Source organism: Burkholderia sp. Bp9099 (assembly GCF_003857805.1).
GTDB lineage: Bacteria > Pseudomonadota > Gammaproteobacteria > Burkholderiales > Burkholderiaceae > Burkholderia.
Genome location: NZ_QTPU01000002.1, coordinates 57415 through 111835, shown reverse-complemented (window position 1 = coordinate 111835; position 54421 = coordinate 57415). Strand labels below are relative to the sequence as shown.

59 protein-coding genes (1 of these 59 cut by a window edge) are annotated in these 54421 nt (G+C 70.0%); 19 read left to right on the top strand and 40 right to left on the bottom strand.

Going from position 1 to position 54421, the window contains the following annotated elements:
* Both malQ and treY read left to right on the top strand, forming a co-directional pair.
* A protein-coding gene (gene malQ / locus DIE17_RS02270) for a 4-alpha-glucanotransferase (RefSeq protein ID WP_124521833.1) crosses the window boundary here: on the top strand, positions 1–685 show its 3' end. 1616 nt of this gene lie to the left of the window's left edge; only the last 685 of its 2301 coding nucleotides appear in the window; the start codon falls outside the window, past its left edge; its stop codon occupies positions 683–685.
* Entirely contained in the window at positions 682–3450 is a 2769-nt protein-coding gene (treY, locus tag DIE17_RS02265; RefSeq protein ID WP_124521832.1) for a malto-oligosyltrehalose synthase, read from the top strand. Before malQ ends, treY begins: the two co-directional genes overlap by 4 nt.
* 72 nt (positions 3451–3522) lie before the next feature.
* Here treY and arsN2 read toward each other — a convergent pair whose 3' ends face one another.
* The 6 genes from arsN2 to DIE17_RS02235 all read right to left on the bottom strand — a co-directional run bounded on the left by arsN2 (position 3523) and on the right by DIE17_RS02235 (position 7047).
* Positions 3523–3951 carry an arsenic resistance N-acetyltransferase ArsN2 gene (gene arsN2 / locus DIE17_RS02260; RefSeq protein WP_124521830.1) on the bottom strand — a complete coding sequence of 143 codons (429 nt, stop codon included), beginning with the start codon at positions 3949–3951 and terminating at the stop codon, positions 3523–3525.
* A 39-nt stretch (positions 3952–3990) separates the two neighbouring features.
* On the bottom strand, positions 3991–4713 hold the full coding sequence (gene arsH / locus DIE17_RS02255) for an arsenical resistance protein ArsH (protein WP_124521829.1): 723 nt from the start codon (positions 4711–4713) through the stop codon (positions 3991–3993).
* 20 nt (positions 4714–4733) lie between these two features.
* A complete protein-coding gene (gene arsB, locus DIE17_RS02250) occupies positions 4734–5804 on the bottom strand; it encodes an ACR3 family arsenite efflux transporter (protein WP_124521828.1) in 1071 nt (356 codons plus the stop codon).
* A gap of 67 nt (positions 5805–5871) precedes the next feature.
* Positions 5872–6366: an arsenate reductase ArsC gene (locus tag DIE17_RS02245; RefSeq protein WP_124521826.1), complete on the bottom strand. Its 495-nt coding sequence runs from the start codon at positions 6364–6366 to the stop codon at positions 5872–5874.
* A 22-nt stretch (positions 6367–6388) separates the two neighbouring features.
* Positions 6389–6724, bottom strand: coding sequence for a helix-turn-helix transcriptional regulator (locus DIE17_RS02240; RefSeq protein WP_124521825.1), 336 nt, complete (start codon positions 6722–6724; stop codon positions 6389–6391).
* 71 nt (positions 6725–6795) lie between these two features.
* Positions 6796–7047 carry a hypothetical protein gene (locus DIE17_RS02235; protein WP_124645806.1) on the bottom strand — a complete coding sequence of 84 codons (252 nt, stop codon included), beginning with the start codon at positions 7045–7047 and terminating at the stop codon, positions 6796–6798.
* Positions 7048–7167: 120 nt separating this feature from the next.
* On the opposite strand from DIE17_RS02235, the gene DIE17_RS02230 reads away from it, so the two are divergent.
* Positions 7168–8418 carry a phosphatidylserine decarboxylase family protein gene (locus DIE17_RS02230; protein ID WP_124521822.1) on the top strand — a complete coding sequence of 417 codons (1251 nt, stop codon included), beginning with the start codon at positions 7168–7170 and terminating at the stop codon, positions 8416–8418.
* A 16-nt stretch (positions 8419–8434) separates the two neighbouring features.
* Here the strand turns inward: DIE17_RS02230 and DIE17_RS02225 are convergent, their stop codons facing one another.
* From DIE17_RS02225 to DIE17_RS02205, 5 genes are all read right to left on the bottom strand, one after another.
* Positions 8435–8659, bottom strand: coding sequence for a hypothetical protein (locus DIE17_RS02225; protein ID WP_044843397.1), 225 nt, complete (start codon positions 8657–8659; stop codon positions 8435–8437).
* A 270-nt stretch (positions 8660–8929) separates the two neighbouring features.
* Positions 8930–9271 (bottom strand): DUF1488 domain-containing protein, encoded by a 342-nt coding sequence (locus tag DIE17_RS02220; protein ID WP_044843396.1) that lies wholly within the window; start codon positions 9269–9271, stop codon positions 8930–8932.
* Positions 9272–9274: 3 nt separating this feature from the next.
* A complete protein-coding gene (locus tag DIE17_RS02215) occupies positions 9275–9823 on the bottom strand; it encodes a type 1 glutamine amidotransferase domain-containing protein (protein ID WP_124521725.1) in 549 nt (182 codons plus the stop codon).
* Positions 9824–10141: 318 nt separating this feature from the next.
* Entirely contained in the window at positions 10142–10507 is a 366-nt protein-coding gene (locus DIE17_RS02210; protein ID WP_124485804.1) for a DUF3022 domain-containing protein, read from the bottom strand.
* A gap of 90 nt (positions 10508–10597) precedes the next feature.
* A complete protein-coding gene (locus DIE17_RS02205) occupies positions 10598–11152 on the bottom strand; it encodes a hypothetical protein (protein WP_124521821.1) in 555 nt (184 codons plus the stop codon).
* A gap of 157 nt (positions 11153–11309) precedes the next feature.
* On the opposite strand from DIE17_RS02205, the gene DIE17_RS02200 reads away from it, so the two are divergent.
* On the top strand, positions 11310–11666 hold the full coding sequence (locus DIE17_RS02200) for a DUF3175 domain-containing protein (protein WP_124485802.1): 357 nt from the start codon (positions 11310–11312) through the stop codon (positions 11664–11666).
* 42 nt (positions 11667–11708) lie between these two features.
* Positions 11709–13031 (top strand): sodium:proton antiporter, encoded by a 1323-nt coding sequence (locus DIE17_RS02195; protein ID WP_124521721.1) that lies wholly within the window; start codon positions 11709–11711, stop codon positions 13029–13031.
* Between the two features lie 8 nt (positions 13032–13039).
* On the opposite strand, the gene ligD is transcribed toward DIE17_RS02195, so the two are convergent.
* From ligD to DIE17_RS02145, 10 genes are all read right to left on the bottom strand, one after another.
* On the bottom strand, positions 13040–16066 hold the full coding sequence (gene ligD, locus DIE17_RS02190; RefSeq protein ID WP_124920632.1) for a DNA ligase D: 3027 nt from the start codon (positions 16064–16066) through the stop codon (positions 13040–13042).
* A 24-nt stretch (positions 16067–16090) separates the two neighbouring features.
* The gene (locus DIE17_RS02185; protein ID WP_124521716.1) at positions 16091–17140 is read right to left on the bottom strand and encodes a Ku protein; all 1050 of its coding nucleotides are present in this window, start codon (positions 17138–17140) and stop codon (positions 16091–16093) included.
* Positions 17141–17264: 124 nt separating this feature from the next.
* Positions 17265–17651, bottom strand: coding sequence for a DUF3022 domain-containing protein (locus tag DIE17_RS02180; RefSeq protein ID WP_124521714.1), 387 nt, complete (start codon positions 17649–17651; stop codon positions 17265–17267).
* Positions 17648–17809: a DUF1328 domain-containing protein gene (locus DIE17_RS02175; protein WP_044843387.1), complete on the bottom strand. Its 162-nt coding sequence runs from the start codon at positions 17807–17809 to the stop codon at positions 17648–17650. Before DIE17_RS02175 ends, DIE17_RS02180 begins: the two co-directional genes overlap by 4 nt.
* Positions 17810–17863: 54 nt before the next feature.
* Positions 17864–18052 carry a DUF3008 family protein gene (locus DIE17_RS02170; protein WP_044843386.1) on the bottom strand — a complete coding sequence of 63 codons (189 nt, stop codon included), beginning with the start codon at positions 18050–18052 and terminating at the stop codon, positions 17864–17866.
* Positions 18053–18126: 74 nt separating this feature from the next.
* Positions 18127–19557 carry an RNA polymerase factor sigma-54 gene (locus DIE17_RS02165; RefSeq protein ID WP_124521712.1) on the bottom strand — a complete coding sequence of 477 codons (1431 nt, stop codon included), beginning with the start codon at positions 19555–19557 and terminating at the stop codon, positions 18127–18129.
* Between the two features lie 255 nt (positions 19558–19812).
* Positions 19813–20124 (bottom strand): hypothetical protein, encoded by a 312-nt coding sequence (locus DIE17_RS02160; protein ID WP_124485798.1) that lies wholly within the window; start codon positions 20122–20124, stop codon positions 19813–19815.
* A gap of 57 nt (positions 20125–20181) precedes the next feature.
* Positions 20182–20493, bottom strand: a complete 312-nt coding sequence (locus DIE17_RS02155; RefSeq protein ID WP_044843383.1) for a hypothetical protein — start codon at positions 20491–20493, stop codon at positions 20182–20184.
* Positions 20490–20846, bottom strand: a complete 357-nt coding sequence (locus DIE17_RS37785; RefSeq protein WP_260426161.1) for a hypothetical protein — start codon at positions 20844–20846, stop codon at positions 20490–20492. The genes DIE17_RS02155 and DIE17_RS37785 overlap by 4 nt, the downstream gene beginning before the upstream one ends.
* A 234-nt stretch (positions 20847–21080) precedes the next feature.
* Complete coding sequence (locus DIE17_RS02145) at positions 21081–21386, bottom strand: hypothetical protein (protein ID WP_044843382.1); 306 nt, start codon at positions 21384–21386, stop codon at positions 21081–21083.
* A gap of 187 nt (positions 21387–21573) precedes the next feature.
* Here DIE17_RS02145 and DIE17_RS02140 point away from each other — a divergent pair, with 187 nt between their 5' ends.
* The 5 genes from DIE17_RS02140 to DIE17_RS02120 all read left to right on the top strand — a co-directional run bounded on the left by DIE17_RS02140 (position 21574) and on the right by DIE17_RS02120 (position 25342).
* Positions 21574–21825, top strand: coding sequence for a hypothetical protein (locus DIE17_RS02140; RefSeq protein ID WP_124521710.1), 252 nt, complete (start codon positions 21574–21576; stop codon positions 21823–21825).
* Between the two features lie 97 nt (positions 21826–21922).
* Positions 21923–22354 (top strand): CBS domain-containing protein, encoded by a 432-nt coding sequence (locus tag DIE17_RS02135; RefSeq protein WP_044843380.1) that lies wholly within the window; start codon positions 21923–21925, stop codon positions 22352–22354.
* A 91-nt stretch (positions 22355–22445) separates the two neighbouring features.
* Positions 22446–22922: a PRC-barrel domain-containing protein gene (locus DIE17_RS02130; protein ID WP_044843379.1), complete on the top strand. Its 477-nt coding sequence runs from the start codon at positions 22446–22448 to the stop codon at positions 22920–22922.
* A gap of 285 nt (positions 22923–23207) precedes the next feature.
* A complete protein-coding gene (locus DIE17_RS02125) occupies positions 23208–24503 on the top strand; it encodes an MFS transporter (protein ID WP_124521708.1) in 1296 nt (431 codons plus the stop codon).
* 56 nt (positions 24504–24559) lie between these two features.
* Positions 24560–25342 (top strand): substrate-binding domain-containing protein, encoded by a 783-nt coding sequence (locus DIE17_RS02120; protein WP_124521706.1) that lies wholly within the window; start codon positions 24560–24562, stop codon positions 25340–25342.
* A gap of 24 nt (positions 25343–25366) precedes the next feature.
* On the opposite strand, the gene dctA is transcribed toward DIE17_RS02120, so the two are convergent.
* The 3 genes from dctA to DIE17_RS02105 form a co-directional block, all read right to left on the bottom strand.
* Complete coding sequence (dctA, locus tag DIE17_RS02115) at positions 25367–26689, bottom strand: C4-dicarboxylate transporter DctA (protein WP_124521704.1); 1323 nt, start codon at positions 26687–26689, stop codon at positions 25367–25369.
* Positions 26686–27645 (bottom strand): LysR family transcriptional regulator, encoded by a 960-nt coding sequence (locus tag DIE17_RS02110; RefSeq protein ID WP_124920631.1) that lies wholly within the window; start codon positions 27643–27645, stop codon positions 26686–26688. The genes dctA and DIE17_RS02110 overlap by 4 nt, the downstream gene beginning before the upstream one ends.
* Positions 27646–27733: 88 nt before the next feature.
* On the bottom strand, positions 27734–28627 hold the full coding sequence (locus tag DIE17_RS02105; RefSeq protein WP_124521702.1) for a LysR family transcriptional regulator: 894 nt from the start codon (positions 28625–28627) through the stop codon (positions 27734–27736).
* A gap of 224 nt (positions 28628–28851) precedes the next feature.
* On the opposite strand from DIE17_RS02105, the gene DIE17_RS02100 reads away from it, so the two are divergent.
* From DIE17_RS02100 to DIE17_RS02085, 4 genes are all read left to right on the top strand, one after another.
* On the top strand, positions 28852–29112 hold the full coding sequence (locus tag DIE17_RS02100) for a DUF4148 domain-containing protein (protein ID WP_124521700.1): 261 nt from the start codon (positions 28852–28854) through the stop codon (positions 29110–29112).
* A 41-nt stretch (positions 29113–29153) separates the two neighbouring features.
* Positions 29154–30359 (top strand): MFS transporter, encoded by a 1206-nt coding sequence (locus DIE17_RS02095; RefSeq protein WP_124521698.1) that lies wholly within the window; start codon positions 29154–29156, stop codon positions 30357–30359.
* 325 nt (positions 30360–30684) lie between these two features.
* Entirely contained in the window at positions 30685–31344 is a 660-nt protein-coding gene (locus tag DIE17_RS02090; protein WP_124521817.1) for a UdgX family uracil-DNA binding protein, read from the top strand.
* Complete coding sequence (locus DIE17_RS02085; RefSeq protein WP_124521815.1) at positions 31341–32669, top strand: NRAMP family divalent metal transporter; 1329 nt, start codon at positions 31341–31343, stop codon at positions 32667–32669. Before DIE17_RS02090 ends, DIE17_RS02085 begins: the two co-directional genes overlap by 4 nt.
* A gap of 131 nt (positions 32670–32800) precedes the next feature.
* On the opposite strand, the gene DIE17_RS02080 is transcribed toward DIE17_RS02085, so the two are convergent.
* The 7 genes from DIE17_RS02080 to DIE17_RS02050 form a co-directional block, all read right to left on the bottom strand.
* Positions 32801–33412, bottom strand: a complete 612-nt coding sequence (locus DIE17_RS02080) for a DUF892 family protein (RefSeq protein WP_044843370.1) — start codon at positions 33410–33412, stop codon at positions 32801–32803.
* A 59-nt stretch (positions 33413–33471) separates the two neighbouring features.
* Positions 33472–34086, bottom strand: coding sequence for a DUF4142 domain-containing protein (locus DIE17_RS02075; RefSeq protein ID WP_124521695.1), 615 nt, complete (start codon positions 34084–34086; stop codon positions 33472–33474).
* 27 nt (positions 34087–34113) lie between these two features.
* Positions 34114–34971, bottom strand: a complete 858-nt coding sequence (locus tag DIE17_RS02070; RefSeq protein ID WP_044843368.1) for an SDR family oxidoreductase — start codon at positions 34969–34971, stop codon at positions 34114–34116.
* A gap of 127 nt (positions 34972–35098) precedes the next feature.
* Positions 35099–35665 carry a hypothetical protein gene (locus DIE17_RS02065; RefSeq protein ID WP_124485785.1) on the bottom strand — a complete coding sequence of 189 codons (567 nt, stop codon included), beginning with the start codon at positions 35663–35665 and terminating at the stop codon, positions 35099–35101.
* A gap of 67 nt (positions 35666–35732) precedes the next feature.
* Positions 35733–36032: a DUF2795 domain-containing protein gene (locus tag DIE17_RS02060; RefSeq protein WP_044843366.1), complete on the bottom strand. Its 300-nt coding sequence runs from the start codon at positions 36030–36032 to the stop codon at positions 35733–35735.
* Between the two features lie 38 nt (positions 36033–36070).
* On the bottom strand, positions 36071–37099 hold the full coding sequence (locus DIE17_RS02055) for an SDR family oxidoreductase (protein WP_124521814.1): 1029 nt from the start codon (positions 37097–37099) through the stop codon (positions 36071–36073).
* Between the two features lie 25 nt (positions 37100–37124).
* Complete coding sequence (locus tag DIE17_RS02050; RefSeq protein WP_044843364.1) at positions 37125–37547, bottom strand: BON domain-containing protein; 423 nt, start codon at positions 37545–37547, stop codon at positions 37125–37127.
* A 242-nt stretch (positions 37548–37789) separates the two neighbouring features.
* On the opposite strand from DIE17_RS02050, the gene DIE17_RS02045 reads away from it, so the two are divergent.
* Positions 37790–39106 (top strand): glycosyltransferase family 1 protein, encoded by a 1317-nt coding sequence (locus DIE17_RS02045; protein ID WP_044843363.1) that lies wholly within the window; start codon positions 37790–37792, stop codon positions 39104–39106.
* Positions 39106–40152 carry a UDP-glucuronic acid decarboxylase family protein gene (locus DIE17_RS02040; RefSeq protein WP_044843362.1) on the top strand — a complete coding sequence of 349 codons (1047 nt, stop codon included), beginning with the start codon at positions 39106–39108 and terminating at the stop codon, positions 40150–40152. The genes DIE17_RS02045 and DIE17_RS02040 overlap by 1 nt, the downstream gene beginning before the upstream one ends.
* Positions 40153–40225: 73 nt before the next feature.
* On the opposite strand, the gene DIE17_RS02035 is transcribed toward DIE17_RS02040, so the two are convergent.
* Complete coding sequence (locus DIE17_RS02035) at positions 40226–42532, bottom strand: ATP-binding protein (protein WP_124521813.1); 2307 nt, start codon at positions 42530–42532, stop codon at positions 40226–40228.
* A gap of 103 nt (positions 42533–42635) precedes the next feature.
* On the opposite strand from DIE17_RS02035, the gene DIE17_RS02030 reads away from it, so the two are divergent.
* Positions 42636–43343 (top strand): PIG-L deacetylase family protein, encoded by a 708-nt coding sequence (locus tag DIE17_RS02030; protein ID WP_124521687.1) that lies wholly within the window; start codon positions 42636–42638, stop codon positions 43341–43343.
* Complete coding sequence (locus tag DIE17_RS02025; RefSeq protein WP_044843359.1) at positions 43322–44245, top strand: glycosyltransferase family 2 protein; 924 nt, start codon at positions 43322–43324, stop codon at positions 44243–44245. Before DIE17_RS02030 ends, DIE17_RS02025 begins: the two co-directional genes overlap by 22 nt.
* A 17-nt stretch (positions 44246–44262) precedes the next feature.
* On the opposite strand, the gene DIE17_RS02020 is transcribed toward DIE17_RS02025, so the two are convergent.
* A complete protein-coding gene (locus tag DIE17_RS02020; RefSeq protein WP_124521685.1) occupies positions 44263–45630 on the bottom strand; it encodes a sigma-54-dependent transcriptional regulator in 1368 nt (455 codons plus the stop codon).
* A gap of 348 nt (positions 45631–45978) precedes the next feature.
* On the opposite strand from DIE17_RS02020, the gene DIE17_RS02015 reads away from it, so the two are divergent.
* Entirely contained in the window at positions 45979–47061 is a 1083-nt protein-coding gene (locus DIE17_RS02015; RefSeq protein ID WP_124521683.1) for a sigma-54-dependent Fis family transcriptional regulator, read from the top strand.
* A 26-nt stretch (positions 47062–47087) separates the two neighbouring features.
* Here the strand turns inward: DIE17_RS02015 and DIE17_RS02010 are convergent, their stop codons facing one another.
* The 7 genes from DIE17_RS02010 to DIE17_RS01980 are packed head-to-tail and all read right to left on the bottom strand — an operon-like array spanning position 47088 to position 54410.
* Positions 47088–48038, bottom strand: coding sequence for a glycosyltransferase (locus DIE17_RS02010; RefSeq protein ID WP_124521681.1), 951 nt, complete (start codon positions 48036–48038; stop codon positions 47088–47090).
* A complete protein-coding gene (locus DIE17_RS02005; RefSeq protein WP_124521679.1) occupies positions 48028–49104 on the bottom strand; it encodes a glycosyltransferase family 9 protein in 1077 nt (358 codons plus the stop codon). The genes DIE17_RS02010 and DIE17_RS02005 overlap by 11 nt, the downstream gene beginning before the upstream one ends.
* Positions 49101–50102, bottom strand: coding sequence for a glycosyltransferase family 2 protein (locus tag DIE17_RS02000; protein WP_124485777.1), 1002 nt, complete (start codon positions 50100–50102; stop codon positions 49101–49103). The genes DIE17_RS02005 and DIE17_RS02000 overlap by 4 nt, the downstream gene beginning before the upstream one ends.
* Entirely contained in the window at positions 50099–51844 is a 1746-nt protein-coding gene (locus DIE17_RS01995) for a carbamoyltransferase C-terminal domain-containing protein (RefSeq protein ID WP_124521809.1), read from the bottom strand. Before DIE17_RS01995 ends, DIE17_RS02000 begins: the two co-directional genes overlap by 4 nt.
* A gap of 3 nt (positions 51845–51847) precedes the next feature.
* Positions 51848–53059, bottom strand: a complete 1212-nt coding sequence (locus DIE17_RS01990; RefSeq protein ID WP_124521808.1) for a glycosyltransferase family 9 protein — start codon at positions 53057–53059, stop codon at positions 51848–51850.
* The gene (locus DIE17_RS01985; protein WP_044848165.1) at positions 53056–53667 is read right to left on the bottom strand and encodes an HAD-IIIA family hydrolase; all 612 of its coding nucleotides are present in this window, start codon (positions 53665–53667) and stop codon (positions 53056–53058) included. The genes DIE17_RS01990 and DIE17_RS01985 overlap by 4 nt, the downstream gene beginning before the upstream one ends.
* Positions 53658–54410, bottom strand: a complete 753-nt coding sequence (locus tag DIE17_RS01980; RefSeq protein WP_124521673.1) for an SDR family oxidoreductase — start codon at positions 54408–54410, stop codon at positions 53658–53660. Before DIE17_RS01980 ends, DIE17_RS01985 begins: the two co-directional genes overlap by 10 nt.
* Between the last annotated feature and the right edge of the window lie 11 nt (positions 54411–54421).

Sequence of the window (54421 nt, the reverse complement as noted above, 5' to 3'; positions counted from 1 at the left end):
ATCGGCGTGGGATCGCGACACGATCGCGATGACGTCGACGCACGATCTGCCGACCGTGGCGGGTTGGTGGCGTGGTGTCGATCTCGAGTGGCGGCGGGGGTTAGGTGATGCAGATGCAGATGCCTCCGAGGATGCACGCACCGACGACGGGAGCGGCCAAACGCAACGCACCGCGAGCGCGCGTAATGTCGGTGACGACATCGGTCGCGCCGCGGCCGCACACGGAGCGGGACGTTACGAACGAAACAAACCTGCTTTGCGTGACGAGCACCCCGCCAAGGATGTCGGTCACGGCGTACCCCAACCGCGCGACACGCCGCCGCCCGCCCCCGACCTCGCCCTCACTGCGGCCCGGGCCGAACGCGCGACCGAGCGCGCGGCACTATGGCGCGCGTTGCAGCAAGCGGGCTGCGCGCCGCCCGGCGATCCGGTACCGCCTGCCGGCACGCCACCCGTCGATGCAGTCCTCGCGTATGTCGCGCGCAGCCCGTCGCCGCTCGCGATCGTGCCGCTCGAGGATCTGCTCGCACTGGACGCCCAACCGAATCTCCCCGGCCCGCCGCGCGGCCATCCGAACTGGCTGCGCCGGCTGCCGCGCGCGGTCGACGCGCTGTTCGACGCCGACGTACGCAGACGCATCGCGGCGCTCGAGCGCGCACGCCGCGCCCGGGAGCAGGACGTATGATTCCGCGCGCGACCCTGCGACTGCAACTGCACGCCGGCTTCACGTTCGACGACGCGGCCGCGCACACCGACTATTTCGCGCGGCTCGGCGTGAGCCACCTGTACCTGTCGCCGATCACGACGGCCGAGCCCGGTTCGCTGCACGGCTACGACACCGTCGACCATCACACGATCAGCGCGGAACTCGGCGGCGCAGCCGGCTTCCGCCGCCTCGTCGACGCGTTGCACGCGCGCGGCCTCGGCGTGATCGCCGACATCGTGCCGAACCACATGGGCGTCGGCGGCGCATCGAACGGCTGGTGGAACGACGTGCTCGAATGGGGGCCGGCGAGCCCGTACGCGCGGTACTTCGACATCGACTGGCATCCGCCTGACGCGACGCTCCACGACAAGGTGCTGCTGCCCTGCCTCGGCGCGCCCTACGGCGACGCGCTCGCCGCCGGCGACGTCGCGCTCGGCGCCGAGCCGTCCAGCGGGCGTTTCTTCATCGCATGCCCGGGCAGGACGCTGCCGGTCGCCGCCGCGACCTACGCCGAGATCCTGCGCATCGCCAACCGTGCGGACCTGAACGCGCTCGCCGAACGGTTCGTCGCCGCGCCGGTGCGCGGCAGCACGCGCCTCGCGGACGCGCACACGGCACTGCGCGAATACGCCGCCGCACAGGGCCCGCATGCGTTCGACGCGATACTGCGCGGCGCCGATCCGCGCCGCGCACGCTCGCGCGCGTGCCTGCATCGATTGCTCGAACGCCAGCACTACCGGCTCGCGTGGTGGCGCACGGCCGCCGACGAGCTGAACTGGCGACGCTTCTTCGACATCGCGACCCTCGCGGCCGTCCGCGTCGAAGACGAAGCGGTGTTCGACGCGGTGCACGCGCTGCCGCTGGCGCTTCATGCGGCCGGCTGCCTCGACGGCCTGCGTGTCGATCACGTCGACGGCCTCGCCGACCCGGGCGCGTACTGCCGCCGCCTGCATGCGCGGCTCGCCGCGCAGCGCGACGAGCGGCCGTATCTCGTCGTCGAGAAGATCCTCGCGCCGGGCGAGACGCTGCGTGAAGACTGGCGCGTCGACGGCACGACCGGCTACGACTTCATGAACGACGTCGCCGCGCTGCTGCACGATCCGGCCGGCGCGGCGCCGCTCGCCGCGCACTGGGCGGCCGTGTCGGGATCGGCGCGGTCGTTCGCGCAGGAGGCGGTGGCCGGCAAGCGGCGCGTGCTGAAGCGGCAGCTCGCCGGCGAGCACGAACGTGTCGCGCGGGCGTTGCACCGCATTGCGCGCGCGGCACCCGCGACGCGCGACCTCAGCCGGATCGCGATTCATCGCGTGCTGGGCGAACTCGCGGTGCACCTTCCCGTGTACCGGATGTACCCGACACCCGGCAACGAGCCGACCGGCGCCGATCGTCGCGTGCTGGCGCACGCGTACGACGCGGCGTGCGCGACGATCGATCCGTCCGACCGCTACGCGCTCGATCGCGTCGCCGGCTGGCTCGGGCTGCCGGGCCTGCGCGCGCCGCGCGCGGATGCCGCGGCGCTGCACGCGGCGCGCGTCGCGTTCGCGCAGCTCACCGCGCCGCTCGCCGCGAAGGGCGTCGAGGATACCGCCAACTATCGCTACGGCCGGCTGCTGTCGCGCAACGAGGTCGGTGCCGATGCGGGCGATTTCAGCCTGTCGCGCGGGGCGTTCCATGCGCGCAACCGCCGTCGCGCGCGCACCGTTCCGCATACGCTCGTCGCGACCGCGACCCACGATCACAAGCGCGGCGAAGATGCGCGCGCGCGGCTCGCGGTGCTCAGTGAAGTGCCGGACCTGTGGCGTGCGGTGTCGCTCGACTGGTCCGCGCTGAACCAGCCGCGGCGCGGCGGCGCGCATCGCGATCTCGTGTGGGCGCCGGGGCCGGCTGCGGAAGCGCTGCTGTACCAGACGCTCGTCGGCTGCTGGCCGCCGGCGCTCGCGCCCGACGATGCGGCCGGGCTGGCTGCGCTTGCCGGGCGCGTGGTGCGCTGGCAGACGAAGGCGCTGCGCGAAGCGAAACAGCATACGGACTGGCTCGCACCCGACGCGGACTACGAGCGCGATTGCGAACGGTTCGTCCGCGCGATCCTGACGCCGCATGGCGCGGGCGATTTCGTGCACCGGCTGCATGGGTTCGTCGCGCGGATCGCGCCGGCCGGTGTCGTCAACAGCCTCGCGCAGGCGGCGCTGCGGATGGCGTCGCCGGGTGTGCCCGATCTGTATCAAGGTACCGAGTCATGGGATCACTCGCTCGTCGATCCGGACAACCGGCGCGACGTGCCGTTCGCGCAGCTCGCGGCCGAGCGGGTCGACGAACCGGTCGCCGCGTACCTGCGGGATTGGCCCGACGCACGCGTGAAGCGCGCGCTCGTCGAGCGGATGCTCGCGCTGCGCGCCCGCCGGCCGGCAACGTTCTCGGATGGTGCGTATGTGCCGCTGCGCGTGCGCGGCAGGCTCGGGCGGCATGCGCTCGCGTTCGCGCGCTGCGACGCGACGGCGACGGTCGTGGTCGTCGTGACGCGGCTCGCGTGCCGGTTGCTCGGCGAAGTGCCGGAGTTGCCGCGCATCGCGCCTCAGGAATGGGGCGATACCGCGATCGTGTTGCCGCGCGGCACGAGCGAGCGGTGGATCGACTGGCTGAACGACGGGAGCGAAATCGAGGCGCCGGACGGCATGCTGCGGCTCGATCGCTGTCTTGCCGCGTTGCCGGTCGCGGCGCTGGTGGCAGCCGATACGATGAGCCGGTAGCGGTAATCGGATTTGTGCAAAGACGGTCGGCGCCCCGAGGCAAACCATCTCACCGCGTTCCAGCATTTCCGCTCAACACGCCAACAACATGGCAGTGGCAGCGTCCGGACACACGCCTTGAAACTGGCTGGACGCCAGCAACGGGCGCGGTACATCCTCGCGGGCGACGCGCACGAAACCAAAACCGTCGAAATAGTCCTCCGCGGTCGTCGTCAGCAACCCGATCGCATGGACCGAGCGTGCGCGGCACGTCGCGATCAGCCGCGCAACGATCGCGCGGCCGACGCCGCTCCCTTGCGCGCGCGGTGCGACGGCGATCGACCGGATCAGCGCGAAGTCTCCGTGGTATTCCATACCACCGCATCCGGTCAACGCGGGCGGATCGGCGAGCACGATGAAGTTTTCCAGATGCTCCGCGACACCCGCAGTCGGCAGGTTCGACGCGCGAAGCAATGCCTCGATCGCGGCCAGGTCGGATAACGCTGCAGAACGAAGTTGCATGACATCGATTCCCGATTGGATGAGCGGTACCCGTACGGTTCAAATCCCCCGCTGATTCACCCGCTTCGACAACGCCTCCGCGCTTTCCTTCCGTTCGCTGTACCGGTCGACCAGATACGGGCCGATGTCGCGCGTCAGCAGCGTGAACTTCACCAGTTCCTCCATCACGTCGACGACGCGATCGAAATAGGCCGACGGCTTCATCCGCCCCGCTTCGTCGAATTCCATGAACGCCTTGGCCACCGACGACTGGTTCGGGATCGTCAGCATGCGCATCCAGCGTCCGAGCACGCGCATCTGGTTCACCGCATTGAACGACTGCGATCCGCCGCTGACCTGCATCACCGCGAGCGTCTTGCCCTGCGTCGGCCGCACCGCGCCGACCGACAGCGGAATCCAGTCGATCTGCGACTTCATGATGCCGGTCATCGCGCCGTGTCGTTCCGGCGAGCACCAGACCATCCCCTCCGACCACATCACCAGCTCGCGCAATTCGACCACCTTCGGGTGACTTTCGGGCGCATCGTCGGGCAGCGGCAGGCCGCTCGGATTGAACACGCGCACCTCGGCGCCCATCGCCGTGAGCAGGCGCTCGGCCTCCTCGACCAGCAGGCGACTGAACGAACGCTCGCGCAGCGAGCCGTACAGCAGCAGGAAACGCGGCGGATGGCCGGACGGCGACGCCGGCCGCAAGCGGCTCGCGTCCGGTACGCGGAAGAGTTCGGCGTCGAGTTGCGGCAGGTCGGTCAGTCGGTCGGTCATGAATGGCTTCCGTGGTTGGCTCAAGTGCGCTCGTACCAGCCCTTCGACCGGTTCACGACGCGCACCACCAGCAGCATGACCGGCACCTCGATCAGCACGCCGACGACGGTCGCGAGCGCCGCGCCGGAGTGGAAACCGAACAGGCTGATCGCGGCCGCGACGGCCAGCTCGAAGAAGTTGGACGCGCCGATCAGCGCCGACGGGCATGCAATGTTGTGCTTCTCGCCCACGGCGCGATTGAGCCAGTATGCGAGCGCGGCGTTGAAGAACACCTGGATCAGGATCGGCACCGCGAGCAGCGCGATCACCAGCGGCTGCCTCAGGATCGCTTCGCCCTGGAACGCGAACAGCAGTACGAGCGTGGCCAGCAGCGCGGCGATCGACCACGGGCCGATCTTCGCCATTGCTGCATCGAATGCCGCCTGTCCCTTCGAGAGCAATACCTTGCGCCAGATCTGCGCGAGGATCACCGGAATCACGATGTAGAGCACGACCGACGTGAGCAGCGTCGCCCACGGCACGGTAATCGCGGACATCCCCAGCAGCAGCCCGACCAGCGGCGCGAACGCGATCACCATGATGCTGTCGTTCAGCGCGACCTGCGACAGCGTGAACAGCGGATCGCCGCCGGTCAGCCGGCTCCACACGAACACCATCGCCGTGCACGGCGCGGCGGCCAGCAGGATCAAACCGGCGATGTAGCTGTCGAGCTGGCCCGCCGGCAGCATCGGCGCGAACAGATGCCGGATGAACAGCCAGCCGAGAAACGCCATCGAGAACGGCTTGACCAGCCAGTTCACGCTGAGCGTGACGCCGATCCCTTTGACGTGCTGACGCACTTCATGCAACGCCCCGAAGTCGACCTTGACCAGCATCGGGATGATCATCACCCAGATCAGCAGCCCGACCGGCAGGTTGACCTGCGCGTACTCCATGCGGCCGATCTGCTGGAACACGCCGGGCAGCATCTGGCCGAGCGCGATGCCGGCGACGATGCACAGCGCGACCCAGAGCGTCAGGTAGCGTTCGAAGAAATTGATCGCGGGCTTCGCAATGGCGTGGCGAGGCGGGATCGCGTTGGACGTGTTCATCGAAGAGGATTCCGTGCGGGAGCAACGCACGCGGCACGCCGGTTCACGCGCGCCGCCGTGCGAGCGCTCAGTTTCGCGAGATGGCGGTCAACGCCGCCTGCAGTTCGGCATCGCTCATGCGCTCGAGCGGCAGCGCCAGCAGTTGCAGCATCCGGTAGCCGAGCGCCTCGCGCGTCAGTTCGAACGCGAGCCGCTTGCCGGCATCGCCGCCCTCGGCGTTCGACGGATCGGCGTAGCCCCAATGCACGTTCACCGGGCTGCCGGGCCAGTACGGGCAGGCCTCCGCGGCCGCGCTGTCGCATACCGTGATGACGACGCGCAGGCGCGGCGCGCCTTCGCCGACGAATTCGTCCCAGCTCTTGCTGCGGTATCCGGTGACGTCGACACCGGCGCGCGTGAGCGCATCCAGCGCGAACGGATTGAGCCGGCCGCTCGGCGCGCTGCCGGCGCTGTAGGCGCGCACGTCGCGGCCGAGTTTCCGGGCCCAGTGGTTGAGCATCCCCTCCGCGAGCACGCTGCGCGCGGAGTTGTGGGTACAGAGAATAAGGACGTTGGTGGTCATGGGGGGGCGGGTGTATGCGTACTCAGGTCTGGCCGGAGCAGGACGTCGAACAGGCAGACACCGGCGTGCACGGATTGCCGCCGCAACAGTTCTCGGTGAGGTAGCCGATCAGCCCGTTCATCGTCGCAAAGTTCGCGCAATAGAACACGAAGCGGCCTTCCTGGCGGCTCGTGACGAGCTGCGCATGGGCCAGTTCCTTCAGATGAAACGACAGCGACGACGGCGGCACGTCGAGCAGCGTCGCGATTTGCCCGGCCGGCAAGCCCGACGGGCCGGCCTGCACGAGCGCGCGGAAGACGGCGAGGCGCGACTCATGCGCGAGTGCCGCCAGGGCGGCGATGGTCTGGTTCGTTTCCATGTTTCGATAATACTCGAAATATGGAAACAATGGCAGTAACGTATCGCGTCCCGCCGCCGCGCGTCACACCGTCACGACCATTCTTCGGGCGGCATCGCGCCGCCGTCATCCTCCCACTGCGGCTCGCCCGCCCCTTCCCTGCGACTCGGCGCCACCGGCCCGTTCCCGCTGCTGCGTTCGTTTCGCCGCGTGCCGTCGCGGGACGTCGCCGCGCGCACCCGCGCCCGCGTGCGGGTCGGTGCGACGGTCCGCTGTTCGCTACCGCGGCGCTCGTCGGTCGACGCCGCGTCCTGGGTCTGTCGCGCATTCGAAGCTGCGTTCATGTGTGCCCTCCCGGCTCATTGAAAGAGACCTTCGTTGAAACGCGCAGCAATTCGGGTGCCGCCTGTCGGGCAAGCGCCTTGCTTCCCCGTTTCGTACCGCAACCCTTTCCGGAGCCGACCATGCCGATCGACCGCAGCACGCCGCCCGCAACGCGTCACCGTCTCGGCGAATGGATGGCCCGCGAGGAATCGCAGATGGCCGGGTACCGCGCGAACATCGCGAACGCAGCGCGCGCGCAGGCCGGCGAACAGCTGCGCACGCCGGCCGTGCAGGCGCTCGCGCGGCTGTTCGACGACCACGCGGTGCTGCGCATGAGCCTCACCCGCGCGATCGACGAGGCGCTCGAAGCGGGCCGCATGCTCGGCTACGCATCGATCGGCGAACTGATGACCGTGATCGACCACCTGATGACCTACACGCCGCCGTTCAGCGAAACGAGCCTGGTGGTGTGCCCGCTGAACGCGTTTCTCGACTGGCCGATGTGCATGCCGTCAGGCCACGCGGTGTTTCGCGACGCGGCGGTCAACGCGCACCTGAAGCAGGTGCTGAACGTGTGGTGCGACTTCCTCGGCGGCCCGCATTCGCGCGCGCATCTCGATACGTCGTCGCCCGACGGCTGGTTCTGCGATGCAGCGCGCACGCGCCTCGGCCTGTCGCAGTTCCAGTATCGCGAGGACCAGCCGCACTGGGGCTTCGACTCGTGGAACGACTTCTTCACGCGGCGCTTTCGCGCGGGTGCGCGGCCGGTCGCGGCGCCGGACGATCCGCACGTGATCGTCAGCGCGTGCGAGGCCGCGCCGTATCACACCGAATCCAGCGTGAAGATCCGCGACAGGTTCTGGATCAAGGGGCAGCCGTATTCGCTGCGCGACATCTTCACGCCCGCGCGGCTGCCGCTCGCCGAGCGCTTCGTCGGCGGCGACCTCTACCAGGCGTATCTGAGCGCGTACAACTATCACCGCTGGCACGCGCCGGTGCGCGGCACCGTCACGCACGCGTACCGGGTCGACGGCACCTACTACTCGGTCGCGGAAGCGGAAGGCCCGGACCCGGCCGGGCTCAACGACTCGCAGGGCTACATGACGGCCGTCGCCGCGCGCGCGGTGGTCGCGATCGACTGCGACGACCCGGGGATCGGGACGGTCGCCGCGGTGTTCGTCGGGATGGGCGACGTGTCGTCGTGCGTGATCGAGGTCGTGCCGGGGCAGCGGATCGACAAGGGCGACGAGATCGGCTATTTCCAGTACGGCGGCTCGACCTGCTGCCTGCTGTTCGAACCGGGCGTGATCGACCGCTTCCAGTGCGCGCCGCCGTTCGACGGCGATACGCCGGCCGTACAGGTCAACGCACCGGTCGCGATCGCGCACTGAGCCGCGCGGTTCGGCATCACGCGTCGGCACTGCCGAACCCGCGCCCGGCGTGCCGCAGCATGCGCTGCACGATCGACAGCCCGTCCGGCGTCAGGGCGAGCCGGCTCGCGCCCGATGCGTCGGCGCGCATCTCGATCAGGTGTTGTTCCACCAACGCGACGATATCTTCGCGGTCGGCCTGGATCTGTTCCGGCGCGCGATGGACCAGGAATAGTGCGGCAAATTCATGTGCGGTCAGCATGTTGTCTCCCCCATTTGACGGCTTGGCGCGATACGACGATGGCATCGCGCCGGCGCAGGCGCGAATCGTGCGCCGCGATTTGAGGAGACATGCAGGGAGTGTGCCAGTATCTGGGACGGAGCGGCCCGGCGCCCGGCCGGCGCGCGGCGTGATGTGTCACTTCAAGGCGCTCGGGAGCCGCTGCAAACTTTTCAACGGCGTGTAATGGCGCCCAATGGTGCGAATGGAACCGGACGGGCGCACTGCGGCACGCGCCGCATGCCCCACGACTCACGACTTCCGCGAACGGAACATCCCGGCGCGGGCGGTTTTGCCCGCCGCCTTGTCGCGCACGCGGAAGTAGCCGCTGTGGAGTTCCACGCCGCCCTTGCCGTCGACCAGCACGTCCGCGCAAGCGGCCTCGATGCGCGCGCGGCCGCGCTCGAACGCGTCGCGCAAGTCGGCTTCGAGCGCGGAGCGCGCGCCGAAATGATCCTCGAGCGCTTCGACCGTGATCGTGCAGGTTTGCGGCTTCCCGTCGACCTCGACGACGAAACGCATCAGCAGCGCCGCGCCGTCGAACTCGGGCGGCGCGTCGGTCAGCGTCACGTGGCGAACGGGTTCGGCTGGCATCGCTCAGGGCCCCCGCGACGCGAGGCACTGCACCAGCGCGCCGTTGAATGCGGGCAGGTCGGCCGGCTTGCGGCTCGTGATCAGGTTGCCGTCGCGCACGACCTCCTGGTCGACCCACTTGCCGCCCGCATTGCGGATGTCGTCCTGCAGGCTCGGCCAGCTCGTCATCGTGCGGCCGTCCACCAGCCCGGACGACACGAGCAGCCAGCCGCCGTGACAGATCGCGGCAATCGGCTTGCCCGCGCCGACGGCCGCGGTCACGAATTCGCGCGCGGCCGGCAGCATCCGGATCGCGTCGCCGTTGACCACGCCGCCCGGCAGCACGACCGCGTCGTAATCGCCTTCGCGCGCATCGTCGAACGTGCGGTCGACCTTCACGCGATCGCCCTTGTCGACGTGCCTGAACCCCTGGATCTCGCCGCGCTTCTGCGAAATCACGTCGACCTGCGCGCCCTCTGCCTTCAGCGCGCGCTGCGGTTCGACGAGTTCGGCTTCCTCGAAGCCGTCGACCGCGAGTATCGCTACCTTGCAATGATCCAGCTTGCCGATCATGGATCGCTCCCTTTCGTGTTGTGGCACCGGGTGTGCCGTACCCTGCCGTATCCATCGAAGCAGCAACGGGCGTGCCGCGCCCGTCGGGATGGCGGCCGGCGCGGTGCCGCCTTGAAGGGGCGCGACCCGCGATCGGCGGTTGGCGGCGCGCACGCGCGTCGCGGCGTGATGCGTGCCCCCATTGGATAGCGCCGCGCCTGCAAAGATTTCAACGGGATGTAACGTGACGCCGGCAATACCCGCGACTATCGGCGGCAGCCGCCCGGTGGCCTGCATGCGAGGCCGTACCCGCCGCCGGCCGGTGCCGGCCCGCCGCGCTCACTGCAGGTGACGCGCGGCGTCGAGCATCGCGTCGGTCAGCTCGATCGTCAGCGTCAGGTCCTCGGTGACGTCGGGCAGCGCGTCGAGCGTGGCCTGCACGCTGTCGTGCAGCATCGCGTGCACGCGCATCCGCGCGGGCTCGTCGAGGTCCGCATAGCGCTCCATCGTGTCGCAGTCGAGCGCGAGCACGACCGCGTGCCGCGCGGTATCGCGCGGCGCATCGGGCGCGAGCGCCCACGCCGCATGAAACATGATCCTGCCGGTCGCGACGTCGACATGAACCGTCGTATCGAGACCCTCGGTCTCGGCGGCGTCGGCGTCCAGCGCATCGTCGTCGAGCGAGATCCGGGAATTCGATTGCATGTTGTCCTCCTGCGTGGTGGCGACCGGCCGGCCTCGCGCGCGGTGTCCGCCAGCGCGCCGCGCCGGGGCGCCGGCGCGACGCCGAGATCGTCAATAGCTGCTGGAACCCGCGCTGCCCGTGCCACCGCCCGAGCCGGTCGCCCCCGGCAAGCGGCTAGTGCCGGCGCCCGCGCCGGTTCCGCCCGGGGCCGCACCGGCACCGCCCATGCCCGCGCTGCCGCCGGCACCGCTCGTGCCGGTGCTGCCCGTACCGGGGGTGCCCGTTCCGGTGCTACCGGTACCGCTGCCGGTACTGCCCGTTCCGGTGCCGCCGGTGCCGCCCGTCGCGCCGCCGCCCATGCTGCCGGTCCCGGCGCCAGTCATGCCGCCGGGCTTGCTGCGCACGTCCGGTTGACCGCGCGGACCCGTGCCGCGCGGCGCCTGCATGCGGGTCGCGGGCGGCGGCGCCGCGGTGTTGCCGTTCGACAGGTTGCCGCCGCTGCCCTGCGCCGACGTGTCCGGCGGCGACAGGATCGGCGCGCCGGTGCCCTCGTCGGAACGTTGCGAATTCTGTGCCCATGCGGCCGGTGCGGCCGCGACGAGCGCGACGGCCGCGCACGCGAGGATCCGGCGCGCGGCAGATTTCGATTCGGATGCTGGCTTCATGGAGCGCTCTCCCTCAATGGAACCGCCGTAGTGGAATGGCCTGCGCCTTCGATTCAGCAAGGCCCGTGCCGCCACCGACAGGCGGCACGCGAATTGCGGCACCACCCGGACACTCGAGACCCGCGATCCATCCCGATTCCATAGGGAGAGCCCTGCCATGCCTTCAGCTTCCGCTTCCCATCCGCACGGCAAACGCGCGACGCGCCGCCCGGGCCGTGCGCGCAGCAACGATCCGCAGCACCGCAAGCGCTGGTCCGCCGACGTCATGCAAAGAAGCGATGCGCTCGACATCGAGCCCGAGATCTTCAAGTCCGACGACCCGGGCAGGATCGCCGCGTCGCTCAAGCGCTCGGCCGAACACAGCCGCCGCCGCAAGGGGACGCCGTTCCAGTCGGCGATGTCGATGCTGAACTTCTACGTGAACCGCGCGGGCCGCAACCTGCCGAAAACGCGCCGCGCGACGCTCGAACGCGCGAAGCGCAAACTGCGCGAGGCGTTCGGCCGCAAGCCGTGACGGCCACCGCCGGTTCGCCGTCGACCTGCCCGGCCTGCCCGCATGCATGAAACGCTGTGGTATCTGATCATCGGCGCGGTGCTGATGGGCATGGGCATCGTGACGTCGGCGCTGCGTCATCTGCCGTGCAGCAGCGCGATGATCTATCTTGCTCTCGGTGTCGCGCTCGGCCCGTCCGGCGCCGGGCTCCTGCATCTCGACATCCAGCGCGACGCGCCGCTGCTGCGCGAGATCGTCGAGGTCGCGCTGCTGGTATCGCTGTTCGCGATCGGGCTGCGGCTGCGCGTGCCGCTGTCCGACCCGCTGTGGCGCGTGCCATGCCGGCTCGGCCTGCTCGCGATGATCGTCACGGTGCCGCTGCTCGCCGGCTGCGCGGTACTGACGCTCGGGCTCGGCTGGGGCCCCGCGCTGCTGCTCGCGGCGATCCTCGCGCCGACCGACCCGGTGCTCGCGCACGACGTGCAGGTGCATGATCCCGGCGATCGCGACCTGGTGCGCTTCGCGCTGTCCGGCGAAGGCGGGCTGAACGACGGCATCGCGCTGCCGTTCGCGCTCGCGGGCCTCGCGCTGTGCGGCGCGTCCGATACGCCGCATGGGACGCCGCCGCTGTCGGGCACGTTCGCACTGGCCGCGCTGTGGGGCATCGCGGGCGCCGCCGCGATCGGCGGCATGCTCGGCGCGGCGACCACCACCGCGATCGGCTGGCTGCGCACCCGTCATGCGCAGGCACTCGGCTTCGAAGGCTTCTTCGCGCTCGCGTTGATCGTGCTGTCGTTCGGTGCCGCGCAGCTCGCGCATACGTTCGGCTTCATCGCGACGTTCGCCGCGGGCGTCGCGATGCGCCGCGTCGAGCATCGCGCGAGCGGTGACCGCCGGCCGCGCGAAGTGATCGGCCGGGTCGATTCGGAAGACGTGGTCGCGACCGAGAAGCACCCGGAAAAGGCGCACGCGTTCATGACCGAATCGGTGCTCGACTTCACGATCGAGCTCGAGCGGATCGCCGAGGCGCTCGTGATGACGATGATCGGCGGCGTGCTCGCCACGCTGACGACGCCGCTCTTCACGTGGGGCTCGGCCGCGCTCGCCGTCGGGCTGTTCGTCGCCGTGCGGCCGCTCGCGGTGCTGCCGGCGCTCGCCGGCTCGCGCGCGACGCCGGCGCAGCGCCGGCTGCTGGCATGGTTCGGGATACGCGGGATCGGCTCGTTCTACTACCTGCTGTTCGCGCTCGAGCACGGGCCGTCGAGCGCCGTGCGGCCGCTCGCGGCGCCGGTGCTGGCCGTCGTGTCGGCGTCGGTGATCGCGCACGGCGTGTCCGCGACGCCGCTGATGGACTGGTATCACCGCCTGCAGCAGCGTCGGCGCTGACGGCGCCGTCACGACATGCCGAGACGCGCACGCATCTGCGCGGTGATCCGCTGCCGCGTGCCGGCATAGTCTTCCCAAGGGTCGCGCTTGAGCCGGTCGAGCCGCTCGTGCAGCGTGTCGATCGTCCATTGCGCGCCGCCCGTGGTGGTTGGCACCTCGTCCCAGCGCAGCGGCACCGACACGCCCAGCCCGGGCCGCGCCCGCACCGAATACGCGGCGATTGTGCTCGCACCGCGGCCGTTGCGCAGGTAGTCGATGAAGATCTTGCCGCGCCGGTGACGCGCGCCCATCGTCGCGGTGAAACGGTCGGGCAGCGCGCCCGCGACATGCCGCGCGAGCGCGCGCGAGAAGTCCTTCGCGTCGTCCCAGCCCAGGTGCCGCGCGATCGGCACGACGACGTGCAGCCCCTTGCCGCCGCTCGTCTTGCAGAACGACGCGAGGCCCAGTTCGTCGAGCAGCCCGCGCACGAGCTGCGCGGCGTCGGTCATCGCGCGCCACGGCAGCGCCGGATCGGGATCGAGGTCGAACACGATCCGGTCCGGCCGCTCGATGTTCGACGCGTGCGCGTTCCATGTATGCAGCTCGATCGTGCCCATCTGCGCGGCGCCGAGCAGCGCGTCGACGCTGTCGAGCGACAGCAGCGGACCGTGGCCCGGATCGAGTCCTGCGTGCTGCGTGACGAACGGGATCTCGCGGCGCTCCGCATGCTTCTGGAAGAACAGCTCGCCCGCGATGTCGCCGGGCGCGCGCACGAGCGCCACGGGCCGGCCCTTCAGGTCCGGCAGCAGCCACGGCGCGACCCATTGCCAGTAATGCGCGAGATCGATCTTGCGCGTGCCGCTCTGCGGATCGAGCACGCGCTCGGGATGGGTGATGCGCACGCGGCCGAGCATGTCGGAACCGGCATCGTCGCGTGCTGCGTGGGGGGACGGGCGTGAACGTGCGTGGTGCTTGCGAGCGCTCGCATCGTGCTCGGCGCGATCTGCGTGATCGGCATGCTCGGCATGCGACGCGTGATCGACGTGCTCCGTGTGCGCCGCGTGCTTGCGTTCGTGCATTTCGTGATGCGTGGTCTGGCGTCGCTCCATCACCCCCTCCGTTTCCGGTTGCTTCGGCACTTCGCGGACGATCTGCGACGCCGGCTTGTCCTCGCGCAGCGCGATGAACGCGGCCTGCCGCACGATGCCGTCGCCGGTCCACTCGGCGAATTCGCATTCGGCGACGAGCGTCGGCTCGATCCAGTGCACGCGCGTGCGCGAGCGTTCGCGCGGCGGCGGATCGAACGGCGTCGTATCGCGTTGCTGCTTGCGCAGGATCGGTGCGAGCCGGTCGAGCATCCGCGTGTCGAAGCCGGTGCCGACGCGGCCGACGTAGCGCAGCGGCGCAGGCCCGCGCCGCCGCTTGCCGGCCGCTGCCGGCTCGTGCACGCCGAGCAGCAGCGCGCCGAAGCCGTGCCGGCTGCCCGACGGCTCGGTGTAACCGCCGATCACGAACTCCTGCCGGCGCCGGCATTTGAGCTTGATCCACGCGGGCGAGCGACCGCCGCGATAGCGCGATTCCGCGCGCTTGCCGATCAGCCCTTCGAGGCCGGTATCGCAGGCGCTCGCGATCAGCGATGCGACGTCGTCGCCGAGATCCGGCGAAAAGCGCAGCCGCGCGGGGTCGCTGTCGGCGAGCAGCGCTTCGAGCAGGGCGCGGCGCGCGGTGAGCGGTGCGTCGCGCAAGTCGTAACCGTCGAGACAAGGCAGGTCGAACACGAACAGCGTGATCGCATCCGAATGTCCGGCGCCGATCGCGTTCTGCAGCGCCTGAAAGTCGGGGAGACCGTTCCTGCCGAGCACGACGGCCTCGCCGTCGAGCCAGGCGTCGTCGACGTCGAGCGCCGCGAGCGCGTCGCGCTGCGCGCGCAGCTTCGCGGTCCAGTCGCGGCCTTCGCGCGTCATCAGCTTCACATGCCGGCGGGCGCCCTTGCCCGCAATGCGCGCGAGGATCCGGTAGCCGTCGAATTTCAGTTCGTAGCGCCAGTCGCCCTGCGTCGGCGGGCCGTCGACCAGCGTCGCGAGTTGCGGCGCGACGCGCTCGGGCAGCGGCGCACGTACCGCACCGTCGATCTCGGACGGATCGGCGGGCCGGCGGGCGCGGCTTTCTCGGCTTTCTCGGCTTTCTCGGCTTTCTCGGCTTTCTCGGCTTTCTCGGCTGTCTCGGCTGTCTCGGCTTTCTCGGCTTTCTCGGCTGTCTCGGCTGTCTCGGCTGTCTCGGCTGTCTCGGCTGTCGCGGCTGTCGCGGCTGTCGCGGCCATCACGGCAATCACGGCCATCGCGGCCATGATCGTCATGCGCTGCGGCGCGCGTGTCGGTCGAGTCGCGCCGGCCGCGTTGCGCTCCGCGCGCGCGCGTCGAGCGGCCCGCGGCATCCGCACGCGTCGCCGACGCCGCCCCGTCATGCACACTCCCCGGCAGTTCGCCGACGACGTCGAATTCGGCCTCGCTGCGCGCGTCGTCGTCGCGCTCCTTGATCAGCAGCCACTGCACCTGCCGCCCCTCCTGCCGTCCGCTGCGCACGAGCGCCCAGCCGCCGTGCAGCTTTTCGCCGTCGAGCCGGAACGTCAGCTTGCCCGCGCGATAGCCGTCGCGTGCCTGCGCGAGACCGCCGTCCGGCGTCCACGTGCCTTCGTCCCATACGACGACCGCTCCCGCGCCGTAATGCCCGGCCGGAATCTCGCCTTCGAACGACGCGTATTCGAGCGGATGATCCTCGACCTGCACGGCGAGGCGCTTCACCGACGGATCGACGCTCGGCCCCTTCGGCACGGCCCACGACTTCAGCGTGCCGTCGAGTTCGAGCCGGAAGTCGTAATGCAGGCGCCGCGCGTGGTGCTCCTGGATCACGAAGCGCAGCGGGTGGCCGGCACGCCGGGTCGCCCGCCCGGAAGGTGTCGCGTTCGCCTTCGCGCGCCGCCGCCCGTGCGCGCCTTCGGGTTCCGGCGTCGCGTCGAAGCGGCGTTTGCGGCGATAGGGATCGAGCTTGCCGGCCATCGTGTCACCTCGCGTCGCCGCGCATCATGCGGCGTGCTTGCGGCGCGCGGCGGTTTTCTTCGCCGCATGCTCGCCGGTCGCGGCACGTTTCGCGGCCGGCCGCTTCGCCGCCGGCGTCTTCTCGGCGGAGCCTTTCGGCGCGGCCTTCGAAGCCGGCTTGCGGCGCGCGCCGCCGCGCGACGACGCAGAAGAAGACGACGCGGAAGAAGACGACGCTTCCGCCTCCGCGCCCTCGTCGTCGCCCGCATTGCGCGGGCCCGCCGCGCGCGCGCCACCGCCGCCGCCCTTCAGGCTGCGTTTCAGCAGCTCGGTCAGGTCGACCACGTTGGTCGCCGCGCGGCCCGTCTGCGGTGGCCGCTCTTCGATCTCCTCGATCTTGCCCGCGCGCACCTTGCGCTCGACCAGCTCGAGAATGTCGTCGCGAAACGTGTCGTGATACTCGTCCGGCGTCCACTTGCCCGCCATCTCGTCGATCAGCTTCTTCGCCATCCCGAGCTCGCGCGCGGTCACGCCCGCGTGTTTCGCGTCGTCGGCCGGCACCGTCAGTTCGTCGAGCGGCCGCAGTTCTTCCTGCCAGCGCAGCGTGTCGAGCGCGAGCAGCGGCCCGACCGGAATCAGCGCGCCGAGATGCTGGCGGTCGCGCATCACCACGAGCGCGATGCCGATCTTGCCGCTGTCCTTCAGCGCGTCGCGCAGCAGCGCATAGACCTTCTCGCCCTTGCGGTCCGGCACGAGGTAGTACGGCGTGTCGAGATACAGGAACGATACCGCGTCCGCGTCGACGAACGTCAGGATGTCGACGGTTTGCGTCGATTCCGGATTGGCCGCGCGAATCTCCTCGTCGGTCAGCACGACGTAGCGTTCCTTCTCGTACTCGTAGCCGCGCACGATGTCCTCGCGCGCGACCTCCTTGCCGGTGCGCTTGTTGATCTGCCGATAGCCGACCGGGTCCATCGAGCGCTTGTCGAGCAGCCGGAACGACGGCTTCACGGTGCGCGTCGCGGGAAACAGCTGCACGGGCACGTGAACGAGCCCGAAGCTGATCGCGCCTTTCCAGATCATCCGCGATGCCATGCGTGTTCTCCTTTGCCGGGTGCGCGAGCGCGTGGCGGCACACACCAGAAACCGTCACGGGCATGGATGCGCCGCACGGCGCGTGTCGCGACGGCGGCCAAAGCGTCGATGCGGGCTGCGTCGGTCAGGGCGCGCGCAACGCGCGGTCGAGTTCGGCGCGCGTCACGTCGAGCGCGACGCTGCATTCGATCTCGGCGTCCTCGACGCGCGGCTTGTGCTCGTCAACCGCGCGCCGCGCGAGGTCGCACAGCTGCGTGCGCACGCGCAGGCGATCGGCCGCGCCGAGCGACGCATAGCGCGTGAGCACGTCGGGATCGAAACGCAGGTCGACCGCGCAGCGCCATTGACGCGCGTCCTCATCGGACGGCACGCGCACCCACGACACCTGGATCGTCAGCCGCCCGGACGCGTCGTCCGCGTGCACGACGACGGTCGACTGCGACGGAAAGCCGTTCGCGAGCGCATGCTCGAGTTCCGCGATGCGCTGCGAACGGTCGGGGGCGGTCGTCATCGCCTGACAACCCCCAGCAGCAGCGTGACGAGGAAGATCACGACGAAGATGTAGAACAGGATCTTCGCGATCTCGGCCGCGCCGGCCGCGATGCCGCCGAAGCCGAACAAGGCGGCGACGAGCGCGATGATGAGGAAGATGATGGCGTAACGAAGCATGAATGCCTCCTGGAGTCCTGAAGAACGGTGATCGTCGATGCGTGTCGCCGTCGATCACGAATCGTGCTTGTGCCTGGGTTTGCCGTGGACCGGCGTCGAAGCCATTTTTTCGAGTTCCTTTTCGCTCATCGACTTGGCCATCGACTTCGCAGGCGGCTTCAGGTCCTTCATTTTCGTGTCGCCGCGCTTGGCCGACAGGGCGGCTCCTGCGGCGCGTTGCTGTGCCTGGGACTTGGCTGGCATGGCTTTCCTCCTCTCGGTGACGCGCGACGTCCGTGTGGCTCACGGGCGGGCCGCGCGCGGTTCGGACGGTATCGTCATGCGGCGTCGCGCCGGCGCAGGTCGGCCGGCGGAATCTTCATCGCCTGGCGATACTTCGTGACGGTACGACGCGCAAGAAGGATGCCGCGGCCCGCGAGGTTCTGCGCGAGCGCGACGTCGGACAGCGGATCGTTATGGCGCTCGGCGGCGATCATGTCGCGGATCAGCACCTTCGCGGCCGATGCCGAGCACACGCCCTTGCCGGCCGCCTCCAGCTTGCGGGGGAAGAAATGCTTGAATTCGAACGTGCCGTGCGGCGTGGCCATGTACTTGTTGCCCGTCGCGCGCGAGACCGTCGATTCGTGCAGGTCGAGCTCCTCGGCGATGTCGCGCAGCACGAGCGGCTTCATCGCGATCTCGCCGTAGCGGAAGAAGTCGCGCTGCCGCGCGACGATGCATTCGCCGACCCGCTGGATCGTGTCGAAGCGCTTCTGTACGTTGCGGATCAGCCAGCGCGCTTCCTGCAGCTGCTGGCCCAGCGGCGAATCGCGCTCGCCGCTCGACTGCGCGAACAGCGTCGCGTAGCGCTCGTGCAGCCGCGCGCGCGGCAGCACGGCCGGGTTGATCGTCACGATCCATTCGTCGCGCACCTGGCGCACGATCACGTCGGGTATCACGTAGTCGCCGCGCGTGCTGCCGTAGTGATTGCCGGGGCGCGGATCGAGCGCGCGCACCAGCGCGCAGGCGGCCTGCATCGTCGCCTGGTTGCAGCCGAGGCGCCGCTGGATCTCCGCCGTCTCGCGGCGCGCGAGCCGTTCGAGATGGTCGCGCGCGATGGCCTTCGCTTCCGCGAGCGCCGGCGTGCCGGCCGGAATCGCGTTGAGCTGCAGCAGCAGGCACTCGGACAGCGAGCGCGCGGCGATGCCCGGCCGGTCCAGCATCTGCACGAGCCGCAGCGCGACCGTGAGATCCTGTTCCGACAGCAGCCGCGCCGGATCGGCCGCGACCAGCAGCTCGCCCAGCTCCTGACGCAGGTAGCCGTCTTCGTCGAGCGCGTCGATCACGATGCGCGCGGCCTCGCGGTCGCGCCGGTTCAGCGGATAGAGCCGCAATGCGTCGTGCAGCTGCTGGTGCAGCGACGGCTCGGCGGCCATCCACTCGCCGGGCGACTGGTCGCCCGCGTCGTCGGCCTGTCGCCCGGTGCCTCGCGTGGTCGGCGCGGCCGTGTACGACACGTCGCCGTCCGGCGGGCGCACTTCCTCGTGCTCGGGTGGCGGCTCGGGCGGTGCGGCTTCGGCCTCGGGTTCGGGCGCGTCGGCGGCTTCTTCGTCGCCCTGCCCGTCTTCGAGAAACGGATTCGAGTCGAGCGCCTGTCGCAATTCCTGCTGGAATTCGAGCGAAGACAACTGCAGCAGGCGAAGCGACTGCTGAAGCCTCGGCGTGAGTGCCAGATGCTGTCGCATCTGGAGCGCAAGCGTGACGGACATCGATGCCCTCCTGACGGTGTGCGGAATGCGTTTATGCGAATCCATGCAGCTACCGTGCCAGGAAGGCGAAGCGCCGTCCGGCGGGGCTCTCGCGGGTTCGTACCCCGTCGGCCGCGGCCCCGGGCGCCCCCTTTTTTACAAGCGCCAGCAAGTTAGGGGGCACGGCATTCGCTCCGCGCGGATATGCCGTCGCCGTCGCGCAAATATGCCTTCGCAGGCGATATCGTTGCGCGGCATCCGTGCAGGGTGCCGCGGTCAGTACTGCATCGGCGGCGGCGTGCCCGGCAGCGTTTGACCGCCCTGCACGCCGTTCGGCCCCGGCGGCGGCACGTCGACCGGCTCGCCGCCGGTCGCGCCCGGCGGCAGCGTGTTGTACGGCGACGGGCGCGTGTCGTAACGCGTATTCGCGTCCGGCATCGTCGTGGTCGGCGACGCGCCGTGGCCGTCCGGTGGCGCCGGCGGTGCGCCACGCGTGCCGTAGGGGCCCTGCGGTTGCGTGCATGCGCCCAGCGCGCACGCAGCGGCGAACGCACAGGCGCACACGCGTATCGTCTGGATCGGTTTCATCGGAACCTCCTCCGTGAAGTGCGGTGCGCGGCACCGGGCCGGCCGTGACGGCGCGGCTCAGAGCCGGTTGAAATGGAAATCGCCCGCATACGCGTTCGGTGCGCGACGGGCCATCATCGTGTCGAATTCGGCCGCGACGCGCATCAGTGCGCCGCGTTGCCGCTCGATACCGGCCTGCTCGAGCGCCGCGAACGCGTCGGCGTCGAAAGTCACGGTCAGCGACGCCGGATGACCGTCGACGCGAAAGCCGAAATGCAGCGCGCCGGCCGGCTGCTCCTCGGCATGGAACGGCATCGCGCGCGCCTCGAAATGACGGCCGAGCGTCTCGGCCACGTCGCGCAGCATGCCGGGTTTCACGCTGATGCTCATCGTGGGCTCTCCGTGGGTGGGATGGACGCAATCGGCGGCCCGCCGGTCGACGGCGTGTGGACCGGCGGCGCGTGAATGGGCGGCACATGAATCGGCAGCGCGTGAATCGGCCGCACAGGAATCGGCGGCGCAGGAATCGGCAGCCCGTGGTTCGGCCGCGCGTGAACCGGCGGCGCCCGCGTCGGCGGCTCACGCTCCGGCGGCGGATGCCCGGGCGGGTCGCCTTCCGGATCCTGATAAGGCTCCGGCGTGCCGGGCGGCAGGTCATCCGGCGCGGGCGGCTCGGGGTCCGGTTCGACGTCGGGGATCGGCGGTTCGGGCCGGTGCAGCGACTGGGCGGGGTCTCGGTTCATCGGGGGGCATTCGATCGTTGCGTCGTCCTCGCGGGGCCTGATCGATTGGCGCGGCGTGCGCCGCCCGATCGTCCACGAAAGGCAGGGCCGCAAGCTGCGTGCCGTCTGCGTGCCGGCGTGCACGCCGCCTCGCACGCCGCCTTTCCGTGCGCCGGCGCGCGGTCGCGCGCGCCATCCCGCCGTACGCCGTGCCTTCGCTACACCACGCGCTGCAATTCTTTCAAGGGCAGCGCGCTACGCGTCGTACGCGGCCATCACGAGCCACAGCTCGTGGTCGTCGTCGCGCACCCGCGCGGCGAGCGCATACGGATCGGCCGGCTCGCACGCGCGCTGCAGCGCGAACCGCGCCGGCTCGGTCGAGCCGAACGTCTCGTCGCCGAGCGGCCGCACGTCGGCCTTGCCTTCGAACATCCGGCGATCGGGCCGGTAGATCAGCGGCTCCTGTTTCCACGCGCTGAAATGGCTCTTCACCGACTCGAACCCGCCGCCGCATACGTTGATCTCATAGCGCACCCCTGGCCGCCGTTTGGGAATCGTCATCGTGCCTCCCGCTTGATTTGCGTGTGTGTGTGTGCGGAGCATTGCACCGCGCGTTGTGGCCGGCATCCTGCGTCGTCGTCCTGCGTAGTCATCCATCGAAGAAGCGGCAAGTCCCGTGCCGCGCGGTCGCGACAGGCACGGCCGTTGCGCGATCACCGCGTCATCGTCACCGCCTCGGAGCCCCGCCATGAAGGAATCGACCCGAACCGGCCGCGACGCGCCGCACCAACCGCAGCGCGATCCGTCGCCGCCGTTGAAGGACCAGGATCAAACGAAGACGCGCCACTCGGAGCGCCATATCGACAAGCAGCTCGAGGACACGTTCCCCGCGAGCGATCCGCCCGCGACCGGCGGCGTCACGCGCATCGAGCCCGACACGCCGCCGGGCACGCACGACGACGGCCCGTGGCAGGACCCCGCCCGACGCCGCGACGAATGACGGCCGGCACTCGACGGACACCGCTGCCGAACGGCACGCCGCTTGCTGCCCGCTTGTTGCCCCGCACGGCCCGGATTCAACCCGCAAGGAGGACTTCATGCAACGCGTCAACGAAATCATGTCGCAGGACGTCGTGCGCATCGCGCCGACCGACTCGATCCGTCATGCGGCGCAATTGATGGAGCGCTATGACATCGGCGCGCTGCCCGTATGTGACAACAACCGGCTGATCGGCATGGTCACGGACCGCGATCTCGCGGTGCGCGCGATCTCGGCCGGCAAGCCGCCGGAAACGCGGATCCACGAAGTCGCCTCGGGTCCGATCGAATGGTGTTTCGAGGACGATTCGCTGGAAGAGATCCAGCACTACATGGCCGACGCGCAACTGCGCCGCCTGCCCGTCGTCGATCACGACAAGCGGCTCGTCGGCATGCTGTCGCTCGCGGACATCGCGACGCGCACGGCTGGCCCCGCACGCGACGACGTCGCGAACACGCTCGAAGGCGTGTCGCAACCGAAGCAGACGTGACGGGGCCATTCGCGCCCCGCCCCGACTACCCGCGCGACCCGCAGGGCCCATCCCGGGCACGGTCGCGCTCCACGCAGCCAGGAGGACAACCATGCAGACTCAAGGACAGACCCGCATCGTCGGCAAGGGGGCCGCAACCGCGGCCGGGCCCGGCCCGGACGTGATGGCGGCCGACACGCTGGAAGGCGACAAGGTCTATACGACCGATGGCGACGACGTCGGCAAGATCAAGGACATCATGCTCGATGTGCGCTCGGGCCGCGTCGCGTACGCCGTGCTGTCGAGCGGCGGCCTGCTCGGCATCGGCGACAAGCTGCTTGCGATTCCGTGGAGCGCGCTCACGCTCGATACCGAGCGCAAGTGTTTCCTGCTGTCGGTCTCATCCGAGCGAATCCGCAACGCGCCGGGCTTCGACAAGGATCACTGGCCGGCGATGGCCGACCCGCAATGGGCCGAGCCGCTGCACGAGTACTACGGCAGCACGCCGTACTGGAGCGCGGGCGACGAGCTCGGGCTGACCGATCCGACCGAGGACCTGAACGATCCGCGCGCGCGCGACCAGCATTGATCGCTCTCGATTTGCCGGTGTATTAGCCGACGTGCCCCGCGAAAGCGGGGCTTTTTTTGGGCTTTCTTCGTGACGGATCGCCGGGCCGGTCCGGTGCTGTGAAGCCGGCGTCGCGGCCACCTGCCGGGCGCGCGACAGTCGTGGCGCGCGCCGCCCGATTGATAACCAAACAACATCAATCCTTCCAAAATTCGCACTTAACGTTTCCCCGTCTCCGGGCGAACATTGCCAAAACGACAATCGGTCGCGCCCCGCGCCATTCCCGTATTCTCTGGAGACACCCTGATGCACCCCTCGCCCAGCCTTTCGACCGGACGTTCGAAGGCCGCCGCGGTATTCCGCGTGACGGCCGGCAACTTCCTCGAGCAGTTCGACTTCTTCCTGTTCGGCTTCTACGCGACGCAGATCGCCGCCGTGTTCTTTCCCACCGCGAACGAGTTCGCCTCGCTGATGATGACCTTCGCGGTCTTCGGCGCCGGCTTCCTGATGCGGCCGCTGGGCGCGATCGTGCTGGGCGCGTACATCGACGACGTCGGCCGCCGCAAGGGCCTGATCGTCACGCTCGCGATCATGGCGAGCGGCACCATCCTGATCGCGTTCGTCCCCGGTTATGCGACGATCGGCCTGCTCGCGCCCGCGCTCGTGCTGATCGGGCGACTGCTGCAGGGCTTTTCGGCAGGCGCGGAACTGGGCGGCGTGTCGGTCTACCTCGCCGAAATGGCCACGCCCGGCCGCAAGGGCTTCTTCACGAGCTGGCAGTCGGCCAGCCAGCAGGTCGCGATCGTCGTCGCGGCCGGCCTCGGCTTCGCGCTCAATCAATGGCTGAGCGCATCGGCGATCGCCGCGTGGGGATGGCGCGTGCCGTTCTTCGTCGGCTGCATGATCGTGCCGTTCATCTTCATGCTGCGCCGCAACCTCGAGGAAACGCAGGAGTTCAAGGCGCGCCGGCACCGCCCGAGCATGAAGGAAGTGTTCGGCACGCTGGCGCACAACTGGGGTGTCGTGGTCGCCGGCATGATGCTGGTCGCGATGACGACCACGAGCTTCTACCTGATCACCGTCTACGCGCCGACGTTCGGCAAGACGGTCCTGCACCTGAGCACCGCCGACAGCCTGCTCGTCACGCTGTGCGTCGGCGTATCGAACTTCGTGTGGCTGCCGATCGGCGGCGCGCTGTCCGATCGCATCGGCCGCCGGCCGCTGCTGGTCGGCATGACGCTGCTCGCGATCGCCACCGCGTACCCCGCGCTGTCGCTGCTCGCACATGCGCCGTCGTTCATCAACATGCTGCTCGTGCTGCTGTGGCTGTCGTTCATGTACGGGATCTACAACGGCGCGATGGTCGTCGCGCTGACGGAAGTGATGCCCGTCGAGGTGCGCGTGGCTGGCTTCTCGCTCGCCTACAGCCTCGCGACGGCCGTGTTCGGCGGCTTCACGCCTGCCATCTCCACGGCGCTGATTCACATGACCGGCGACAAGGCCGCACCCGGTTACTGGATGAGCCTCGCCGCGGTGTGCGCGCTGCTCGCGACGTTCGTACTCTATCGCCGCCATCCGGCGACGCTGACACCGGCGCACTGACGCCGCATTCCGAATCCCTGCCCCGACTTCGCACGACCCAGGCCACGACCACGACCATGAAGAACCTGCTCCTGAAACTGTGCGCGACCGCACTCGTCGCCACCTCCGCAATCGCCGCGAACGTGCAGGCCGCCGAGCTGCACGTGATGAGCTCGGGCGGCTTCACCGCCGCCTACAAGCGGCTCGGCCCGCAGTTCGCGGCCCGCACGGGCAACACGCTCGACACCGCGCTCGGCCCGTCGATGGGCAAGTCGCCTGAAGCGATTCCGAACCGGCTGGCGCGCGGCGAGCCGGCCGACGCGGTGATCATGGTCGGCTACGCGCTCGACGACCTGATCAAGCAAGGCAAGGTGATCCCCGGATCGCGCGTCGAGCTGGCCGATTCGCGGATCGGCATGGTCGTGCGCGACGGCGCGGCGAAACCCGACATCAGCTCGGCCGACGGCCTCAGGGAAGTGCTGCTGCATGCGAAGTCGATCGCGTACTCGGACAGCGCGAGCGGCGTCTACATCGAGCGGGAATTGTTCAAGAAGCTCGGCATCGAAGACCAGGTGAAATCGAAAGCGAAGATGATCCCGCGGATCCCGGTCGCCTCCGTGGTCGCGAACGGCGACTACGAAATCGGCTTTCAGCAGGTGAGCGAACTGCTGCCCGTGAAGGGCGCGACCTTCGTCGGCAAGATTCCCGAAGCGCTGCAGTCCGTCACGCGCTTCGCGGCCGGCATCCCGGTCGGCGCGCAGCATCCGGAGGAAGCGAAGGCGCTCCTCGACTATCTCGCGTCGCCCGACGTGCAGGCGGAAGTCAAATCGACCGGGCTGGATTCCGTCTCCGCGCATTGAGCCCGCAACCCGGGAAGGCGCGCGTCAGACCGCCTTCCCGTCGCGCCCGGCGCCGGCCCCGGCATCGTCGGCGCCATTCGGGCCCTCCGGCCCGGCCGCGTTCAGCACCCGCACGAGACGCGCACGATCGCACGCCCCTTCCCACGACGATACGAAGATCACCGCGCACGCATTGCTGATCACGCTCGTCAGCGCACGCGCCTCGGACATGAAGCGATCGATGCCGACCAGCAGCGCGACCCCGGCAACTGGCAGGTCGGGCATCACGGCAAGCGTCGCGACGAGGGCGACGAGCCCGCTGCCGGACACGCCGGCCGCGCCCTTCGACGTCAGCAGCATGACGGCCAGCATCGCCGCGATCTGCGGCGCGGACAGCGGCACGTCGCACGCCTGCGCAATGAACAATGCCGCGAGCGTCAGATAGATCGCGGTGCCGTCCAGGTTGAACGAATAGCCGGCCGGCAGCACGAGCCCCACCACGCCCTTGTCGCAACCGAGCGACTCCAGCTTGACGATCAGCCGCGGCAATACCGGCTCCGTCGACGAGGTCGCGAGGACGATCAGCAGTTCCTCGCGCAGGTAGCGCAGCAGCCGCCACAACGCGAATCCGTGCAACCGCGCGAGCGGTGCGAGCACCAGCGCGACGAACAGCCCGCAGGCCACGTAGAACGACATCATCAGCCGCGCGAGCGAGCCGACCGAGCCGATGCCGAAGCGGCCCACCGTGAAGGCCATCGCGCCGAATGCCCCGAGCGGGGCGAGCCGCATGATCATCGCCAGCACGCGAAAGACGATCTGCGCGACGCCGTCGATCAGCGCCAGCACGGGCCGGCCCGCCTGCGGAGCCGCATTGAGCGAAAAGCCGAACAGCAGCGCCAGCAGCAGCACCGGCAGCACCTCGCCCTGCTGGAACGCGCCGAGCATCGTGTCCGGGATCACGCTCAACGCAAACTCGACCAACCCGCGCGGCGGCGCATGCCGCGTATAGGGCGCAAGGACGCTCGCGTCGAGATGGCGCACGTCCACGTGCATGCCGGCGCCCGGCTGCAGCACGAACGCGGCGACGAGCCCGAAGGCGAGCGCGGCGGCGGTCAGCAGATAGAACAGCACCAGCGCGCGGACGATCGTGCGCCCGATGGCGGTCCCGTTCGCCAGCGACGTGATGCCCGACACGATCGTGCAGAACACGACCGGCGCGATCATCATCCGCACGAGGCCGACGAAGGCATCGCCGAGCGGCTTGAGCATCGCGCCCGCCGACGGCCAGAAATGGCCGACGCTCACGCCGAGCACCATCGCCAGCAGAACCTGCACGTAGAGCGAACGAAGCGGTCTTGCCAGCGTCACGATGCGGTCTTGCCCGATGTTCCGGCCGTATTCGCCGCATGCGCCACCTGTTTCGATCCATCGCCGCGCTTCGCATCGACGACCGCCTGGTGGAACGCTTCCGCGGCCGGTGTGAGCGGGCGTCCGCGCCGTTTCACGATGCCCACGCGGCGCTTGACCGCCGGCTCGACGAGCGGCACGCTCGTGAGCAGCGGATGGTCGTGCCCGGGCATCGCCATCGACGGTACCGCGGCGACGCCGAGCCCTGCCTCGACCAGCCCGAGCATGGTCGTCACGTGGCGCGTCTCGCACACGCTCGGCGCCCGCGGCGCGACGCTCGTCAGCGCCTGGTCGAGCAACAGGCGGTTGCCGGACGTCTTGTCCACCGACACGTACTCGTACTGGTAAAGCTCGTTCCAGGTCACGCGCTTCTTGCGCGCGAGCGGATGGTCGCGCCGGCACGCGGCGACGAACCGCTCCTGCAGCAGCAGCTTGAATTCGACCTCGGGCTCCTGGCTGCCCATGAAGCTCACGCCGAAATCGGCCTCGCCGCTGATGACGGCGCTCAGCACCTCGTTCGCGCTCGCGTCCAGCAGCTTGACCCGAATGCGCGGAAAGCGGCGGTGATAGCTTGCGATCACGTTCGGCAGAAAGTAGTAGGCGACCGACGGCACGCACGCGATCGTCACGTGACCGAGCCGGCTCGACGAAACGTCGCGGATGCCGAGCAGCGCGACGTCGAGATCGTCCAGCAACTGCTCGGCGCTCGGCGCGAACACGCGGCCGACGGTGGTCAGCGAGACGCTGCGCGTGGTGCGCTCGAACAGACGCACGCCGAGCGCTTCCTCCAGTTTGTCGATCCGGCGGCTCAACGCGGGCTGCGAAATGCTGATCGCCTCGGCGGCCTTCCGGAAGCTGCCCAGCTCCACCACCGCGCGAAACGCCTGCAAATCGGTCAAATCGAAGTTGATTCCCACGGGCCGTGTCTCCACATCTCGAATGCCCGGTATTTTGCATGATTCGGGCAGCCACACCCAGCCCGGAGATGCCGGCTCCGCCGCCCCGCTACGCGCGATGCCGCAACGCATCGATCACGATCGAAAACGCGCGCGACGCCTGGCGGCGGCTCGGGTAGTACGCGTGATAGCCGGGAAAGACCGGGCACCAGTCCGGCATCACGATGCGCAGCCTGCCGGCGTGCACGTGGTCGAGCACGATGTCCTCGGTGACGAACGCGATGCCGAATCCGTCGAGCGCCGCCTGCAGCATCTGCGGCTGCGTGTTGCAGGTGATCCGCCCGTTCACGCGCGCCTGGATCTCGTTCCTGCCCTTCTTCAGCTCCCATGCGTAGATGCCCTTCGCGGTCGCGAGCCGCAGCGTCACGCAATCGTGATCGAGCAGGTCCTGCGGCGTCTTCGGCGGCTTGCGGCCGTCGAAATAGGCCGGCGACGCAACCATCGCCATCCGGATGTCCGGGCTGATGCGCACCGCGATCATGTCCTTCGCGACCTGGTTGCCGTAGCGCACGCCGATGTCGTAGCGCTCCTCGACGATGTTCGACAGCCCGTAGTCGACCGAGAACTCGACGCGGATGTCGGGGTAGTCGGGCAGCACGTTCCTGAGCTTCGGCCAGATGATCGTGTCGATCGGATGCTCGGTGGCCGTGATCCGCACGACGCCGGCCGGCTTGTCGCGGAAATCGGCCACCGCGGCGAGCTTCGTTTCGATCTCGTCGATGCGCGGCGCGACAGTCCGGAACAGTTCCTCGCCCGCTTCGGTCGTCGCCACGCTGCGCGTCGTGCGCGTCAGCAGCCGCACGCCGAGCCGCGCTTCGAAATCGCGCACCGTCTGGCTCAGCGCCGATTGCGACACACCGAGGCGCGCCGCCGCGCGCGTGAAGCTCCGGTCGCGCGCCACCGCGAGAAACGCCAGCAGATCGTTGAGGTTTTCGCGCGGCATGTCGGACGGCTCCTGTCGAAACGGACGCCCATCCTAGCACCGACGCCGCCGCGCGCCACCCGGTACGGCTTCCGTCTATTCATTAGCCTGACTTATAAGTCCAAGCTCAGTGCGCTACTTAATCGATCGATCGTGGGTCGATAGACTGCGAAGCCTTCGGGTCCCCGTGCGGCCGTAGCCGACTTTTGGGGAGCTCCCCTGCATTCCTTTCCGGAGTCCGTCTCGTGAAATCCGCTCTTCGCCTTCTCGTCGCCGCACTTGCCGTGTCCGGCCCGTTGTTCGCCCATGCGCAGGGCCTGACGCGCGAGCAGGTGCGCGAAGACATGATTCGCTACGAAGCCGCCGGCTTCAATCCGGCACGCGCGAATCCGCGCACGTGGGTGGACGATGCCCAGGCCGCGTCCGTACGCGTCATGGCCGCGCACGATGCCGGCGCCCGCACGCATCTGGCCGATCGCGGCGCGGCCGCCGCGCGCTGCGACTGACCGACGCCGCCCCTTCGCCCACGATCCGCACCGCTTCGACGATGCAAGCCGTTGCCACTTCCGACCGGCGCCCCGCGCCCGTTCAAACCGCCGCATGGGGCGCCGTCCTCGCGATGGCGCTCGGCGCGTTCGCGCTCGTCGCGTCCGAATTCATGCCGGTCAGCCTGCTGACGCCGATCGCCACCGACCTGCACGTCAGCGAAGGCCAGGCGGGCCAGGCCATTTCCGTGTCCGGCGCCTTCGCGCTCGTGACGAGCCTGTTCATCGCGTCGCTGGCCGGGCGGCGCGATCGCAAGCGGCTGCTGCTCGTGCTGACGCTGCTGACGATCGTCTCCGGCACGATCGTTGCGTTCGCACCGAATTACGTTGCCTTCATCGCGGGGCGCGCACTGATCGGTGTTGCGATCGGCGGGTTCTGGTCGATGTCGGCCGCGACCGCGATGCGGCTGGTGCCCGATGGCGAGGTGCCGCGCGCGCTGGCGATCGTGAACGGCGGCAACGCGCTCGCGACCGTCGTCGCGGCGCCGCTCGGCAGCTTTCTCGGCGGCATCGTCGGCTGGCGCTGGGCATTCTTCTGCGTCGTGCCGGTCGCGGCGCTCGCGTTCGGCTGGAAACTCGTCAGCCTGCCGCCGATGAAAGCCGCATCGCACGCGGCGCCCGCCAATGCGCTCGCACTGCTCGGCCGCGTGCCGGTCGCGCTCGGCATGGCGGCCGTCAGCCTGCTGTTCATGGGACAGTTCGCGCTGTTCACGTACCTGCGGCCGTTCCTCGAAACGGTGACGCACGTCGGCAATGCCACGCTGTCGCTGATGCTGCTCGCGATCGGCGTGGCCGGGGTCGCGGGGACGATCCTGATCGGTGCGTGCCTGAAGAACGGGCTGTACCGCACGCTCGGCGTCACCCCGCTGCTGATGGCCGCGATCGCCGTCGCGCTCGTGTGGTGCGGCGCGTCGACCGCCGCCACCGCGGGCCTGCTTGCCCTGTGGGGACTGACCGGCACGGCCGCGCCCGTCGGCTGGTGGACGTGGCTCGCGCGCGCGCTGCCGCATGACGCGGAAGCCGGCGGCGGCCTGATGGTCGCGGTCGTGCAGCTCGCGATCGCGCTCGGCGCGACGACAGGCGGCCTGCTGTACGACCTGCACGGCTATCGCGCGACCTTCGCGATGAGTGCGGCGCTGCTCGTTTGCGCCGGCGTGGCGGCGTTCGCGGCGGGACGCGCCGCCGCTGCGCGCACGGCAGGCGGCTGAGCACCGCACGACGGCGCTCTAGGCCGCTCCGGGCCGCTCGATGCCGTTTTGCAAGTCGTACCGTGCAAGGCGGCTGGAACATCGCCGGGGGCTGCCTGGATCCCCTGTCCCCCGCCATCACCGGATGCGGCTCCGACACACGACGCGTCCATCTCGACCGCACGCGGCATGCCGGTTGCTGCATCTCGTCGATATCGACGATACGGGAGCCGCCGATGCACACACTGCCGATGTTCCGCCCCGGCAACGCCTTCGATCGGCCTGTCGCGCGCGCCCGAGCATGCCGCTTCGCGCGCGCGGCGTCGGCCTGCACCGGAGGACTGGCATGAAGCGCGACGCGAGCACGAAACCGGCGGCGGTCCCGGCCGCCGCCGACACACCGGCCACGCTCGACGCCTGCCGCCGCTGCGGGCTGTGGGAACATGCGACCCAGCCGGTGCCCGGCGCCGGGCCCGTCGACGCACGCATCATGCTGGTCGGCGAACAGCCGGGCGACCAGGAGGACCGCGCGGGCATCCCGTTCGTCGGCGCGGCGGGCCGCATGCTCGACCGCGCGCTCGACGAGGCCGGTATCGCACGCACGAGCGTCTACCTGACCAACGCGGTCAAGCACTTCAAATGGGAACCGCGCGGCAAGCGGCGGCTGCACAAGACGCCCGCGCAGCGCGAGGTCGCCGCCTGCCGCTACTGGCTCGAACGCGAGCTCGGCGCGGTGAACCCGCGCGTGATCGTCGCGCTCGGCGCGACGGCGCTGCGCGCGGTGCTGCAGGACAACGACGCGACGGTGGAGCGCACGCGCAAGCCGGTGCGCTCGCCGGATGGCTGTCTCGTCGTCGCGACCTATCACCCGTCCTACGTGCTGCGCACGCGCGGCGCCGATTCGCGCGAGCATGCGTACCGGACGCTCGTCGACGCGCTGCGCACCGCGTCGCGCCTCGCGCGCGGCAACGGCGGCGCGCACGAGGCATCCGGAGACGCCGAATGAGCAACCTGCGCGGCGGCGCGTCGCGCGACACCCCGGCCGCCACAACCGACCCGGCCGCCACCACCGCCGCGAAGCCCTGGTACCGGCGGCTCGGCCCCGGCCTGCTCGCGGGCGCGTCCGACGCCGATCCGAGCAACGTCGCCGTCTATGCGCAGGCCGGCAGCCAGTTCGGCTTCCACATGCTGTGGATGATCGTGATCACGCTGCCGATGATGGTGGCCGTGCAGCTCGCGGCGGCATTCATCGGGCGCGCCAACCGCGAAGGCCTCGTGGCCGGCATCCGCGAGCAGTTCTCCGTCCGCCTCGCCAAGGCCCTGATCGTCATGGTGGTGATCGTCAATGTCGTGAACGTCGGCGCCGACCTCGCCGCGATGGGTGATGCGACCGCGCTCGTCGCCGGCGGCCGCAGCTACTGGTATGCGCCCGTCTACGGCATCGCGTCGCTCGCGCTGCAGGTGCTGCTGTCCTACGAACGCTACGCGCGCTGGCTCAAATGGATGACGTTCGGCCTGCTCGCCTACGTGCTCGAACTCGGCTTCGTGCACATCGACTGGCGCGGCCTGCTGCACGCGATCGTCCTGCCGCACATCGCGTTCAGGCACGACTATGCGACGACGGCGGTCGCGGTGCTCGGCACGACGCTGAGCCCGTACCTGTTCGTATGGCAGGCCGCGCTCGAAGTCGAGGAAACCCAGGCCGAGCGCCGCAACGGCGACACCGCGTGCACGCCCGGCGTGCGCCGTGAAACCGGGCGGCGCATCACGTTCGACACCTGGACCGGGATGATCGTCACCAACGCGGTGTCGTTCTGCATCATGGTGATCGGCGCGGCGGTGTTCTTCTCGCACGGCAAGCACGACATCGGCTCCACCGCGCAGGCTGCCGAGGCGCTGCGCCCGATCGCCGGCGAGGCGGCATTCGTCGTGTTCGCGTTCGGCATCGTCGGCTGCGGGCTGCTCGCGATCCCCGCGTTCGCGGGCAGCGCCGCATACGGTTGCGCGGAGGCGTGGCGGTTCCGCGAAGGGCTGAACGAACCGGTGCGGCGCGCACCCGCGTTCTATGCGGTACTGGCCGGCTGCGTGGTCGTCGGCATCGCGATCTGCTTCAGCCCGGTCGATCCGATCAAGGCGTTGTACTGGAGCGCGGTGCTCAACGGCGTCGCGGCAGTGCCGATGCTGGTGCTCGTGATGCTGCTGTCGCAGCGGCGCGATGCGGCCGGCCAGCCGGGCAGCGGCATCGCGTCGAAGGTGTTCGGGTGGCTGGCGGTCGCGCTGATGGCGGCATCGGTGGTCGTGATGGCCGCGGACATGCTGAGCTTGAGCTGATTGGGGCGGCATGGTTGCGCCTGCAACCGTTCACGCGTGACGGACGGCGTGGAAAGCGAACGCCCCTGAGGGTCGGGTGGCAACCGGGCACGCCGCGCGAGCGGCGTCGCCCGGCTGCCCGACCGGCAGCGTCACATCATCTTGCCGCGCGACTTTTCGGCCCGCGCCGCATCGGCCGCCGACTCGACCTTCTTCACTTCTTCCGGCGGCGGCAGCACCGCCTTGAAGCCCATCGAGTCGATCCACATCTCGCGCGCCCAGCCGCGGGTGTGATACAGGTGATGGTCCTCGTCCGCCTCCACCTCGTCGTGCGCGGCCTTCAGCGCCTTCGCCGCGTCGCGATCGCGCAACTGGTCGGCCGCATAGCCGATCAGCTCCCAGTTCAGGTGGTCCTTCGTCTCGGCGAGCACCACGCACTCGGCCGCGACGATCTGCGCGACCGCCGGGTCGGCCTGCTTCTTCGCCTGCTCGATCACCTGGACGAGCGACTTGCCGGTCGCCGCGACGGCGGCGCGCCCCGGCGACTGCGTATCCGGATCGAGGCCGAGCGTGTCGAATACCTTGCGCAGCACTTCCTGGTGATGCATCGTTTCGCGGTGGTACTTCTCCCATTCCTTGTGCAGGTCCTCGTCGGTCGCACACTTGAGCGCGGCCTCGTAGATCTTCGCGCCGCCGAGCTCGGTTTCGTATGCCTGGCACAGCAACGCCAGGATGCCTTCGTGCTTCGATTGCCGTTGGCCCATGACTGCTTCTCCGAAAAAACGGGCCGCCCGCGCGGCCCTGGGGTTGAACCGGGCACGCGTTACTGCGCGCCCACCTTGCGCTGAAGTGCTTCCGCCATGCTCAGGTGATGCCTGAGCGTCGGCAGCGCGGCGGTCGCGAACGCCCGCAGCTGCGCGTCCTGGCCGCCGCGCGCCTCTTCTTCGAACAGTGCGACCGCCTTCTTGTGCGCGTCCGGGCCAGCCGCGGCCACATACGCCGTGTCGAAGTCGTGTCCGCTCTTGCCGCGCAGCGCTTCGACGTCCGGGTCGTGGATCTGCTCGACCTGCGGCTTCATGCCCGCGCGCGCGGCGACCTCGTCGAGCTTCGCGTTCGCCTTGCCGTGGTCGGCCACCATGCGTTGCGCGAACGCGCGCACGTCCGGCGACTGCGCCTGCTTCAACGCGAGCTGGCTCGCCTGCACTTCGGCCTTGCCGGCCAGCGCGGCCTTGTCGACGAATTCCGCATCGCCGCGCTGCGGCGTCTTCGCGATGCCCGGATCGCCCGCGCCGGCGGCGCCCGACGACGGGTTGATCACGCCGCCCGGCACATGCGAATTCGACGCGGGCGGCTCGCTCGGCGCCTGTGCCTGCGCGAGCCCCGCCATGGCGAGTACGCCCGCGGCGAGCGCCGCGATCGTCCAGTTGGGTTGTTTCATGCGCTTTCTCCTGGTGTGGCTCGATCGTCACCCGCCGACGATCGAGCCGCCGTTCGGATGCAAGGTCTGTCCCGTCATGTAGCTCGCGCCGTCCGACGCGAGCAGCACATAGCAGCCGATCAGCTCGTCCGGCTGCCCCGGCCGCTTGAGCGGCACGTTCGAGCCGAACGTCGCGACCTGTTCGGCGGTGAAGGTCGACGGGATCAGCGGCGTCCAGATCGGCCCCGGCGCGACGGCGTTCACGCGAATGTCGCGCTCGGCCAGCTCGATCGACAGCGAACGCGTGAACGCGACGATCGCGCCCTTGGTCGCCGAGTAGTCGGGCAGCTTCGGGCTGCCGTGATACGCGGTCACCGACGCGGTGTTGACGATGCGCCCGCCCGCTTTCATGTGCGGCAGCGCGGCCTGCGTGCAGAAGAACATGCCGTACACGTTCGTGCGGAACGTGCGCTCGAGCTGTTCCTCGGTCACGTCCTCGATGCCCGGCTGCGGATGCTGTTCGCCCGCGTTGTTGACCAGCACGTCGAGGCGCCCCAGCCGCTCGACCGTGCGCGCGACGGCATCGCGCGCCTGCCGGCGGTCGCCGACGTCGCAAGCGATGGCCTCGCAGCGCCGGCCCGCCTGCTCGATCAGGCGCTTCGTGTGCGCGGCATCGTCGGATTCGTTCAGGTAGACGATCGCGACGTCCGCGCCCTCCTTCGCGAAACCGATCGCGACCGCGCGGCCGATCCCGCTGTCGCCGCCCGTCACGAGCGCGACCTTGCCGGCGAGCCTGCCGCTGCCGACGTAGTCGGCCGCCTCGTCGCGCGGCTTCGGATGCATGTCCCGCTCGGTGCCTGGCTGCCGGGCCTGTTCCTGGGGTGGCAGGGTCTTTGCCGTCGTCATGGGTTCCTCCTTGAACGGGTGTCGGCGAGACGTCGCAAGCGGCATGCCGCGCGGCGGCCCGGCCCGGTGCACGCGCGATGCCCGCGCGCCGCGCGCCGCGTTGCAAGCGCGTGCAGAAACGGCATGCTCAGCGCGGCGTGCCCTGCGTCGTGCCGTCCGGCCGGCGCACCGGATCGAAGTCGCGCCATTCGCCGTCCTGCCAGTCGCCTTCGACACGTTCGATCGCTTGCGCACCGGTCGCACGCAGCACGTCTTCCGCGGTGGCCGCGGTCGTCGACGTCACGCGCGCGGCCAGGATCACGCCGGTTTCGGTCTTCGCGAGCGCGCCCTTGCCTTCGGCCTGCTCGCCGCGCATCCGGCCGAGCGCGCCGCCGAACGCACCGAGATAGGCACCGGCGAGCGCACCGGCGGCCGGCACGAACCAGTAGCGCACGCCGAACGCATAGACGATCAGCCCGACGATCGCGCCGATCAGCAGCCCGCGCAGCGCGCCGACCAGCGCGCCGCGCCCGCCGGGCTTCGCGGCCGTATCGGCATACACGTCGCCGCCGATCGGAAAGCGCGCGTGCTGGCCGCCCGGGTTCAGGAAGAAGATCGACACGTCGTCCGGGCCGAACGCGCGCTCGTAAAGGTGGCGCGCCCCACCTTCCGCTTCATCGAACGTCGTGAAGCGGCCTGCGACGATCATCGCCATGGTCGTGCTCCTCGTGGCCGTAGGGTGCCGCGCACGCGAGCGCGGGCGCGACGCGACGCGGGGGCGCTCACATGAGCCGCCCGAGTTCCTTCGATACCGATGCCGGCGTGCCGTATTCCCGGTCGGGGATCTGCCTGAGCATGTCGAGTACGCGCGGGTCGGCATGCGAGCGCTCCGCGCACTCGACCACCTCCGCCTTGCTCGCCGGATAGTCCATCCCCTTCAGCGCCTTCTGCACGTCGACCGGGCTCGGCGCCTTGCCGTGCCCGCTCTGGTGGCCGCCCTTGTCGTGATCCTGCTGCTCGCGCTCGCCTTCATGCGCGCGCGCGTGGCTGTATTCGTGGCCCGTATGTTGTCGGGATGACATGGAAACCTCCTTCGATTGAAAAACGGAAAGGCACGCCATTACGTCGGGCTGCGCCGCGACCGCGCGAACGCGGCAACCATCAGCGCCGCCGCGCCCAGCGCGACCGCGCCCGCGACCTTCGGCCGCTGCACCACCGCGTTGTATGCGCAAGCGCGCAGCACGGGCCCGTCCATCCCTTCGCGCTCGTGCAGCGCATGGCGGGACTCGTACAGCGCGTTGTCGTCGCGCGGCCGCGCGGGGCGCACCGTGCGCTGGCCGCGCGAGAACAGCGTGGCCGCGATGCGATCGAACAGGCGCGGCGCGTGATACGCGCCGGCCGACGTGAGCTTCGCGGCACCGCCGACGAACAGCGCGCGGCGCGGGTGCGCCGCCGCGAACAGGATCGCGTCGGCGACGAGCTCCGGGTCGTAGATAGGCGGCGGCAGCCGCGCCTCGACGTTCATGTAGTTCTTCGCGTGCATCACGAACATCGTGTCGATCGCGGCCGGCTTGATCAGCGTGACGGACACCGGCAGGCGATCGGACTCGAGCTCGAGGCGCAGCGAATCGGTGAAACCCTTCACCGCGTGCTTCGATGCCGCATACGCGCTCTGCAGCGGCACCGGCGCGTCGGACGCCTCGCTGCCCATGTTGATGATCGCGCCGCCGTGGAAATCGCTCTTGCGCCGGAAATGATCCGACGCGACGAGCGAGCCGTGCACGACACCCCAGTAGTTGGTGTCGAACAGCCGGCGCTGATCCTCGAGCGGCACCGCCGCCGCCGTGCCGAAGATCGACACGCCCGCGTTGTTGACCCAGGTGTCGAAGCCGCCATAGGTATCAGCCGCCGTCGCGGCCGCGCGCTGCAGGTCCTCGAGAATGCCGACGTCGCCGGCGACCGGCACCGCGAGGCCGCCGTGCTGGCGGATTTCCTCGCACAGCGTGTTCAGCGCGTCCGCGTTGCGCGCGAACAGCACCAGCTTCGCCCCGCGCCGTGCCGCCTTGCGCGCGGTGACGAGGCCGATGCCGCTGGTGGCGCCCGTGATCACGATCGTCTGCTCGCCGACCGGTTTGAGCATGCAGTTCATCACTGGACTCCTTCTGCGGGGCCGGTTATTTCGGGCGGATGGTCAGCTGGTCGCGCACGTCCTGCACGCCGTCGATCTGCCTGACCACGCCGACGGCCTGCGTGCGCTGCTGCTCGTCCGGCACGCTGCCGGTCAGCATCACGACGCCGTGACGCGTCTTCACGTGAATGTCGCCGGCCGACAGGCCGCTCGTGCCGACCAGCTCGGCCTTCGCCTTGGTCGTGATGGTCGCGTCGCGGATTTTCGTGCCGGTGCTCGAATGCGTCATCGACGACGATGACGACGACGACATGGATGACGATGCCGAGCCGTCGTCTCCGGCGGCGAACACATTCGGCGCGACGGCGATACAGGCGGTGGCCGCGGCGATCGCGACCGCCATGCCGAGACGGCTGGCGGGATGACGGCGGAATCGCGGTGCGCGGGCTTGCAGCGGGAATACCTTCATCGTGACCTCCTATCGTGAGGCCGGCGTGGCCGGCGGACGTCCGGGTGTCGCAAATCGCGTGCCGCGCGCAACCGGCCGCATCCCCGCTCGGCCCGCCGATCGGACGCCCTTTCATCCAACCCGTTGTAATTTTTTCGGCACCTGGGCGGGGCGTGCCGCCCGCAAAGTGACGGGCATGGCGATTGCCGCAGAGGGACGCAACGGGGCTCGCCGGCGCGGGCCCCGACCTCGGGAGCACTACCATGCAAAGAATCGCGTTGATCAGTGAACATGCGTCACCGCTGGGGGTGATCGGCGGCGTGGACGCGGGCGGCCAGAACATCTACGTCGCGAACGTCGCGAAGCAGTTGGCCGAGCGCGACCTCGACGTCGACGTCTACACCCGCTGCGACGATCCGCACCTGCCGGAAGTCGTGCAGATCGGCCCGCGCATGCGCGTGATCCACGTACCGGCCGGGCCGCCCGCCGCCGTGCCGAAGGAACGGCTGCTGCCGTACATGGGTGCGTTCGCGGACTACATGACCGCGCGCATGCGGCGCGAGCCCGACCCCGTCGACGTGATGCACGCGAACTTCTTCATGTCGGGCGAGGCCGCGCTGCGCGTGAAGCAGCGTCTCGGGATTCCGCTCGTCATGACGTTCCATGCGCTCGGCCGCGTGCGCCGGCTGCATCAGGGCGCGGCCGACGGTTTCCCCGACGAACGCTTCGCGATCGAGGACACGCTCGCGCGCCGCTCGGACCGGCTGATCGCCGAGTGCCCGCAGGATGCGCTCGACCTGACCACGCACTATCGCGCCGACGCCGCGCGCATCGAGATCGTGCCCTGCGGGTTCGATGCGGGTGAATTCCGGCCGGTGCCGCGCGTCGATGCGCGTGCGCGGCTCGGCTGGCCCCACGATGCATTCGTCGTGCTGCAGCTCGGGCGGCTCGTGCCGCGCAAGGGCATCGACACCGTGATCGACGCGCTCGCGCGGATGCCACGTGACCCGAACCGGCCGACGCGGCTCTACATCGTCGGCGGCAGCCACGCGACACCCGACCCGGCGCGCGATCCGGAACTCGCACGCCTCGCCGCGCTCGCGCACGACGCCGGCATCGCGGAACGCGTGACGTTCGTGGGCCGGCGCGAGCGCGACGCGCTGCACCTGTACTACAGCGCGGCGGACGTCTTCGTGACGACGCCGTGGTACGAGCCGTTCGGCATCACGCCGGTCGAGGCGATGGCATGTGCCGCGCCGGTGATCGGCAGCGACGTCGGCGGCATTCGTACGACGGTCGACGACGGCGTCACCGGCTACCTGGTGCCGCCGCGCGACCCGGCCGCGCTCGCCGGGCGGCTCGTGCAGCTGCGCGCGCAACCGGCGCTGTGCGATGCGCTCGGCCGGGCCGGTTATCTGCGCGCCCACCGCTTCTACACATGGCGCGGCGTGACCGACCGCCTCGTCGACATCTACCGCGACGTCGCGCATCCGCAACGTGCCGGCACGGCGGCCGGCAGCCGCCGCACGCCCGTCGCGACCACGCCGGGCGTACTCGCCCACCGCAAGGAGAATGCATGATGAAGGGCTACGATCGCAAACGGGTACTCGTCACCGGCGGCGCCGGGTTTCTCGGTTCGCATCTGTGCGAACGCCTCGTGACGGCCGGGCACGACGTGCTGTGCGTCGACAATTTCTACACGGGCGCGAAGGACAACATCGCGCACCTGCGCGATGCGCCGAACTTCGAGCTGATGCGGCACGACGTGACGTTTCCGCTGTACGTCGAGGTCGATGAAATCTACAACCTCGCATGCCCTGCGTCCCCCGTGCACTATCAGCGCGACCCGGTGCAGACGACCAAGACCAGCGTGCATGGCGCGATCAACCTGCTCGGCCTAGCGAAGCGCGTGAAGGCGCGCATCCTGCAGGCATCGACGAGCGAAGTGTACGGCGATCCCGACGTGCATCCGCAGGACGAGCGCTACTGCGGCCGCGTGAACCCGATCGGCATCCGCGCGTGCTACGACGAAGGCAAGCGCTGCGCGGAAACGCTGTTCATGGACTATCACCGCCAGTACGGCGTCGACGTGCGGATCGCGCGGATCTTCAACACGTACGGGCCGCGCATGCATCCGGCCGACGGGCGCGTCGTGTCGAACTTCATCACGCAGGCGCTGGCCGGCGAAGCATTGACCGTCTACGGCGACGGCAGGCAGACGCGCTCGTTCTGCTATGTCGACGACATGGTCGATGCGCTGATCCGGCTGATGGACGAACCCGGCGACGCCTGCGAGCCGGTGAACCTCGGCAGCGACGACGAGATCGCGATGATCGACGTGGCGCGCGAGGTCGTGAGGATCGTCGGCGCGACGGTCGCGATCGAGTTCCGTCCGTTGCCGTCCGACGATCCGCGTCAGCGCCGGCCCGATCTCGACGCCGCGCACCGGCGCCTCGGCTGGCGCGCGACGACGCCGCTCGCGAGCGGGCTCGCGCATACCGCGCGGTATTTCATCCATCGGCAGGTCGCGAATCACACGCCGGGCGATCTCGTGCGCAGCACGCGGATCGCGTCGCACATGCTCGCGCAGATCAGCACACGGAACCGGCCGGGGGCGGCGACGTGAACGGCACGACGTGACACGACGCTGCGTCGTCGCGCGCCCGGGGCGACGGGCGCCGCGCATCGGCCGACGCGCGTCAGCCGTCGCGCGTCGTCACGCGCGCGATCCGGCGGGCCAGCTCGCGCACGTCGACCGGCTTGCACAGATAGCCGTCGAAGCCCGCTTCGAGCGCACGGCGTTCGTCGCCGAGGCCCGCGTGCGCGGTGACCGCGAGCACGCGCAGGTTGGGCGGGCTGCCGCCGTTCGCGCCGCCGCGGCGCAACGCATCGAGCAGCCAGAAGCCGTCGCCGTCGGACATCGCCAGATCGGACAGCACGACGGTCGGCTTCACCTCCGCGACGATGGCGAGCGCGTCACGGCCCGACGACGCGACCGCGACGACCGCACCGAGCGTCGCCAGCGCGGCGGTCAGGCTCGCACGCGTGGTCGGGTCGTCGTCGACGATCAGGATGCGCTGCGACTCGAGCATCGGCGTACCGCGCGCGACGTCGTCCGGCGTGACGCTCCACGCCATCGCCCCCGCCGGCTGCCAGCCGGCCGGCAACGTCACGGTGAACGTGGCGCCGCGATTGCGGCCCGGGCTCGCGACGCTGACCGTGCCGCCGTGCAGCTCGGCGATATGCCGCACGATCGACAGGCCGAGCCCGAGCCCGCGCCGCGACGAGGCAGGCGACTCGTCCGCGCGGCGGAACATGTCGAACACGTACGGGATGAAATCCGGCGCGATGCCTTGCCCGGTATCGGCGACGGTCAGCATCGCGTGCCCGGCGTCGCGCGACAGCGTGACCGTCACCGCGCCGCCGGCCGGCGTGAATTTCAGCGCGTTCGACACGAGGTTCGACAGCATCTGCCGCAAGCGCTCCGCGTCGCCCGACACCACGCATGTGGACGTGGCGCAGTCGAATTCGAGCGCGATGCCGGCCGACGACGCGGCCGTCTGGAACGTGCCCGTCGCATCGGCGAACAGGCGCACCACGTCCACCGGCATCGAATCGATCCGCAGCTTGCCGGTCGCGAGCGACGATGCGTCGAGGATGTCGCCGACCATGCGCGTGAGCGAACGCGCGCTGCGATCGATCGCGTCGATCGCCTGCTGCTGCAATCCTTCTTCGCGCGAATTGCGCAGCACCTCGACCCAGCCGTAGATCACGTTCAGCGGCGTGCGCAGTTCGTGCGACACGGTCGCGAGCAATTCGTCCTTCAGGCGGTTCGACGTATCGGCCTGGTCGCGCGCGTCGCGCGCGCCCTGCAGCGAGCGGTGCGCGCGCAGGTCGCGGCGGCGCTGTGCGCCGGTCTCGCGCAGCGTCAGCGACAGCGCGACGCTGGCGCGCAGGTCGCCGCGCACCGGGCATGCGGACACCGTTGCGCGAAAGCGCCGGCCGTCGCGGCGCACGCACAGCAGTTCGAGCGGGCCGACCGGTTCGCGCATCGCGTCGAACGTTTCGGCCAACGGATTGCGCTGCAGCCAGCGCATCGCGACGAGCGATTCGAACGGGCGCCCGTAGGCCTCGGACTCGTCGTACCCGAAGATCCGCTGCGCGGCCGGGTTCCAGCTGACGATGCGGCCCTGGCCGTCGACCCCGACGATCGCGTCCGGCGATGCCTCGACGACCGCGAGCTGCAGCCGCGACTTGTCGGCGCGCGCGCGCGCCACGCCGGCATCGCAGAACAGCAGCACCGCGCCGTCGATGTTGCCGTCCGCATCGGCGATCGGCGCCGCCGCCTCGGCGATCGGCACCGGCGTGCTGCCGGCCGCGCCGTGCAGCCAGTGCCGGTCGGACAACGCATGCACGCCGCCGAGCGCCCGCTCGAGCGGCGTGGCCTGCACGCGCCGGCCGTCGTGATCGAACAGGCGCAGCACGTCGCTCACGGGCCGGCCCGTCGCCTCGTCCACGCCGCAGCCTGCCAGCTCGGCCGCCACCACATTCAGGTAAGTCACCCGGCCTTTCCCGTCGGTCGCGATCACGCCGTGCGGCAGCGACTGCAGCACGGCTTCGAGCTGCCGCCGCGCGGCCGCGTCACGCCGGCGCGCGACGTCATTCGTGAGCCGCGCGTGGTGCAGCATCGCCGCGCCCGCGCAGACCAGCATGCCGACCAGCAGGAAGACGAAGAGCTGCACGAGCCGGGCCGACAGCGGCCCGGTGTACGCGGCCGGATCGGACAGGAACAGCGTCCAGATCAGCAGCCCGCTGACCACGGTCGACACGATCCCGAACAGGAACGACGTCACCCAGGCCGCGCCGGCCAGCATCGGGTAGTACAGGATCAGCGACAGGTTCACGCCGCCGAAGCGGATCGCCAGCGCCTGCAGCACGGTGGCGATCGCGACGAACATCACGGCGGTTGCGTAATTTCCGACCTGCGGCCGTGCAAATTCAAACATCGGACACGCTCCTGCCGACCCGCCGGCGGCAGCCGGCCACGCGCAGCCGGACGGGCACGTCACCTGCTCGGCCGCCTGTGCTGACCTGGGAGACCTTCATACCATGACCGCTCCGACACGCTGGCTCGTCGTCTCGCCGCACCTCGACGACGCCGTATTCAGTTGCGGGCAGCTGCTCGCGCAGGCACCGGGCTCGGTCGTCGTCACGGTGTTCGCGGGCATTCCGGAACACGGTACGGCCGCGCCGCCGTGGGACCGTCGCGCGGGATTCCGCACGGCCGACGACGCGATGCGCAGGCGCCGCGACGAGGACCGTCATGCGCTCGCGCTGCTCGATGCGCGGCCCGTCTGGCTCGACTTCCTCGACGACCAGTACGGCACGCCGGCCGCGTCGGCGGCAATCGCCGCGCGCGTGGCCGACGCGATCGACGCGCACCCGGGCTTCGGCGTGCTGGCGCCGGCCGGCCTGTTCCATCGCGATCACCTGCAGGTGCAGCGGGCCGTGCTGGCACTGCTGCGCGATCACGGCCGGGCCGGCGACGCAGCGCGCGTGTGGCGCTTCTACGAGGATGTGCCGTACCGGCGGATCGACGGGTTGATGGCCCGGCGCGTGACCGGCTGGCGCGAGCACGGCTGGATCGGCCACCCGGTCGGCGCGCCGGGCGGCAACGGCATGGACGCGGCGGCAGCGAAGGCCGCTGCCGTCGACGCGTATGCGAGCCAGATTGCGCTGTTGGAGCCTCATATGCGTGCCGATCTCCGTGAACCCGAAACATACTGGCGGCTCGAATGCGACGGCACGTCCGCGTGACGCCCGCGCGTGTCGTGCTGCCGCCGCGCGAACCACGCGTGACCGCGGTGGTGCTGACCTGCCGGCGCTCGCTGGAGCTCGCGCGCACGCTGGCGCGGCTCTCCGCGCTGCCCGACCGGCCGGCGATCGTCGTCGTCGACAACGGCTCGGACGACGCGACCGCGGCGCTCATGCACAGCCGCTTTCCTCATGCGACGCTGGTGCATGCGCCGGCCAATCTCGGGGCCGCCGGCCGCAACCTCGGCGCGGCCGTCGCCCGCACGCGCCACGTCGCGTTCTGCGACGACGACACGTGGTGGGCGCCCGGTTCGCTCGCCGAAGCCGCGAACCTGCTCGATGCGTACCCGCATGTCGCGGCCGTCACCGCGCGCGTGCTGGTCGGCCCCGACCGGCGCGAAGACCCGACCTGCCGGCTGATGGCCGACAGCCCGCTCGATGCGCCCGTCGCGCTGCCGGGCCGCCCGATCCTCGGGCTGCTGGCCGGCGCGAGCGCATTCCGGCGCGACGCGTTCGTGGCCGCGGGCGGCTATCATCCGCGCTACTTCCTCGGCGGCGAGGAAGCGCTGCTCGCGCTCGACCTGTATCGCGCGGGCGCGTGGCTCGTCTATGCACCGCGTCTGACGGTTCATCATTACCCTTCGAAGCAACGCGACGTGCAGACGCGCGCGAGCGTGTCCGCCCGCAACGCGGTGTGGACCGCGTGGCTCAGATGGCCGGCCCGCGCCGCGCTCGCGCATACCGTCCGCATGCTGCCGCGCCTGTGGCGCGAACGCGGCATCGTGCCCGCCTTCGCGGGCCTGCCGTGGATCCTGCGCGAACGGTGCGCGCTGCCGCCGCACGTCGAACGCATGCGCCGCCGGCTCGACGACGACGCGCGTCGCCGCGCGGGCGGGCGCGCATGAGCGCGCCCGGCATGACATCAGGAGTCCGGTTTTTCCGCTTCGTCTTCCAGTTGCGCGAGCCGGTTGTAGATCGTCTTCAGGCTCACGTCCAGCACTTCGGCCGCCTGCGCCTTCACGCCGCCGCATTTCGCGATCGTGCCGAGAATCAGCTTGCGGTCGACTTCCTCGAGCGGCGTGCCGAACGGCGCCGTCACGCGATCCTCGTGCGCGTCGACCATGTTCGACAGTTCGTCCATGATCGGCGGCGGCAGCGTGTCGATCACGTCCGCGTCGGCGAAGATGCTCGCTCGCTGCACGAAGTTGCGCAGCTCGCGCACGTTGCCGGGCCATGCGTAGGACTTCAGCGCTTCGCGCGCGGCGGGCGCAAAGCGCAGATTGCGGCCGCTTTCCTCGTTGTAGTGCTGCAGGAACGCGTCGGCGAGCATCGGGATGTCGTCGCCGCGCTCGCTCAGCGACGGCAGCGGAATCGGGAACACGTTGATCCGGTGATAGAGGTCGGGCCGCAGCTTGCCGTCGGCCATCGCGGCTTCCGGATCGCGGTTGGTCGCCGCGACGATGCGCACGTCGACGTCGATCTCGCGCGTCGAGCCGAGCCGCGTGAGCCGCCCGGTTTCCAGCACGCGCAGCAGCTTGACCTGCGATTCGACCGGCATCTCGGTGATTTCGTCGAGGAACAGCGTGCCGCCGTCCGCGCGTTCGAAGAAGCCCTTGTGCTGCCGCTCGGCGCCGGTGAAGCTGCCGCGGTCGTGGCCGAACATTTCGCTCTCGACGAGATTCGCGGCGATCGCGCCGCAGTTCACCGCGAGGAACGGGCCGCGGCGGCGCAGGCTCAGGTCGTGCACCGTCTGCGCGGCGAGTTCCTTGCCGGTGCCCGACTCGCCGGTGAGCAGCACCGACGCCTCGGTGCGCGCGACGCGACCGATCGCATCGTAGACGGCCTGCATCGCGGGCGAGCTGCCGAGCATCCGGCCGAAGCGGCCGAGACGCTTCAGTTCGGAGCGCAGTTCGGCGATTTCCTCATGCAGTGCGGTGGTGCGCGGCACGCGCGCGAAGATGCTGTTCAGCCGCTGCATGTTGATCGGCTTCACCAGATAGTCGGTCGCGCCGCGCCGCAATGCGTCGATCGCGGTTTCGAGGCTCGCGTGACCGGTGGTCAGCACCATTTCGCAATGCGCGCGCTTCGGCAACGCGTCGAACAGATCCATGCCGTTGCCGTCCGGCAGCACGAGATCGCACAACACGAGATCGGGGGTGTGCGTCGAGACGAGCGTGCGCGCTTCTTCGAGCGTCGCGGCCGTGTCGCATGCAAGCTGCTGCGCTTGCGCGAGGGTCGCGAGCATCGTTCGCGTATCGGCGTCGTCTTCGACGATCAGGACATAAGGCATCGAAGCTCCTGGTGGGTGCGGCCCGGGCGCAAGGCGTCGGCCGAAACCGCGGCGGGCGTGCGATGCGGGGTACGACGCCGGAACCCGGCGGCACATCCGCACCGCACACGAATGAGCAAATTAGCTGTCCTGCAGTGACAAACGCGTGCCTAGAAGTATAGAAGAAGTGCGTCGTGCCTTCGCCGATCATCGAATAAATCTATCTGTCGTCGACCACCGCATTGCCAGATTCAATCCGGCGAAACGGGCATAAAAGGTATGCTTTCCACATGAAAAAATGATGCGTGGCGGTCATTTTTTCGCGTGCTCCTCGACGGTTTCGGTCAATACTTCCAACTCGATACACTCATGTCGAAATCCGACGATGACGGCGCGCGGCTGTTCGGCCGCTCGTCAACGATTCAGGACCTGCTGCTGAAGGTAGCGCGTGTCGCCGCGACGCGCGTCAGCGTCCTGGTGGTCGGCGAGAGCGGCGCCGGCAAGGACATCGTCGCGCGGCTCATCCACGACATGAGCCCGCGCCGGCGCGGGCCGTTCGTGCCCGTCAACTGCGGGGCGATCCCGAAGGACATCGCGGAATCCCATTTGTTCGGACATGAAAAAGGCAGCTTCACCGGCGCGATCGCGCAACATGTGGGCATGTTCGAAGCCGCGCGCGGCGGCACGCTGTTTCTCGACGAAATCGCGGAAATGCCGGCGGAATTGCAGGTGAAACTGCTGCGCACGCTGGAGACGAACACGATCGTGCGCGTCGGCGGTCACGAAGCGATTCCGCTCGACGTGCGGATCGTCGCGGCCACCCATCACGATCCGGTCGAGGCCGTGCGCAGCGGCCGGCTGCGCGAGGATCTGTTCTACCGGATCGCGACGATCGCGCTGCACGTGCCCGCGCTGCGGCAGCGCGAGGACGACGTCGGCGACATCGCGCTGCAGATCGTCGAGCGGCTGAATGCGCGGCATCGCACGCGCAAGCGTCTGTCGCTGCAGGCGATGAAGGCGCTGCGCGCCTATACGTGGCCCGGCAACGTGCGCGAGCTGCGCAACGCGCTGGAGCGCGCGTTCATTCTCGCCGACGAGCAGATCGAACTGCAGCTGCCGCGCCGCCAGCCGCCGCGCGAGGAGGTGCGTCACAACGCGATGACGCTCCATATCGGCACGACGCTCGCGCATACGCAGCAGCGCTTCATCGTCGCGTCGCTGCGCCATTTCAACGGCGACAAGCCGCGCACCGCGAAGGCGCTCGGCATCAGCCTGAAGACGCTGTACAACCGGCTCGCGCTGTTGCCCGAACACGAGCGCAACGCGGCGAGCGGCGCGGCTGCGCCGACGCCCGCCGCGAGCAGCGCAAGCGGCGCCGGCGGCACCGCCGGTGCCGCCGGTGCGGCCGGCAGCCCGAGCGCCGGTATGCCGCCGGGCGCAACGAACCCGTAACCGGGCCGCGACGGCGGCCGCCCGGTCTACGCCGCGACGTCGCACAACGCGCTGTCCCACTCGCGCACGAACCGCTCGATCCCGAACCGCTCGCACGCGTCGCGCTTCGCCGCCGCGCCCCACTCGCGCGCGAGATCCGGATCGCGGAGCAGCATGCGCATCGCGTCGATCAATACGGCAGGCCGCGTATCGGCGACCCCGTTGCAGCCGCTCCTCACGAGCTGCGCCATCTCCGTCGTTGCGAGCGCAACGATCGGCAGCCCGATCATCATCGCCTCGATCACCGCGAGCCCGAGGCTCGTGTAGCGGATCGGATTGAAGAAGAAGCGGTAGTGCGACAGGAACTGCGGGAGCGCCGGATTCGGCACCTCGCCGATGCCGCCGAGTTCGGCCGAGCCCATCCCGACCAGATCGAGCGGCACGCTGTGACGCACGGTCTCGAACAGGTCGGCGCCGAGGCGCCGCCCGCGTCGCGCGAGGTGGTTCACGACCGTCACGCCCTTGGGCAGCGTGCCGCGATACTCGACACCGTCGGGCAGCAGCACGCCGTGCTCGATCACGCGCGTCGGCGTGACGCCGCTGTCCCACATCAGCGCGTTGAACGGCGTCACGTGCACCAGCAACACGTTCGGGTCCTGCACGGGGTGCAGCGTGTCGGTCGGGTGCTCGCGCGGCGGATCGTGTTCGACGAACAGCGCCGGCAGCGCACGCTGCGCGTCGCTCAGGAGCCGCAACCGGTCGTGCGCGTAGTGATTGTGATGCTGGTACAGCACGCAGTCGAACTCGGTGTCGCGCACGCACTCGACGGGCACCTCGTACACGTTGTCGCCCCACGGCAGGTGCCCGACCCGACCCGCGTAACCGGGCGGATGCTGCGGCTTCGTCACGATGTAGAAATCGTGCGGCGCCTGCGACAGGTAATACAGATAGTTGCCATGCACGTGCCAGGTGAGCACGCGCAAGCGCTTACGTGACATGACGTCTCTCCTCCGCGAGCAGCTTGCCCGCCCGCTCCATCACGTCGTCGACGCCGATCGCCGTCGCGCACTCGTGCCCGTACGGGCAGGTGTCGAACGCGCACGGCCGGCAGGCCGGATAGTGCGCGAGCACGCGATGGCGTTCGGCGTCGAGCGGCGCCCAGCGGGCCGTGTCGCTGCCGCATGCGACGACGATGCTCGGCGTGCCGAACGCCGCCGCGACATGCGACACGCCCGTGTCGTTGCACAGCACGAGCCGCGCGCGGCCGATCAGCGCGGCCAGCGCGCCGAGCGGCGTGCGCCCGCACAGGTTCACGCACGGCCGCGCGAGATGTTCGACGAACGCGCCGGCCAGCGCGAGTTCCGCGCGCGTGCCGGTCAACACGATCTGCCAGCCGTCGTCCGCGAGCTGGCGTGCCGCGCTCGCGAAACGCTCGACCGGCCAGCGCCGCGACGCCATCCGCGCGCCCGGATGAACGATCACGTAGCGGCCCGGATCGAGCGCATGCTCGTCGCACAGCACGTGCCACAGCGCGTAGTCGAGGCCGCCCAGCGGAAATTCCAGGTAGTCGCCCCAGTCCGGATAGCCGAGCTTGCGGGTCAGCGCCAGGTAGCGCGTGACCTCGGGCTCGCCGTCGCGCCAGACGAGCGCACAGTCGAGCGCGGTCGTGCCGCCGTCGGGCGGCACGAAACCGGCGGTGCGCGTCGCACCGAGCGACGCGACGATCGCGTTGGTCTGCACGCCGCTGCCGTGCAGCTGGATCGCGAGATCGAAGTCGCGCGCGCGGCATTCCGCGACGAATGCCTCGCGCGCGGCCGGCTCGGCGTCCGGCTGCTCGCCGAGGCCCGGCGCGCCTGGAAACGCGATGAAATTGTCGATGTAGTCCGAGAAGCGCGATGCGAACTCGCGCGCCCACGGCAAGCCGATCAGCGTGATGCGCGCATCCGGCTCGCCGCGCCGCAGCGCGCGCAGCGCCGGCACCGCGCACAGCATGTCGCCGAGCTGCAGCGCGCGGAACACCGCGATGCGCATCGGACCGGACGACGAAACGGATTCGAGCATCATAGGAAGAACACCCGGAAGTGGAGCGCACCGCGCACGCGCCAGTACAGCGACACGGGCGGAATCGCGATCGACGTGACGATCATCTCGGCGACATGCGACGGCGTGAGCCGCGTGCCGCGCAGCCGCTTCGCGCAGAATGCGGCCGTGATCACGGCCCAGGCCGCCGCGCATGCGATGCCCGGCACGCGCCATCCGGCCGCGAAACAGCCGAGCGCGCCGAGCGCGAACAGCACGGCCGCGTAGTAATTCCACGGCGGCATCGCGCGAATATGACGCCGGTAGGTCGCGCGATGCTTCTTGTACAGCAGCGCGTCGAAATACACCTTCGACTGCTGGCCGATGCTCGCGCCCCAGCGCGCGGGACGCACTGGATGCACGATCCGCGCGGCATCGACGCCGACGATCGGCCCCGCATGCTCGCGCAGCGCGAACATCAGGTCGGCGTCCTCGCGCCATGCGCGCGTGAAGCGCTCGTCGAACCCGCCTACGCGCTCCAGCGCCGCGCGCCGCACGAAGCAGTTCGCGGTCGCGAATTCCGCATGCGCGAGGCCGGCCGCGTCGCGCTCGTGGTCGGTCGGGCGCGCTCGCAACGGCACGTCGATGCGCCCGGCCGCGGCCGCCGCCGACGGTTCGGCCAGCAGCGCGGCAGCGCCGTGGCGCAGCCAGGTCGGATCGGGAATCGTGTCGTCGTCGGTGAACGCGATCAGCGCGCCGCGCGCGCTGCGCCAGCCGATGTTGCGCGCGCCCGCCGGCCCCTGCGTATCCGGCGCGGTCATGTAGCGGATCACCGGCACGTCGGTCATGCGCGCACGACACGCGTCGACGGTTTCCCATGCGCTGCCGGCCGGGTCGTCGTCGACGACGACGATCTCGTAGGTGGTCGGATCGAACACCTGCGCGCACAGCGCGTCGAGGCAGCGTTCGAGCAGGCGGGGCCGCCGGTACGTCGGCACGACGACCGACACGACCGGCGGCAGTTGCGTGTCGCGCATGTTCATCTCGGCTTCTCCAGCAGGAACGAACCGATCACGAGCGCGTCGAGCGGCGAAGTCCAGAAGCACTCGAGCGCGTCGCGCGGCGTGCAGACGATCGGTTCGCCGCGCGTGTTGAACGACGTGTTGACGAGCACCGGCACGCCGGTCAGCGCGTCGAACTCGGACAGCAGCGCATGCAGCAGCGGATGCTGGTGTGCGTCGACGGTCTGCACGCGCGCGGTGCCGTCGATGTGGCGCACCGCCGGAATCGTCGCCTCGGCGCCGGGCGCGATGTCGTACACGAACAGCATGAACGGCGCGCGCAGCGGCGTGCGCCGCCCGCCGTTGAACCAGTGGTGTGCGTGGCTTTCTAGCACGACCGGCGCAACCGGCCGGAAGTCCTCGCGATCCTTGATCCGGTTCAGCTTGCGCTGCATGTCCGGATCGATCGGCGACGCGAGGATCGAGCGCGCACCGAGCGCGCGCGGCCCGAACTCCATGCGGCCCTGGAACCAGCCGATCACGCGGTTTGCCGCGAGCAGCGCGGCCGTCTGGCTGGCGACGTCCGCGAGCCGCCGGTACGGCAGCCGCGCCTCCTTCAGGAACGCCTCGATCGCATCGTCGCCGTACGACGGCCCGAGATACGCGTGATCCATCCGCCAGTCGCCGCGCATCCCGCGCATCCGGAAATCGGTCCACAGCGCGGCGCCGAGCGCGGTGCCCGCGTCGCCTGCCGCCGGTTGAACCCACACGTCGTCGAACGGGCCGCGATCGCGGATCTTCGCGTTCATCACGCAGTTCAGCGCGACGCCGCCCGCCATCGCCAGTTGCTGCTCGCCGCTCTCGGCCGCGAGCCAGTCGACCGCCTGCAGCGTCGTTTCCTCGAGCACCAGCTGCAGCGCATGCGCGATGTCGCAGTGATGCGGCTCGATCGGTCCGCCGCGCTCGCGCGGCGCGCCGAACAGCGCGACGAGATCGCCGTCGGCAACCTCGTAGCGCCCGTCGCCGTTGTAGCTCACCAGCTTGCGCATCGCGTCCGCGAACACCGGCTTGCCGTACGACGCGAGCGCCATCACCTTGTACTCGTCCGACGAATGCAGGAAGCCGAGGTAGCGGGTCACGCGCTCGTACAGCAGGCCGAGCGAATGCGGCAGGTTGACCTGGCCGAGCCGCCGGTACGACTGGCCGTCGAACACGCCGTAGCTCGTCGTCGCGCGTTCGCCGCGTCCGTCCATCGTCATCACCGCGCAGTGCTCGTACGGCGCCGCGAGAAACGCGCTCGCCTCGTGCGCGAGATGGTGCTCGATGAAATGCCAGCGAAACGGCCCGTCGTGCGCGACGCCGCGAAAGCGCCGCTGCAGGTGGTGCGGCGCGCCGCCCGCGAGCTGGCGCGGCGCGTTCACGATCGACGACAGGAACAACGGATGCCACGGCGATGCGCCGTCGGCACGCCGCGCATGCGCGGACGGTGCGAGCGGCAGCGTCAGCTCGGGCGCGTCGCCGTGACGGTCCAGTTCGAGCCACGGATCGTACGAATACGCGACATGGTCGACGTCCGCGAGCGCGATGCCCGCTTCCGCCAGACAATAGTCGATCGCGTGAAACGGCAGCTCCCAAGTCGAGAACGGCACCGGCCGCTTCGCGTGCTTCACGTGCGTGAAGCGTTCGTCCTCGGCCGCCGCGATCACCGCGCCGTCGCGCACGAGGCACGCGGCGCTGTCGTGAAAGGCGGCATTGATGCCGAGCGTATAGGTCGGAGCAGGCATGCGTCAGGTCCTCGTGATGACTTGCGCGAACGGAATCACGTTCGACACGCTCGACGCGTTCGCCGCGACTGGCTCGGCAGCGTGCAAGGTGGCGCGCGCGGCCGCGTGTTGCGCATGGCGCGCGCTGCGGCGCAACAAGCCGTGCGTCGCCTCGACGACATCGTCGACGCTCACGCCGAGCAGGCACGGATGGCCGGGCTGGTTGCAGACGCTGCGGTAGCAGTTGCGGCACGGCACGTCGACGTTCAACGCGCGGTGCGGCACACGCCACGGCGTGTGCTGCGGATTGGTCAGCGCGTACAGATCGACGACCGGCGTGCCGAGCGCGGCCGCGAGATGCACGGGACCGCTGTTGTTCGTCAGCAGCAGGTCGGCCGTCTCGATCAGCGCGCCGAGCTCGCCGAGCGGCAGCACGCCGGCGAGCGGCACGGCGCGCGGCCCCGCGCGTTCGCACACGGCATCGACGAGCGCGCGCTCGTCGGTGCCGCCCGTCACCGCGATGCCGTCGAACAGCGGCGCGAGCCGCGCGGCCACGTCGCCGAAGCGCTCGGCCGGCCAGCGCCGCGATGCCGCGCTCGCGCCCGGATGCACGACCAGCCAGCGCGTGCGCGCCGGCGCCGGCCGGCGCGGGCCGCCGATGCGCAGCAGCGCCGCGCGCAAGCGCGAGTGCAGCGCGCGTCGCGCCGCATCGCCCGGCTCGAACGCCATGCGCCAGTCGCACGTCTTCGCGCCGATCGCGCGGACCAGCGCAAGCTGGCGCGCGACTTCGTGGCGCACGCGCGAATCCGGCTCGGTCTCGGGCACGCGGTCGGTCAGCAGTTCGTAGGGGTTCTCGCGGCAATGCGCGAGCCGCAGCGGGATGCCCGCGAGCCAGCACATCATCGCGGCCGGCAACGGACTCTGGCTGTATACGGTGAAGATCACGGCCGCGTCGAAGCGGCCGGCCAGCAGCCGGTCGATCATGTCGAGATCGACGACCGGATCGCCGCGCACGTCCGGATGCTTGACCCACGGCGCGTCGTACGTCCACACGTCGTCGACCATCGGCAGGTGTTTCGCCAGCGCGGCGCCGGTGCGCGACGTCAGCAGCGTGAGCCGGCGGCCGCGCCCGCTCTCCTTCAGCGCGCGCAATGCGGGGGTCGTCATCAGCACGTCGCCGAGGCTGTCGAGGCGCACGCACAGAATGCGCCGCGCGCGATCCCAGGCGGCGCTCATCGCCGCACCCACGAGCCGTGGCGGCGCACGGCCTCGCGCGCGACGAGGTCGGCGGCGAGGTCGAGCCGGTCGACCACATGGTGCGGCGTGCGCGCGGCATCGAGCCGCCATTGCGTCTCGTTGCCGCGGTCGACGAGTATCGTGCCGCAGCGCGCGGCGCGGCCGGCCTCGACGTCGTCGAGAATGTCGCCGATCATCCAGCTCCACTCGGCGACCGCGCCGAGCGTGGCGATCGCGCGGCGCACCATCCCCGGGCGCGGCTTGCGGCAGATGCAGTCGCAGGTGTAGCGCGGCACGCTGCCCGCCGGGTGATGCGGGCAATAAAAAAAGTCCGCCAGCACCGCGCCGTTCGCTTCGAACAATTCGGCGAGACGCTGACGGACCGCGCCAAGCTTCGATTCGGCAAAGTAGCCGAGCGCGACGCCCGGCTGGTTCGACACGACCGCGATCGGCATGCCCGTCGCGCCGAGCGTGCGCAATGCGCGCGCGGCGCCCGGCGCAAGCTGCATCCGCGCGGGGTCGACGTTGTACGGCAGGTCCTCCAGCAGCGTGCCGTCCTTGTCGAGCAGCACCGCGCCGGGCAGCCGTCGCGCGCGACTCACGGCCATGACGTCTCCTTCATCGGCAGCACCATCAGTTCCGGCACGACGGTGCCCGGCGGCTGCGTCAGCACGAAACGCACGGCCGCCGCGACGTGTTCCGGCGGCTGCAGCGTGTCCACGTCGATGTCGGGGAAGCGATCGAGGAGGAACGGCGTGTGCATCCCGCCCGCGACGATCGCCGACACGCTCACGCCGGCCGGCCGAAGCTCCGCATGCAACGCATGCGACAACCCGAGCAGCCCCCACTTCGTCGCGTGATACGCGGACGCATTCGGCCATGCGCGCTTCGATGCGGTCGACGCGATGTTGACGATGTGGCCGCTGCCGCGGGCCTTCATCATCGGCACGGCCGCGTGGCACATCAGGTACGGGCCGAACAGGTTGGTCATCATCACCTGCTGCCAGGCGGCGACGCTGACGTCGTCGATCGGCGCGGTCACGTCGATCGCCGCGTTGTTGACGATCACGTCGACGTCGCCGAGCGCCTCGCGCGCGTCGTGCATGACCTGCAGCACCGACGCCTCGTCGCGCACGTCGAGCGGCCGACCGACCGCGCGACCGCCATGCCGCTCGAGGCGCTGCGCGACGGCCGCCGCGCGATCGCCGTCGAGATCGGCAACGATCACGTGTGCGCCGTGTCGCGCCAGTTCCTCGCAAATGGCCTCGCCCAGGCCGCGACCGCCGCCCGTCACGAGCGCGGTGCGACCGGCGAGCGACGCTCGCGCTGGATCGTGAGTCGCGTTCAACATGCACCTCCTGT

Excerpts from the sequence above, each read along its gene's own strand:
- treY (WP_124521832.1), top strand. The coding sequence starts at position 682 with ATGATTCCGCGCGCGACCCTGCGACTGCAACTGCACGCCGGCTTCACG.
- arsN2 (WP_124521830.1), bottom strand. The coding sequence starts at position 3,951 with ATGCAACTTCGTTCTGCAGCGTTATCCGACCTGGCCGCGATCGAGGCA.
- arsH (WP_124521829.1), bottom strand. The coding sequence starts at position 4,713 with ATGACCGACCGACTGACCGACCTGCCGCAACTCGACGCCGAACTCTTC.
- arsB (WP_124521828.1), bottom strand. The coding sequence starts at position 5,804 with ATGAACACGTCCAACGCGATCCCGCCTCGCCACGCCATTGCGAAGCCC.
- DIE17_RS02245 (WP_124521826.1), bottom strand. The coding sequence starts at position 6,366 with ATGACCACCAACGTCCTTATTCTCTGTACCCACAACTCCGCGCGCAGC.
- DIE17_RS02240 (WP_124521825.1), bottom strand. The coding sequence starts at position 6,724 with ATGGAAACGAACCAGACCATCGCCGCCCTGGCGGCACTCGCGCATGAG.
- DIE17_RS02235 (WP_124645806.1), bottom strand. The coding sequence starts at position 7,047 with ATGAACGCAGCTTCGAATGCGCGACAGACCCAGGACGCGGCGTCGACC.
- DIE17_RS02230 (WP_124521822.1), top strand. The coding sequence starts at position 7,168 with ATGCCGATCGACCGCAGCACGCCGCCCGCAACGCGTCACCGTCTCGGC.
- DIE17_RS02225 (WP_044843397.1), bottom strand. The coding sequence starts at position 8,659 with ATGCTGACCGCACATGAATTTGCCGCACTATTCCTGGTCCATCGCGCG.
- DIE17_RS02220 (WP_044843396.1), bottom strand. The coding sequence starts at position 9,271 with ATGCCAGCCGAACCCGTTCGCCACGTGACGCTGACCGACGCGCCGCCC.
- DIE17_RS02215 (WP_124521725.1), bottom strand. The coding sequence starts at position 9,823 with ATGATCGGCAAGCTGGATCATTGCAAGGTAGCGATACTCGCGGTCGAC.
- DIE17_RS02210 (WP_124485804.1), bottom strand. The coding sequence starts at position 10,507 with ATGCAATCGAATTCCCGGATCTCGCTCGACGACGATGCGCTGGACGCC.
- DIE17_RS02205 (WP_124521821.1), bottom strand. The coding sequence starts at position 11,152 with ATGAAGCCAGCATCCGAATCGAAATCTGCCGCGCGCCGGATCCTCGCG.
- DIE17_RS02200 (WP_124485802.1), top strand. The coding sequence starts at position 11,310 with ATGCCTTCAGCTTCCGCTTCCCATCCGCACGGCAAACGCGCGACGCGC.
- DIE17_RS02195 (WP_124521721.1), top strand. The coding sequence starts at position 11,709 with ATGCATGAAACGCTGTGGTATCTGATCATCGGCGCGGTGCTGATGGGC.
- ligD (WP_124920632.1), bottom strand. The coding sequence starts at position 16,066 with ATGGCCGGCAAGCTCGATCCCTATCGCCGCAAACGCCGCTTCGACGCG.
- DIE17_RS02185 (WP_124521716.1), bottom strand. The coding sequence starts at position 17,140 with ATGGCATCGCGGATGATCTGGAAAGGCGCGATCAGCTTCGGGCTCGTT.
- DIE17_RS02180 (WP_124521714.1), bottom strand. The coding sequence starts at position 17,651 with ATGACGACCGCCCCCGACCGTTCGCAGCGCATCGCGGAACTCGAGCAT.
- DIE17_RS02175 (WP_044843387.1), bottom strand. The coding sequence starts at position 17,809 with ATGCTTCGTTACGCCATCATCTTCCTCATCATCGCGCTCGTCGCCGCC.
- DIE17_RS02170 (WP_044843386.1), bottom strand. The coding sequence starts at position 18,052 with ATGCCAGCCAAGTCCCAGGCACAGCAACGCGCCGCAGGAGCCGCCCTG.
- DIE17_RS02165 (WP_124521712.1), bottom strand. The coding sequence starts at position 19,557 with ATGTCCGTCACGCTTGCGCTCCAGATGCGACAGCATCTGGCACTCACG.
- DIE17_RS02160 (WP_124485798.1), bottom strand. The coding sequence starts at position 20,124 with ATGAAACCGATCCAGACGATACGCGTGTGCGCCTGTGCGTTCGCCGCT.
- DIE17_RS02155 (WP_044843383.1), bottom strand. The coding sequence starts at position 20,493 with ATGAGCATCAGCGTGAAACCCGGCATGCTGCGCGACGTGGCCGAGACG.
- DIE17_RS37785 (WP_260426161.1), bottom strand. The coding sequence starts at position 20,846 with ATGAACCGAGACCCCGCCCAGTCGCTGCACCGGCCCGAACCGCCGATC.
- DIE17_RS02145 (WP_044843382.1), bottom strand. The coding sequence starts at position 21,386 with ATGACGATTCCCAAACGGCGGCCAGGGGTGCGCTATGAGATCAACGTA.
- DIE17_RS02140 (WP_124521710.1), top strand. The coding sequence starts at position 21,574 with ATGAAGGAATCGACCCGAACCGGCCGCGACGCGCCGCACCAACCGCAG.
- DIE17_RS02135 (WP_044843380.1), top strand. The coding sequence starts at position 21,923 with ATGCAACGCGTCAACGAAATCATGTCGCAGGACGTCGTGCGCATCGCG.
- DIE17_RS02130 (WP_044843379.1), top strand. The coding sequence starts at position 22,446 with ATGCAGACTCAAGGACAGACCCGCATCGTCGGCAAGGGGGCCGCAACC.
- DIE17_RS02125 (WP_124521708.1), top strand. The coding sequence starts at position 23,208 with ATGCACCCCTCGCCCAGCCTTTCGACCGGACGTTCGAAGGCCGCCGCG.
- DIE17_RS02120 (WP_124521706.1), top strand. The coding sequence starts at position 24,560 with ATGAAGAACCTGCTCCTGAAACTGTGCGCGACCGCACTCGTCGCCACC.
- DIE17_RS02105 (WP_124521702.1), bottom strand. The coding sequence starts at position 28,627 with ATGCCGCGCGAAAACCTCAACGATCTGCTGGCGTTTCTCGCGGTGGCG.
- DIE17_RS02095 (WP_124521698.1), top strand. The coding sequence starts at position 29,154 with ATGCAAGCCGTTGCCACTTCCGACCGGCGCCCCGCGCCCGTTCAAACC.
- DIE17_RS02090 (WP_124521817.1), top strand. The coding sequence starts at position 30,685 with ATGAAGCGCGACGCGAGCACGAAACCGGCGGCGGTCCCGGCCGCCGCC.
- DIE17_RS02085 (WP_124521815.1), top strand. The coding sequence starts at position 31,341 with ATGAGCAACCTGCGCGGCGGCGCGTCGCGCGACACCCCGGCCGCCACA.
- DIE17_RS02080 (WP_044843370.1), bottom strand. The coding sequence starts at position 33,412 with ATGGGCCAACGGCAATCGAAGCACGAAGGCATCCTGGCGTTGCTGTGC.
- DIE17_RS02075 (WP_124521695.1), bottom strand. The coding sequence starts at position 34,086 with ATGAAACAACCCAACTGGACGATCGCGGCGCTCGCCGCGGGCGTACTC.
- DIE17_RS02070 (WP_044843368.1), bottom strand. The coding sequence starts at position 34,971 with ATGACGACGGCAAAGACCCTGCCACCCCAGGAACAGGCCCGGCAGCCA.
- DIE17_RS02065 (WP_124485785.1), bottom strand. The coding sequence starts at position 35,665 with ATGGCGATGATCGTCGCAGGCCGCTTCACGACGTTCGATGAAGCGGAA.
- DIE17_RS02060 (WP_044843366.1), bottom strand. The coding sequence starts at position 36,032 with ATGTCATCCCGACAACATACGGGCCACGAATACAGCCACGCGCGCGCG.
- DIE17_RS02055 (WP_124521814.1), bottom strand. The coding sequence starts at position 37,099 with ATGAACTGCATGCTCAAACCGGTCGGCGAGCAGACGATCGTGATCACG.
- DIE17_RS02050 (WP_044843364.1), bottom strand. The coding sequence starts at position 37,547 with ATGAAGGTATTCCCGCTGCAAGCCCGCGCACCGCGATTCCGCCGTCAT.
- DIE17_RS02045 (WP_044843363.1), top strand. The coding sequence starts at position 37,790 with ATGCAAAGAATCGCGTTGATCAGTGAACATGCGTCACCGCTGGGGGTG.
- DIE17_RS02040 (WP_044843362.1), top strand. The coding sequence starts at position 39,106 with ATGAAGGGCTACGATCGCAAACGGGTACTCGTCACCGGCGGCGCCGGG.
- DIE17_RS02035 (WP_124521813.1), bottom strand. The coding sequence starts at position 42,532 with ATGTTTGAATTTGCACGGCCGCAGGTCGGAAATTACGCAACCGCCGTG.
- DIE17_RS02030 (WP_124521687.1), top strand. The coding sequence starts at position 42,636 with ATGACCGCTCCGACACGCTGGCTCGTCGTCTCGCCGCACCTCGACGAC.
- DIE17_RS02025 (WP_044843359.1), top strand. The coding sequence starts at position 43,322 with ATGCGACGGCACGTCCGCGTGACGCCCGCGCGTGTCGTGCTGCCGCCG.
- DIE17_RS02020 (WP_124521685.1), bottom strand. The coding sequence starts at position 45,630 with ATGCCTTATGTCCTGATCGTCGAAGACGACGCCGATACGCGAACGATG.
- DIE17_RS02015 (WP_124521683.1), top strand. The coding sequence starts at position 45,979 with ATGTCGAAATCCGACGATGACGGCGCGCGGCTGTTCGGCCGCTCGTCA.
- DIE17_RS02010 (WP_124521681.1), bottom strand. The coding sequence starts at position 48,038 with ATGTCACGTAAGCGCTTGCGCGTGCTCACCTGGCACGTGCATGGCAAC.
- DIE17_RS02005 (WP_124521679.1), bottom strand. The coding sequence starts at position 49,104 with ATGATGCTCGAATCCGTTTCGTCGTCCGGTCCGATGCGCATCGCGGTG.
- DIE17_RS02000 (WP_124485777.1), bottom strand. The coding sequence starts at position 50,102 with ATGAACATGCGCGACACGCAACTGCCGCCGGTCGTGTCGGTCGTCGTG.
- DIE17_RS01995 (WP_124521809.1), bottom strand. The coding sequence starts at position 51,844 with ATGCCTGCTCCGACCTATACGCTCGGCATCAATGCCGCCTTTCACGAC.
- DIE17_RS01990 (WP_124521808.1), bottom strand. The coding sequence starts at position 53,059 with ATGAGCGCCGCCTGGGATCGCGCGCGGCGCATTCTGTGCGTGCGCCTC.
- DIE17_RS01985 (WP_044848165.1), bottom strand. The coding sequence starts at position 53,667 with ATGGCCGTGAGTCGCGCGCGACGGCTGCCCGGCGCGGTGCTGCTCGAC.
- DIE17_RS01980 (WP_124521673.1), bottom strand. The coding sequence starts at position 54,410 with ATGTTGAACGCGACTCACGATCCAGCGCGAGCGTCGCTCGCCGGTCGC.